The 57,671-nt window shown below is 63.0% G+C and carries 49 protein-coding genes (2 of these 49 running past the window's edge); 30 read left to right on the top strand and 19 right to left on the bottom strand.

The window, feature by feature from the left end; translation table 11 throughout:
- The 3 genes from NL528_RS31370 to NL528_RS31360 form a co-directional block, all read left to right on the top strand.
- On the top strand, positions 1 to 2,930 hold the 3' portion of the coding sequence (locus tag NL528_RS31370; protein ID WP_309178247.1) for an Ig-like domain repeat protein. Its footprint begins 1,555 nt before the window's first position; the window shows 2,930 of its 4,485 coding nt (coding positions 1,556–4,485); its start codon lies beyond the left edge, outside the window; its stop codon occupies positions 2,928 to 2,930.
- Between the two features lie 426 nt (positions 2,931 to 3,356).
- Complete coding sequence (locus NL528_RS31365) at positions 3,357 to 4,397, top strand: alkene reductase (protein ID WP_375143909.1); 1,041 nt, start codon at positions 3,357 to 3,359, stop codon at positions 4,395 to 4,397.
- Positions 4,398 to 4,415: 18 nt separating this feature from the next.
- On the top strand, positions 4,416 to 5,303 hold the full coding sequence (locus NL528_RS31360; protein ID WP_309178244.1) for an SDR family oxidoreductase: 888 nt from the start codon (positions 4,416 to 4,418) through the stop codon (positions 5,301 to 5,303).
- On the opposite strand, the gene NL528_RS31355 is transcribed toward NL528_RS31360, so the two are convergent.
- Complete coding sequence (locus tag NL528_RS31355; RefSeq protein WP_309178243.1) at positions 5,263 to 6,177, bottom strand: LysR family transcriptional regulator; 915 nt, start codon at positions 6,175 to 6,177, stop codon at positions 5,263 to 5,265. The two genes, NL528_RS31360 and NL528_RS31355, sit on opposite strands and share 41 nt — an antisense overlap.
- A gap of 107 nt (positions 6,178 to 6,284) precedes the next feature.
- Here NL528_RS31355 and NL528_RS31350 point away from each other — a divergent pair, with 107 nt between their 5' ends.
- From NL528_RS31350 to NL528_RS31325, 6 genes are all read left to right on the top strand, one after another.
- A complete protein-coding gene (locus NL528_RS31350; protein ID WP_309178242.1) occupies positions 6,285 to 7,319 on the top strand; it encodes a polysaccharide deacetylase family protein in 1,035 nt (344 codons plus the stop codon).
- Positions 7,320 to 7,332: 13 nt separating this feature from the next.
- The gene (locus NL528_RS31345; protein ID WP_309178241.1) at positions 7,333 to 8,049 is read left to right on the top strand and encodes an SDR family oxidoreductase; all 717 of its coding nucleotides are present in this window, start codon (positions 7,333 to 7,335) and stop codon (positions 8,047 to 8,049) included.
- Between the two features lie 7 nt (positions 8,050 to 8,056).
- Entirely contained in the window at positions 8,057 to 8,461 is a 405-nt protein-coding gene (locus tag NL528_RS31340; protein WP_309178240.1) for a VOC family protein, read from the top strand.
- Positions 8,451 to 8,981: an ester cyclase gene (locus tag NL528_RS31335; RefSeq protein ID WP_309178239.1), complete on the top strand. Its 531-nt coding sequence runs from the start codon at positions 8,451 to 8,453 to the stop codon at positions 8,979 to 8,981. The genes NL528_RS31340 and NL528_RS31335 overlap by 11 nt, the downstream gene beginning before the upstream one ends.
- A 252-nt stretch (positions 8,982 to 9,233) precedes the next feature.
- The gene (locus NL528_RS31330; RefSeq protein WP_309178237.1) at positions 9,234 to 9,986 is read left to right on the top strand and encodes a hypothetical protein; all 753 of its coding nucleotides are present in this window, start codon (positions 9,234 to 9,236) and stop codon (positions 9,984 to 9,986) included.
- 147 nt (positions 9,987 to 10,133) lie between these two features.
- Positions 10,134 to 11,084, top strand: a complete 951-nt coding sequence (locus tag NL528_RS31325) for an alpha/beta fold hydrolase (protein ID WP_309178235.1) — start codon at positions 10,134 to 10,136, stop codon at positions 11,082 to 11,084.
- 20 nt (positions 11,085 to 11,104) lie between these two features.
- Here NL528_RS31325 and NL528_RS31320 read toward each other — a convergent pair whose 3' ends face one another.
- The 6 genes from NL528_RS31320 to galE form a co-directional block, all read right to left on the bottom strand.
- Complete coding sequence (locus NL528_RS31320; RefSeq protein WP_309178232.1) at positions 11,105 to 11,731, bottom strand: isoprenylcysteine carboxylmethyltransferase family protein; 627 nt, start codon at positions 11,729 to 11,731, stop codon at positions 11,105 to 11,107.
- Positions 11,732 to 11,757: 26 nt separating this feature from the next.
- Complete coding sequence (locus NL528_RS31315) at positions 11,758 to 12,807, bottom strand: NAD-dependent epimerase/dehydratase family protein (RefSeq protein WP_309178230.1); 1,050 nt, start codon at positions 12,805 to 12,807, stop codon at positions 11,758 to 11,760.
- Positions 12,804 to 13,355, bottom strand: a complete 552-nt coding sequence (locus NL528_RS31310; protein WP_309178229.1) for an Mpo1-like protein — start codon at positions 13,353 to 13,355, stop codon at positions 12,804 to 12,806. Before NL528_RS31310 ends, NL528_RS31315 begins: the two co-directional genes overlap by 4 nt.
- Before the next feature lie 633 nt (positions 13,356 to 13,988).
- A complete protein-coding gene (locus NL528_RS31305; protein WP_309178228.1) occupies positions 13,989 to 14,690 on the bottom strand; it encodes a fumarylacetoacetate hydrolase family protein in 702 nt (233 codons plus the stop codon).
- A gap of 46 nt (positions 14,691 to 14,736) precedes the next feature.
- Complete coding sequence (locus tag NL528_RS31300) at positions 14,737 to 16,557, bottom strand: ABC transporter ATP-binding protein (protein ID WP_309178226.1); 1,821 nt, start codon at positions 16,555 to 16,557, stop codon at positions 14,737 to 14,739.
- Positions 16,558 to 16,665: 108 nt separating this feature from the next.
- Positions 16,666 to 17,679: a UDP-glucose 4-epimerase GalE gene (gene galE / locus NL528_RS31295; RefSeq protein ID WP_309178225.1), complete on the bottom strand. Its 1,014-nt coding sequence runs from the start codon at positions 17,677 to 17,679 to the stop codon at positions 16,666 to 16,668.
- Between the two features lie 126 nt (positions 17,680 to 17,805).
- On the opposite strand from galE, the gene NL528_RS31290 reads away from it, so the two are divergent.
- On the top strand, positions 17,806 to 18,864 hold the full coding sequence (locus tag NL528_RS31290; RefSeq protein ID WP_375143908.1) for a glycosyltransferase family 4 protein: 1,059 nt from the start codon (positions 17,806 to 17,808) through the stop codon (positions 18,862 to 18,864).
- Here NL528_RS31290 and NL528_RS31285 read toward each other — a convergent pair.
- Together NL528_RS31285 and waaF are read right to left on the bottom strand one after the other, a co-directional pair.
- Positions 18,846 to 19,391, bottom strand: coding sequence for an HAD family hydrolase (locus NL528_RS31285; RefSeq protein ID WP_309178224.1), 546 nt, complete (start codon positions 19,389 to 19,391; stop codon positions 18,846 to 18,848). The two genes, NL528_RS31290 and NL528_RS31285, sit on opposite strands and share 19 nt — an antisense overlap.
- On the bottom strand, positions 19,388 to 20,449 hold the full coding sequence (waaF, locus tag NL528_RS31280; RefSeq protein WP_309178223.1) for a lipopolysaccharide heptosyltransferase II: 1,062 nt from the start codon (positions 20,447 to 20,449) through the stop codon (positions 19,388 to 19,390). Before waaF ends, NL528_RS31285 begins: the two co-directional genes overlap by 4 nt.
- 162 nt (positions 20,450 to 20,611) lie before the next feature.
- Between waaF and rfaD the strand changes: the two genes are divergently transcribed.
- The 6 genes from rfaD (at position 20,612) to NL528_RS31250 (ending at position 28,927) form a co-directional block, all read left to right on the top strand.
- Entirely contained in the window at positions 20,612 to 21,592 is a 981-nt protein-coding gene (gene rfaD, locus NL528_RS31275) for an ADP-glyceromanno-heptose 6-epimerase (RefSeq protein WP_309178222.1), read from the top strand.
- A 25-nt stretch (positions 21,593 to 21,617) separates the two neighbouring features.
- Positions 21,618 to 23,090, top strand: a complete 1,473-nt coding sequence (gene rfaE1, locus NL528_RS31270; protein WP_309178221.1) for a D-glycero-beta-D-manno-heptose-7-phosphate kinase — start codon at positions 21,618 to 21,620, stop codon at positions 23,088 to 23,090.
- Positions 23,087 to 24,373 carry an O-antigen ligase family protein gene (locus tag NL528_RS31265; protein WP_375143907.1) on the top strand — a complete coding sequence of 429 codons (1,287 nt, stop codon included), beginning with the start codon at positions 23,087 to 23,089 and terminating at the stop codon, positions 24,371 to 24,373. Before rfaE1 ends, NL528_RS31265 begins: the two co-directional genes overlap by 4 nt.
- Before the next feature lie 44 nt (positions 24,374 to 24,417).
- Positions 24,418 to 25,686: an O-antigen ligase family protein gene (locus tag NL528_RS31260; protein ID WP_309185088.1), complete on the top strand. Its 1,269-nt coding sequence runs from the start codon at positions 24,418 to 24,420 to the stop codon at positions 25,684 to 25,686.
- Between the two features lie 84 nt (positions 25,687 to 25,770).
- Entirely contained in the window at positions 25,771 to 27,687 is a 1,917-nt protein-coding gene (locus NL528_RS31255; protein ID WP_309178220.1) for a nucleoside-diphosphate sugar epimerase/dehydratase, read from the top strand.
- A gap of 40 nt (positions 27,688 to 27,727) precedes the next feature.
- A complete protein-coding gene (locus NL528_RS31250; protein WP_309178219.1) occupies positions 27,728 to 28,927 on the top strand; it encodes a glycosyltransferase family 4 protein in 1,200 nt (399 codons plus the stop codon).
- Between the two features lie 41 nt (positions 28,928 to 28,968).
- Here NL528_RS31250 and NL528_RS31245 read toward each other — a convergent pair whose 3' ends face one another.
- Entirely contained in the window at positions 28,969 to 29,985 is a 1,017-nt protein-coding gene (locus NL528_RS31245; RefSeq protein WP_309178218.1) for a glycosyltransferase family 4 protein, read from the bottom strand.
- A 17-nt stretch (positions 29,986 to 30,002) separates the two neighbouring features.
- Positions 30,003 to 30,962, bottom strand: coding sequence for a lysylphosphatidylglycerol synthase transmembrane domain-containing protein (locus NL528_RS31240; protein ID WP_309178217.1), 960 nt, complete (start codon positions 30,960 to 30,962; stop codon positions 30,003 to 30,005).
- Positions 30,963 to 31,165: 203 nt separating this feature from the next.
- Between NL528_RS31240 and NL528_RS31235 the strand changes: the two genes are divergently transcribed.
- The 7 genes from NL528_RS31235 (at position 31,166) to NL528_RS31205 (ending at position 40,565) form a co-directional block, all read left to right on the top strand.
- A complete protein-coding gene (locus NL528_RS31235) occupies positions 31,166 to 32,158 on the top strand; it encodes an NAD-dependent epimerase (RefSeq protein WP_309178216.1) in 993 nt (330 codons plus the stop codon).
- 7 nt (positions 32,159 to 32,165) lie between these two features.
- Positions 32,166 to 33,578 (top strand): mannose-1-phosphate guanylyltransferase/mannose-6-phosphate isomerase, encoded by a 1,413-nt coding sequence (locus tag NL528_RS31230; RefSeq protein WP_309178215.1) that lies wholly within the window; start codon positions 32,166 to 32,168, stop codon positions 33,576 to 33,578.
- 267 nt (positions 33,579 to 33,845) lie between these two features.
- Positions 33,846 to 34,862 carry a Gfo/Idh/MocA family oxidoreductase gene (locus NL528_RS31225; RefSeq protein WP_309178214.1) on the top strand — a complete coding sequence of 339 codons (1,017 nt, stop codon included), beginning with the start codon at positions 33,846 to 33,848 and terminating at the stop codon, positions 34,860 to 34,862.
- 30 nt (positions 34,863 to 34,892) lie between these two features.
- Positions 34,893 to 36,044, top strand: coding sequence for a DegT/DnrJ/EryC1/StrS family aminotransferase (locus tag NL528_RS31220; RefSeq protein ID WP_309178213.1), 1,152 nt, complete (start codon positions 34,893 to 34,895; stop codon positions 36,042 to 36,044).
- Positions 36,045 to 36,087: 43 nt separating this feature from the next.
- Positions 36,088 to 37,617, top strand: a complete 1,530-nt coding sequence (gene murJ, locus NL528_RS31215) for a murein biosynthesis integral membrane protein MurJ (RefSeq protein ID WP_309178212.1) — start codon at positions 36,088 to 36,090, stop codon at positions 37,615 to 37,617.
- 66 nt (positions 37,618 to 37,683) lie between these two features.
- Entirely contained in the window at positions 37,684 to 39,993 is a 2,310-nt protein-coding gene (locus NL528_RS31210; protein ID WP_309178211.1) for a xanthine dehydrogenase family protein molybdopterin-binding subunit, read from the top strand.
- A gap of 47 nt (positions 39,994 to 40,040) precedes the next feature.
- Positions 40,041 to 40,565 (top strand): cytochrome c, encoded by a 525-nt coding sequence (locus NL528_RS31205; protein ID WP_309178210.1) that lies wholly within the window; start codon positions 40,041 to 40,043, stop codon positions 40,563 to 40,565.
- 224 nt (positions 40,566 to 40,789) lie between these two features.
- Here the strand turns inward: NL528_RS31205 and NL528_RS31200 are convergent, their stop codons facing one another.
- Entirely contained in the window at positions 40,790 to 41,212 is a 423-nt protein-coding gene (locus tag NL528_RS31200; protein WP_074274614.1) for a CHRD domain-containing protein, read from the bottom strand.
- A gap of 290 nt (positions 41,213 to 41,502) precedes the next feature.
- On the opposite strand from NL528_RS31200, the gene NL528_RS31195 reads away from it, so the two are divergent.
- Positions 41,503 to 42,441, top strand: coding sequence for a cytochrome c (locus NL528_RS31195; protein ID WP_309178209.1), 939 nt, complete (start codon positions 41,503 to 41,505; stop codon positions 42,439 to 42,441).
- A 117-nt stretch (positions 42,442 to 42,558) separates the two neighbouring features.
- Here NL528_RS31195 and NL528_RS31190 read toward each other — a convergent pair whose 3' ends face one another.
- Both NL528_RS31190 and NL528_RS31185 read right to left on the bottom strand, forming a co-directional pair.
- The gene (locus NL528_RS31190; RefSeq protein WP_309178208.1) at positions 42,559 to 42,729 is read right to left on the bottom strand and encodes a hypothetical protein; all 171 of its coding nucleotides are present in this window, start codon (positions 42,727 to 42,729) and stop codon (positions 42,559 to 42,561) included.
- Between the two features lie 189 nt (positions 42,730 to 42,918).
- A complete protein-coding gene (locus tag NL528_RS31185; RefSeq protein ID WP_309178207.1) occupies positions 42,919 to 43,260 on the bottom strand; it encodes a GcrA family cell cycle regulator in 342 nt (113 codons plus the stop codon).
- Between the two features lie 205 nt (positions 43,261 to 43,465).
- Here NL528_RS31185 and NL528_RS31180 point away from each other — a divergent pair, with 205 nt between their 5' ends.
- Positions 43,466 to 43,900: a hypothetical protein gene (locus NL528_RS31180; protein WP_309178206.1), complete on the top strand. Its 435-nt coding sequence runs from the start codon at positions 43,466 to 43,468 to the stop codon at positions 43,898 to 43,900.
- Positions 43,901 to 44,198: 298 nt separating this feature from the next.
- Here NL528_RS31180 and NL528_RS31175 read toward each other — a convergent pair whose 3' ends face one another.
- From NL528_RS31175 to NL528_RS31165, 3 genes are all read right to left on the bottom strand, one after another.
- Entirely contained in the window at positions 44,199 to 45,194 is a 996-nt protein-coding gene (locus tag NL528_RS31175) for an Ldh family oxidoreductase (RefSeq protein ID WP_309178205.1), read from the bottom strand.
- A 126-nt stretch (positions 45,195 to 45,320) separates the two neighbouring features.
- Positions 45,321 to 46,763 (bottom strand): MmgE/PrpD family protein, encoded by a 1,443-nt coding sequence (locus NL528_RS31170; RefSeq protein ID WP_309178204.1) that lies wholly within the window; start codon positions 46,761 to 46,763, stop codon positions 45,321 to 45,323.
- Between the two features lie 26 nt (positions 46,764 to 46,789).
- Entirely contained in the window at positions 46,790 to 47,035 is a 246-nt protein-coding gene (locus tag NL528_RS31165) for an Lrp/AsnC ligand binding domain-containing protein (RefSeq protein WP_309178203.1), read from the bottom strand.
- Positions 47,036 to 47,167: 132 nt separating this feature from the next.
- On the opposite strand from NL528_RS31165, the gene thiD reads away from it, so the two are divergent.
- Positions 47,168 to 47,968, top strand: coding sequence for a bifunctional hydroxymethylpyrimidine kinase/phosphomethylpyrimidine kinase (gene thiD / locus NL528_RS31160; protein WP_309178202.1), 801 nt, complete (start codon positions 47,168 to 47,170; stop codon positions 47,966 to 47,968).
- A 295-nt stretch (positions 47,969 to 48,263) separates the two neighbouring features.
- Complete coding sequence (locus tag NL528_RS31155; protein ID WP_309178201.1) at positions 48,264 to 48,734, top strand: hypothetical protein; 471 nt, start codon at positions 48,264 to 48,266, stop codon at positions 48,732 to 48,734.
- A gap of 140 nt (positions 48,735 to 48,874) precedes the next feature.
- On the opposite strand, the gene NL528_RS31150 is transcribed toward NL528_RS31155, so the two are convergent.
- Both NL528_RS31150 and NL528_RS31145 read right to left on the bottom strand, forming a co-directional pair.
- A complete protein-coding gene (locus tag NL528_RS31150; protein WP_309185087.1) occupies positions 48,875 to 51,031 on the bottom strand; it encodes a tetratricopeptide repeat protein in 2,157 nt (718 codons plus the stop codon).
- Positions 51,032 to 51,503: 472 nt separating this feature from the next.
- Entirely contained in the window at positions 51,504 to 51,875 is a 372-nt protein-coding gene (locus NL528_RS31145) for a hypothetical protein (protein WP_309178200.1), read from the bottom strand.
- A 364-nt stretch (positions 51,876 to 52,239) separates the two neighbouring features.
- Here NL528_RS31145 and NL528_RS31140 point away from each other — a divergent pair.
- The 3 genes from NL528_RS31140 to NL528_RS31130 form a co-directional block, all read left to right on the top strand.
- A protein-coding gene (locus NL528_RS31140; RefSeq protein ID WP_309178199.1) for an IS5 family transposase occupies positions 52,240 to 52,997 on the top strand; the annotation gives its coding sequence in 2 pieces (ribosomal slippage) (positions 52,240 to 52,579 and positions 52,579 to 52,997; 759 coding nt in all).
- Between the two features lie 106 nt (positions 52,998 to 53,103).
- Positions 53,104 to 55,746: an arylsulfatase gene (locus NL528_RS31135; protein WP_309178198.1), complete on the top strand. Its 2,643-nt coding sequence runs from the start codon at positions 53,104 to 53,106 to the stop codon at positions 55,744 to 55,746.
- Positions 55,747 to 55,974: 228 nt separating this feature from the next.
- On the top strand, positions 55,975 to 57,671 hold the 5' portion of the coding sequence (locus NL528_RS31130) for an ABC transporter substrate-binding protein (protein ID WP_309178197.1). It continues 1,576 nt past the right edge of the window; 1,697 of the gene's 3,273 nt are visible here — the first part of the coding sequence; it begins with the start codon at positions 55,975 to 55,977; the stop codon falls past the right edge of the window.

Here is a 57,671-nt window from a genome sequence, read left to right as displayed (position 1 = left end):
GCCTGCCGACGGGGCTCAGCATGGCGCCGGCCACCGGCGCGATCACCGGCACGCCAACCGTGACGAGTTCGGCCACGACCTACACGGTGACGGTGACCGATGCGAACAGTGCGACGGCGACGGCGACCTTCAGCCTGACGGTCCACGGTGTCGTCACGGCGACCCAGGCGATCGCCTCGACGACACTGACGATCAATGTCGCGGCGACACCCTTCACGCCGGTCACCGGTTCGGGCGGCACGGGAGCGCTGACCTACAGCGTCTCGCCGGGCCTGCCGACAGGTCTGAGCATGGCGGCGGCTACCGGAGCGATCACCGGCACGCCGAACGTGTCGAGTTCAGCCACGACCTACACGGTGACGGTGACCGATGCGAACAGCGCGACGGCGACGGCGAGCTTCAGCCTGACTGTCGCGGCGCCGACGCCGGTCCTTGCGGTTGCCGCATCAGGATCGCCTGCGTCCGTGGTGCCCGGAAACGACATCACCTATTCGATCGCGCTCACCGTCAGCACAGGGACTGCGACCAATGCAGCGCTGTCGGATCCCTTGCCGGCGGGCCTCACATTTGTCAGCGCCAGCGAGACCGGCCCGGGCGGCGCCTGGACCTGCACGACGCCGGCGGTGGGCGCCGCCGGCACGGTGACCTGCTCGATCGCCTCTGCCGCGCCGGGCACCTATAACTTCACCATCGTCGCGCATGTGGCGGCGGGCACCCCGGCCGGCCCCGTCACGAACACGGCCACTGCCACGGCCGACAATGCGGCGACCCAATCCGCAAGCGCAACGAACACGATCAGTCTGCCGACTCTTTCAGTCGCGGTCTCGGGATCGCCGGCAACTACGGTGGCGGGCGGCAACATCACGTATTCGATCGCGCTTATTGTCGGCACGGGGACCGCGACCAATGCGTCGCTGTCGGATCCCTTGCCGGCAGGCCTCACCTTTGTCAGCGCCAGCGAGACCGGTCCGGGAGGAGCCTGGACCTGTACGACTCCGGCGGTGGGTGGCGCCGGCACGGTAACTTGCTCGATCGCTTCTGCCGCGCCGGGCACCTATAATTTCACCATCGTCGCGCAGGCGGCGGCGGGCACCCCGCCCGGGCCCCTCACCAACACGGCCACTGCCAGCGCCAGCAACGCAGCGACCACATCCGGCAGCGCAACCAACACCGTCAGCTTGACGACCACGTCGACGACGCTGGTGTCGTCGCTCAACCCTAGTCTGGTGGGACAGTCCGTCACCTTCACGGCGACGGTATCGGGCTCAACTCCTGCCGGCACCGTGACCTTCAAGGACGGCGCGACGGCGCTCGGCACCGGAACACTCAACGGCTCCGGCGTCGCGACGTTCACTACCGCGGCGCTGACGTCCGGATCGCATGCGCTCACGGCGGCCTATGGCGGCGATCCCAACAATGCGTCCAGCACCTCGTCGGTGTTGACCCAAACCGTCGGCCAGGCGGCGACGACGGTGGCAGTCACGTCGTCCGTCAATCCGAGCGTGCCGGGACAGCCGGTCACCTTCACCGCGACGGTGGCGAGCGCAGGCGGCACGCCGACCGGCACTGTGATCTTCAAAGATGCCGGCGCCGTCATCGGTACAGGCGCATTGGCGGGTAGCGTTGCCACCCTCACCACCGCGGCGCTGGCCACCGGGGCCCACAGCATCACTGTGAGCTACAGCGGCGCGACCGGCTTTGCTGCGAGCGCGTCGAGCGCCTTGACGCAGACGGTGGCGATCCCGGCCGACAGCATCAAGCTGCGGCAATTGCAGGTCGCGGTCACCAAGGTGGTGGCACAGAACTCCGGACAGGCGATCGCCGGCGCGATCGACACTGCGATCACGGACGGCTTCAGCGACGGCGGCGGGCTGGTGACGCCGAGCGGCACCGGCTTACGCTTCAACTTCTCGGCCGATCCGGATCAGCCCGGCGCGGCAGATCACGTGCGCGCATTCTCCGATCGCTGGAACGGCATGTTCGACCGCGGTCGCACCGCCGGCGAGGGCGGAGCCAATAGTTATGCCCGCACGCGGCAGAATCCTTCCGCCGTTGACGATGCCTTTGCCGCCGTCAATCGCAACACCATGGCGACGAAGACACCGCCGCTGATCGGGCGTGAGCCGAAGGATTGGTTGTTTTGGGCGGATGTTCGAGGTTCCGGCGTCGACCGCTGGGGCTCGACGATAGGCACCGGCCAGTCGCTGCTCTATGGCTCGCAGGTTAATGCGCTGATCGGTCTGACGCGCAAGGTGACGCCGACGTTTCTGGTCGGGATCGCCGGCGGCTATGAGACCTTCGACTACACCTCGCAGGATCTCAACGGCAAGCTGAAGGGCAATGGCTGGACGGTCGGCTCCTATCTCGGCTGGAAACTAACCTCGTCGATTCGCTTTGATGCGGCGGTGGCGTATTCCGGCATCGGCTATGACGATACGGCGGGAACGGCGCAGGGCAATTTCGACGGCCGCCGCTGGCTGGTGTCGAGTGGACTGACCGGTAACTACCAGGCCTACGGCTTCGACATCGAGCCGTCGGCGAAAGTCTACGCGCTGTGGGAGCACGAGAACGCCTATACCGACTCATTGGGCACCCGTCAGGACGATCGTAACTTCGCCACCGGCCGCGCGTCCGGCGGCGTCAAGCTGGCCTATCCGTTCGCGTGGACCGACACCATCGCGCTGGCGCCTTATGTCGGGCTCTACGGCGATTATTATTTCACCCATGACGATGCGGCCACGATCGCAGCTGTGGGCGCACCGCCGCTGGCGTCGACGCCATTGCTCGATGGCTGGTCGGCGCGGGCGACCGCCGGCCTTGCCGCAAGATTTGCCAGCGGGGCCACCCTTGCAGTCGGCGGGGAACTCGGCGGCATCGGATCGGACACCCGCATCTGGACCTACCGCGCCCGCGCCGCCGTGCCGTTCTGAACGCGCGAGTTGGCGTATGCGGGAAGGCCCGTGTCCACACCTTGGCACTTGGCTGACATCGGTGTCTTCGCGAATGTCCGCTTTGCGTAACGGTCATTCAAAAATCGGCCTCGCCAGATTTCGGCTCTCGGAACCAGGTCAACACACTCGAACACCTCGCTGACACTGAAGGGCGGTGGGTTCGGCGCTGCCCAGTTGGCTTTCTTTGGATTGTTTGATCTCTCGGTGCACACTTCGTGCACACGCCAACTTCCAGCCGATCGAAAGTATTCTTTCCAAAATGTGGAGGGTGTTTGTCTATTGCGAGGGATTGGCCCTTTAATCGAAGAGATTTAGATCGAGGGCAACAGAAGGAGCCCTTCGATGACGTCACCTCTTTTCACCTCGGTTCATATCGGCGGCCGCGAAGCATCCCATCGTGTTGTGATGGCGCCGATGACCCGGGCCCGGAGCACCCAACCGGGCGACGTGCCCAATGCAAGGAACGCCCGATATTATGCGCAACGGGCCTCCGCCGCGCTCATCATCACCGAAGCGACCCAGGTTTCGCCCCAAGGCAAGGGCTACTCGTTCACGCCGGGGATCTATAGCCCCGAGCAAATGGCGGGATGGCGTTTGGTGACCCAGGCGGTTCACGCCGAGGGCGGCCGCATATTCGCGCAGCTGTGGCACGTGGGTCGGATGTCGCATCCCGATTTTCACAACGGCGAACTGCCCGTTGCGCCCTCGGCCGTGGCGTTTGAAGGCAAGATCTGGAAGGTGGACCCAGCGACAGGAAGGGGGGAAATGGTCGACTGTCCAACGCCGCGAGCGCTGGAGAGGGACGAGATCCCTGGCATCATTGCGGACTTCAGGCGCGCCGCGCGTAACGCGATCGACGCAGGCTTCGACGGCGTGGAGATCCACGGCGCCAACGGCTATCTCGTCGATCAATTCCTGCGCACCACGTCGAACGTTCGGACAGACGAATATGGTGGCTCGCGGAAGAACCGCCTGCGTTTCCTCGAAGAGCTGGTTTCCGAAGTGGCGATGGAGGTCGGTGCAAATCGAACGGCCATCCGCTTGGCGCCCTTTCTCACCGCGCGCGGCATGGCTTGCCCGGAGATCCTGCCTACAATCCTGGAGGCGGTCGAATTTCTTCAGGCGCTTCAGGTTGCGTACGTGCATCTCGTCGAAGCCGACTGGGACGACGCTCCACAGTTCACCGAGGAATTTCGCAAAGAGGTCCGCGGCCGCTTCAGCGGTTCGATCATCGTGGCCGGCAAATACGATATCGAGCGCGCCAACTGGGTGCTTAAGCGCGGCTACGCGGACCTCGTCGCCTTCGGACGTCCGTTTGTCGCCAACCCCGACCTGCCCGCGCGGCTGGCGCAGGGGCTTCCGATGGCCAATTTCGACCCCGCCACGCTCTTTGGCGGCGAGGATCACGGCTACACCGACTACCAACCCATGCAACAAGCCGCCTGACGGCTCTGGGAGACAGAGATGTTCAAATATGAAGGTTCGACGGCCCTGATCACCGGCGCATCCAAGGGATTGGGAGTGACATTTGCCGAAGAGCTGGCCAGGCGCGGCGCCGATTTGGTCCTGGTCGCCCGCTCCAAAGATGCGTTGCAGACTCTCGCCGCGCGGCTTACCGCCCAGTACGGCGTGAAGTGCTACGTGATCGCAGCGGATCTCGCCGATCCCACGAGCATCGACGACATCTATGGGGAGTTGGCCGAAAACAGCCTGCGGGTCGACCTTCTGATCAACAACGCGGGCCTGGGCTTGTCGGGCCGTTTCCTTGATCATGACCAGTCCAAGGAACTGGCCAGCATTCAAGTCAATGTACAGGCGCTGGTTGGCCTCAGCCATCGATTCGGCCGGGCCATGTCCGCCCGCGGTCGGGGTGGAATCATCAATATCGCGTCCAACTCCGCCTTCCAGCCGCTGCCGTACATGGCGACCTACGCCGCGTCGAAAGCTTTCGTCCTGCATTTTGGCGAAGCGCTGCAACATGAGCTGTCCCCTACAGGGGTTCGGGTCATGACGGCCTGTCCTGGACCGACGGCGACCAGCTTTTTCGATGGCACGCCGACGACGATGTCCAACCGATCTTTCGACACGCCCGAAATGGTGGTTCGCGGCATCCTGCGCGCCTTCGACCAGGGAAAAGCAGTGGCCTATCCTGGACGGGCGAGCGTGCGGATCGCCACCTGGCTGCCCCGGCTTCTGCCTCGAGGTGTCGTTGTCCGTCTCGCGGCAATGGCGACGCGCAAGATGGGGTTGGCATTACCAGCGGACCCCCAGGTCGCTGCGGCAGATGTCGGCGGAAGAGACACCGGGCCGCTTAAGGCTCCGAACCGGGTTGGCCGCCGCCAAACCTGCTGAGCCGATCCACCATGGCATCGAGAAAGAGCCGCACGCGGGTCGGAAGCTGACGGCCCGTAGGGAAGAGCGCGCAGACAGGCGCAGGATCGCTGCGCCACTCGGGCAACACCTGGACAAGACGGCGCGCGCGCAGATCGGGCTCGACGTCGACCCAGGATTTCAGGATGAGACCGCAGCCGGCGAGCGCCCAGTCGTGCGCGACCTCGCCATTGTCACTCCGCAGCCGGGAAGCGGCCCGTATCTCGGCCACTTCCCCAGTTGGGCCCACCAGACGCCAGCGGGTGCCGACGCCGCGGTACTGCAGACAGTCATGATCTTCCAGTTCAGCGGGGGCCATGGGCGTGCCCCGGCGCTCGAGATAGTCCGGCGCACCGACAACGATGCGGTGGTTGTCGACCAGCTTCCGCATGACCAGGCCGGAGTCCTTCGGCGCGCCGATCCGAACGACGACATCCATGCCTTCGTCGATCAGCTCCACCAGGCGATCGGTAAGCGTGAGATCGACCGACACCTTTGGATGCGCGCGAACGAGGTCGCGACAGACGGGGCTGACATGAGCGCGGCCAAGCGCAACCGGCGCACTCACCCGCAACACGCCTTGTGGCTCGACGCGGCCATGCGTCAGCACTATCTCGGCTTCGTCGACCTCAGCCAGGATGCGCTGGGCTCTGTCGTAGAGAGCCTGCCCTTCTTCAGTCAGCGCAAGGTGGCGGGTGCTGCGGGCAATGAGACGCATATCAGTCCGGCGTTCGAGCATCGCAAGTCGCTTGCTGACGACGCTGAGCGCAAGACCCATCTCCCGGCCGGCCGCTGACAGGCTCCCCGCTCCGACAATCCGGACAAATGTGCGCAGTTCGGTGATGTCGTCCAGCATGTCTGCTCCCCATACTTTCCCATTAGTGGAGAGTACCTCCAATTGGCGCAGGATAATATCCGAGATCGACAAGGGGTAGATTGCAGGGAACAGAAAGGAGCGACCCAATGATTTATCCTGCTGGCAACGATTTGCATCTTACTCGCCGTGAGACCCTTCGGACCGTTGGCGCGGCCGCGGTGCTTGCGGTTGGATCCGGCCTGACAGGTGCAGCCCAGGCCGCGACGGCAACCGTAGATGCTTCCGCCCGCAATGCAGCCGGCTTCTGGCCGAACGGCGCTCGGCTGGCGGTGAGCTTCTCGCTTATGTTCGAGGGCGGCGGCCAGCCGATCTCGGGGGCCGGCGGCGTGATCCCCGACAAGATCGAGGATGGCGTGCCCGACCTGCCGACCAACGCCTTCTTCGCTTACGGCCACTACGAAGGCATTCCCCGCGTGCTCGACCTGATGGACAAGCACGGGATCAAGCTCTCATCGTTCATGATCGGCAAAGCGGTCGAGACCTCGCCCGATCTCGCCCGGGAGATCGTGCGCCGCGGTCATGAGGCTGCCGCCCACGGCCGCGTTTGGGACAATTCATACCGGCTCTCACGCGATGAGGAAAAACGCTTCATCGCCGACAGCGTCGAGACGATCCAGAAGATCACCGGCGAGAAGCCGCTCGGCTGGAACGCCTACTGGATGCGCAACTCCATTCACATCCTGGAGACGCTGCAGGATCTCGGTTTCCTCTATCATATCGACGAGCCGAGCCACGACGAACCGTTCATTATCCCGGTGCGCGGACGGGACTTTGTGACCGTTCCTTACACCTTCCACATGAACGATATCGTCTCCTTCCCGTTCGAGGGCTGGAATCCGGCCGCCTACGAGCAAGCGCTGCGCGATGAATTCGACCAGCTTTACGAGGAAGGTGCACATCGGCGGCGCATGATGGTGATCAGCCTGCACGACCGCATCTCCGGCCACGCCGGCCGGGTTCGCGCCCTCGATCGCTTCCTTACCTACGCGAAGGGCAAGGAGGGCGTCTGGTTCGCTCGGAAGGACGAGATCGCCCGCTGGGCGCTCGATCATCGCGCCGACACGCCCGTCATCGAACGCCGCTCGCCGACCGTAACCGGCTTGCCCGGACCTGCAGCCTGAAAGGAAGATCCTCATGTCAGCTAAACTGAATCACGCGCGCGTCCTGGTGGTCGGCGGTAGCTCTGGAATCGGTCTCGCCATTGCTGCAGCCGCAGCCGAGGCCGGCGCGGCGGTAACGATCGCATCACGCTCGCAAACAAAGCTCGACTCCGCGGTCAACACGCTCGGCAAAACGGCGCGCGCTGTCGCACTCGATACCGGCGATGTGGCGGCGGTCGAACGTTTCTTCGCCGACGAAGCGCCTTGGGACCATATCGTCGTCTCGGCCGCACAGACGCCGAGCGGGCCGGTGCGAAGCCTGAGCCTCGCCGACGCGAAGATTGCCATGGAGAGCAAATTCTGGGGCGCCTATCGCGTCGCGCGCGCCGCGAAGATTCGCGAGGGTGGATCGCTGACTTTCGTCTCGGGCTTCCTGAGCGTTCGGCCCTCTGCGAATTCGGTGTTGCAGGGCGCAATTAACGCAGCGCTTGAAGCGCTGGCCCGGGGCCTGGCGCTGGAGCTGGCGCCTGTGCGTGTCAACGCCGTGTCGCCGGGCCTGATCGCGACGCCGCTGTGGTCCGGCATGCCCGACGACAAGCGCGACGCGATGTTCGCGAGTGCGGCGCAACGCCTGCCGGCGCGCCGGGTCGGCCAGCCGGAGGATATCGCGAATGCGGTGATGTTCCTTGTCACGACGCCCTTCGCCACCGGTTCGACAGTGCGTGTCGATGGTGGCGGCGCCATTGCGTGAGGGTCCCATGCTTGATCACGTAACGCTGCGCACCAACGATCTTGAAGGCACTCGCGCCTTCCTGGAAGCCGTGCTGGATTTGAGGCCAGGCTATCGGCCGGCCTTCTCCTTTCCCGGCTATTGGCTCTATGCCGGTGGCGACCCTGTCGTGCATCTGATTCCGGGCCATGGCGGCCCGGCCGATCGTACGGGTGAGACCATCGACCACGTGGGCTTTCGTCTAGCCGATCATGACGGCATGCGCCGCAAGCTGGATGGCCTCGGTATCCTCTATTCGCGAATGGAGTTGCCGGAGCTCGGTGAGCGCCGCCTCTTCATTCGGACGCCCACGGGAATCCTTCTGGAACTGGTTTTTCGCGATACGAAAACCGCCTCCCCCGCCGCACATCAGGAGCAGACCAATGACCAATAGGCTTTCAAATCTGGGGATTTTCACCGCGCTGGCGCTCTCGCTGTCAACACCCGCCATCGCCGCCGACGGCGTCAAGGTCAACGAACTCGTCATCGCCGCGCCGATTCCCGACGCGCAACGAGATGCGACCATCCAGGCTGCCCGCGCGTTCTACGATTTCTGGAACACCGGCGATGAGGCTTTGCTGAAGCAGGCCATCGCGCCGACTTTCACCGACCGCACCTTGCCGCCGGGCCGTCCACAGGGACCCGAGGGGCCTGCCTTCGCTTCGCGCCAGTTCCGCGCCGCCGTGCCCGACCTCACGGTGACCGTCGAGAAAATGATTGTCGCCGGCGACTATGTCACCGTGCACATGCACTTTGCCGGACACTTCACCGGCACGTTCGGTCAGGCGCGGGGTCAGGGTCAAGCCATTTCGTTCATCGCCACCGACCTCGTCAAGGTCGAGAACGGCCGCATCACCGACAACTGGCATATCGAAGATAATCTGACACTGCTCCAGCAGATGGGCGCTGCCTAGGTTGCTTCATGAACGGCGAGCCAAGGGGGACATGAAACCGGGTCCTGCTCGTCGTTGGATGCTGTTTGCCTATGAACGGCCACTTTGCGCCGCACCTAGCGATAGCCATTGAGGAATTTCGAAATCTGTGTTGCGGTAGAGACACGTTCTGTCGACAAAATCGCAACTGCTCACCCCACTCTTGTTGCAGTTCCGTGTACGCGGGCGCTACGGTCACCCGGCGCAACATTTCGCAGCCTTCGAGGACAAGCAATGAAGCTAAATCGCGGCGACGCCGGATTTTTCGGTCGGCCCTCCTTTATCAGCCGGGCATCATGGCGTCGGCTGCAAGCGATAGCGATCGCATTCCTGCTGCTTCTTCCGATCGGTGCGAACCCCGCGCGAGCCGTGACGAAACCCGCCTCGGGAGCCTCGACTGCTCATGTTTATCTGCTCCGCGGCGTGCTAAATATTTTTTCTCTGGGTCTGGATGACATTGCGGCCAAGCTGCAGGCGCAGGGCATCCCGGTCACTGTCGCGAACTTCGCCTCATGGTCGTCGCTCGCCGACGAAGCCGCGGCCGAATACAAAAGTGGCACACTTAAGACTATCATTCTGGTTGGGCATTCCTCGGGCGCGACCGCGCTACCCGACATGGTTGCTAAACTGGATCGGCTTGGTGCTCCCGTTAAGCTGGCAATCGGCCTGGATTCGGTCTTTCGCACCAGCCTTTCGGGACGTGTGGGGCGCTATATAAACTTCTACATCGCCAACGGCGCCGGCACGCCGGTCGAGAAGAACAAGCAATTCGAGGGCACGCTTGAGAATGTCAACGTGCAGGACGTGCCCGGCGTCGGTCACATATCCATCGATAAGAACCAGATCATGCAGCAGAAGGTGATCAGCGCCATCGACGCAGTCGTCTTCGGCCGATCGGTACCTGCTTCAGGGGCACAGAAGCCGCGCCGGCCTGGAGAAGCAAGCGCGGTGAGACCCGGTACGGCAAGCACCGCGGCGGTACGGTAATAGCGCGGTTCGAGTGCTGTCACCTGGGAGCGCGCCGCAAATTCTACCAATTCCTCGACGATAAATCATCCGGGATCGCTGAGTGGCGTGGCCCGCCGGCATTCATGGTCCGGCGTGCCTGTATGTCAAAGTGGCAGGTAGAAGCGCGTGAGCAATCCGACGCAAGTTGCGGCCGTAGTGATCTGGGCGACTCTTTCCGCCTGCATCTTTTCGTCTAGTCGCGATCTGGCGCTCGCCGGTCCGGTTGCGCACTCCACCGATGCACCCGCAACGGCCGCGCCCATGGTACCGCCAGGTGCCACGCAGCCTGCAACCCAGCCGCAGGCGCGCGTGTATTTGTTCCGTGGCGCCTTGGGTCCGATCTTCTCGCGCGGGATGGACCGCCTCACCGAGCGTCTCGAACAGGCCGGTATCCGGGCCGATGTCAACGAGTTCACGATTTGCCGGCTCGTCGCCGCCCAGGCCATTCGCGACTTCCGTGGCGATCCCGCGCCGATCGTCCTGATCGGCCATTCGATGGGCGGACTTTGCGCCTTGACCTTCGCCGACATACTGCAGTCAGAAAACATCCCGGTGAGCCTGGTCGTCACGATCGATCCCGCTCACGCAAGCCCGAACGTGCCGCTTAACGTTGACCGTTACATCAACATTTTCCTGTCCAACAGCGTGCTGGGCGGCGGTGATGTGGTGGCGGAACCAGGTTATCAGGGTCACTACGCGAGCTTCGATCTGAAGGAGCACGAGGAAGTCACCCACATCAACATCGACAAGATGGATACTATCCACGAACAATTGGTGAATGTGATTGCGCAACTGGCGATGACGCCGCTGAAAACCAAGGACGAGGCGATGCCGCTTCGCTACGTCGTCCCCTCCGACGCTCCACTTGAGCTGTGGGACAGCGGCACGCAGCAGTTTGCCCGTTCGGGCGATACCTTGCCGCGGCTTGCGGCGCTCAACCACGTGCCGCTCTGGTCCATCACCCAGGCCAATCAATTGTCGGATAGTTCACCGCTGGCGCTTGGCCAGCGCGTCATCGTTCCACGCCATCTCGTGCCGCCCGTCTCGGCGGCTGCGACGCCGCCGCCGAAACGTTGACTGGCGGCTGTCCTGCGGCGTCAGCGGGGTGGCAGAAATGGAACCAGCATCGGAACGCGCCGGCAATACGATCCATACGCTTCGGCGCCGAGCTCAGTCGTGAGGAAGCCTTCCTCCATGCGGGCCTTCTGCCACATGCCGAGCGAGATCAGCACCGCACCCAGCATCGCGGTCAGTGTTCCGACCGCAATGCCTGTCGCCAGCATTCCCGCGATCAGCCCGGTATAGATCGGGTGACGCACGAGGCCATATGGGCCCGTGTCAATAACCCGATGGCCCTCTTTGCGAGTGATCGCGTTCGACCAAAAGCGCCCGAGATGAATTCTCGCCCACCATGTGAAGGAGATCCCGGCAAGCGTCAGGGCCGCCATCACGTAGACACCGAAATTACCAAATTGCCAGAGCGGCTTTTCGCCCAACACCTGACTTGTCCAGGGCGTGAAAAGAACGGCGCCCGCGAGAATGGGAATGCGGTACCTCCGCGAGTCCCAGGTCATCACCTGTTTCTTCGTACGACCGGACCAGAAAGACGCCAAGACCCAGCTGACGACCCATGCAATCCAGATCACCGCGAGCAACTGGGTAGGCCAGGTCGCGGTCCAGCCACTCCAGACGAAAGCTAACCATTGGTGGGGATCGTGCAGCATGTCAGACACCGTATCGCGCGACTGGATCAAATGCCAAACCGGCGTGTGGTGTGAAGCGGTTGGGTACTCGGGCTCGCCGATGAGCCCCGTTCGGGCTGATTTTGGCCGGCGCCGAGCAGATGCGCAATGGTTTCCCGCAACACGGGTTCGACGGGGCGTGGCGCGTAGCCAAGCTCGCGTCGCGCTTTACCGATCGACAAGGCCTCGGCCCGCAATGCAATCCGAACGCCTTCGGCGGTACCGGAGGGAGGTCGGCCTGTCACATTATCGGCGATGAATTCCAACATTGCGGCGACCATTTCGGCAAGTCGGCCGCTAACCTTGAGGCGCCCAGCGCGGCGGCCACTGATCGCCGCCATGAGTTCGAGAACCCGTTTCAGCCGGATGGTTTCGCCGCCGAGGATGTAACGATGTCCAACCTGTCCGCTCTCCATGGCAAGCATCAGCCCTTCGGCGACGTCGCGCACATCGACGAGGTTCACGACGAAATCAAGATACAATTGAAGACGGCGGCCGAGAAAATGCCGGAGCATCGCCATCGGCGGGGTGACATTGTGGTCATGAAGCCCGATCGGCATCGTCGGACAGCCAATAACCACCGGATACCCGGATGCCGCGACCTGCATAACGAACCGTTCGGCGAGCATTTTCGAGCGCGTATATGGACCCGGCATGTCGTCAGGCAGGAACGCATCGTCCGCGAGAGAAGCGCTCAACGGCGAGGCGCGGAACAGAATGGACTCTGTCGAGCAGTGCAAGAAGCGCTTTACGCCGCGCTTGCGCGCCGTCTCAATGACGATTTCGGTGCCACCGCAGTTGACGGTATGAAAATCATCCTTTCGGGGCAGCCACATTCCGGGCAGCCCGGCAAGGTGATAAACCTCGTCGATTCCGTCCATCGCACTGTGCACCAACTCCCGATCAAGTACCGACCCGCCGACATACTGAACCTGGGGCAAGGCGCGGGGCGGTAGGTGAAGATCGAGAACCCTCACCTGTCGATCTCGCGCGACAAGCGCCGAAACGAGGTACTTTCCGATGAAGCCGCTGCCGCCTGTAACCAGTATCCGTGTCATGCAGGCGGGTGCGGCTCAAGCCGACCTTGTTGAGAAAACGATGAAGAGCTTTGCGGACGCTCCTGAATTATAATGGCGAGATCGCGGCGAAATCCGAGCGCGATAAACAATTTCGCCATTACAAATGTCGGTCCGAGCAACAGATGGGTCGGATTGTCGACCAGCGCCGGTTGCCGACGCTCGAACACCCGGTGCCCAATAATCTGCGATGCAACGCCAATCACAATCATGATGGCGGTAAGCGACCACATGCCGGCAGTCGTCGCATGACTGACGATCATGGCAGCGGCTGAAAGCAATACAATCGAAGCCCCTATGATCGCGGCCCCAAGCGCGAAATCGAGCAGGAACCAATAGATGAGCACCGGTACAACAGCGATGGTCGCCACGCTGGTTTGGATCCCGAATACGGTGATAGACCACAGGCTGAGCGGAAGAATGGCAGCGAGGAACAATAACACGATGCCCAAGACATGCATCGCGCAATTCCAGGGGTCGCGATGATATTCAACGTAATCCGCAAGCTGCCGCCGAAAATATGAACTCATGCGCCGCTCGCTTCACCTGTTGTGTCGGCAGAGGCGGCAAGATTTATCATGCGCATTTGATAGCCCCCGGCGGAAACATGGTGGCAGTTAAACGTGGGAATCGGCCTCAAGTCAAAGCGCGCCCACGAATGTTCGCTGTGCCCATCGAGCGCGCGACGCCGCCGCCGGCATTCAAAAATCGTGCGGTAATTCAAACGACTAACAGACTACAAGGTAGATCATGAAACGGGTCTCCGGAATGGCCGCACGTTGCGCCGAATTTTTCTCGCAGGTGTTGCCGTTCAGCCTCAGAGTACCTCCAATTGGCGCAGGATAATACCCGAGATCGAGAAGGGGTAGATTGCAGGGAACAGAAAGGAGCGACCCAATGATTTATCCTGCTGGCAACGATTGCTGAAGCGGGGAGCATCTGATCCCACGACCTCGGTAAGGTTAGCGTGGCTGATTGAGGAATTGGAACATAGTCTGCGCGAACCCGCCGAGTAGCCGCAAAGCGAGCCGCAATGACGGCAAGAAAGTGAAGATTGCCGAGATTCCGTCGAATTCAGCGACGGTCGCTCGTTGGCGTGACCTGCATGCAAAAAAGGCCCCGGACAGGTCAGGGGCCTTTTTGATTTCTGAATGCCGCCAGCTTTATTCCGGGTTGCCGATCGAAACCTTCAGCGTGCCGACGCCGTCGACGCCGCATTCGATTCTGTCGCCGGGGTGAAGCTGGGAGACGCCGGCCGGCGTTCCCGTCATGATGATGTCGCCGGCGGCGAGTGCGACCTGCTGCGATAGCTGCCAGATGATTTCCGGCACGTTCCAGATCAGTTCGGTGAGGTCGCCCTTCTGGGTTTCGGTGCCGTTGACCGTGAGCCAGATCTTGCCTTTCGAAGGATGGCCGATCTTGGAAGCCGGCTGCAGCGCGGAGCAGGGCGCGGAATAGTCGAAGGATTTTCCGACTTCCCACGGCCGCTCCTTCTTGCGCGAGGCAATCTGCAGGTCGCGGCGGGTGAGGTCGATGCCGACCGCATAGCCGTAGACATGGTCGAGCGCCTTGTCGGCCGAGATGTTGAGGCCGCCGTTCTTCATAGCGACGATCAGCTCGACCTCATGATGCAGGTCCTTGGTCAGCGGCGGGTAGGGAATCGTGGCGCCGTCCGGCACCAGCATGTCGGCGTGCTTGGCGAAAAAGAACGGCGGCGCCCGCTCGTCATTGCCCATCTCGCGGATGTGCTCGAGATAATTGCGCCCGACGCACCAGATGCGGCGGACCGGATAGGATTTCTGTTCGCCGACGACGGGAAGCGAAGGCTGCGGGAGAGCGGGAATGACGTAGGAGGTGGCGTTCATGAAAATGGTCTCGGCGGGGTGGGTTACGGAAATGCAGGCGCTAGCTTTACGCGGTTGCGGTGATCGGCGCCAGACTGGGGAGGGCGGTGTCGCGATGCTGCAGGCGGAAGAACGAGGCGTAGCGGCCGCCGCGCCGCAACAGGTCGTCATGCTGGCCGTGCTCGACGATCTCGCCGCCCTCGACCACCAGAATGGCGTCGGCGTGCATGATGGTGTGCAGGCGGTGGGCGATGACGATGGTGGTGCGGTTCCGGCAGAGATGCTCGATCGCTTCCTGCACCGCCTTTTCGGATTCCGAATCCAGTGCGGCGGTCGCCTCATCGAGCAGGATGACCGGCGCGTTCTTGATCAGGGCGCGTGCCACCGCGACGCGCTGGCGCTGGCCGCCGGATAGCTGGGCGCCGTGCTCGCCGACCGGGGTGTCGTAGCCCTGCGGAAAGCCCATGATGAAGTCGTGCGCGCAGGCGGCCTTGGCGGCGGCCACGATCTCGTCCTGCGTCGCGCCGACCTTGCCGAAGGCGATGTTGGCGCCGATGGTGTCGCGGAATAGATAGACGTCCTGCCCGACATAGCCGGTCTGCTGCCGCAGCGACTGGCGCGACACGCCCGAGATCGCTTGGCCGTCGATCAGGATGTCGCCCTGGTTGACCTCATAGAGCCGCAGCAACAGCGCCAGCACCGTCGACTTGCCGCCGCCGCTCGGCCCGACCAGGGCGGTGGTCTTGCCGGGCTCGGCGACAAAGCTCATGCGGCGGAGCACCGGCTCGTTGGCGCGATAGGCGAAGGTCACGTCGCGGAACTCGACGCGGGCGTCGGTCAGTCGCAGCGTCGGCTTGTCGTCTTCGGCAGGTTCGGTGGACGGGCTGTCGACGATTTCCAGCAGTTTTCGCGCGCCGACCAGGTTGCTGTTCAATTCGATGTTGAGCCGCGCCAGCCGCTTGGCCGGCTCGTAGGCCAACAGGAACGCGGTCAGGAACGAAAAGAACTGGCCCGGCGAGGCGCCCATCGCGACCACGCGATAGCCGCCATACATCAAGCCGCCCGCGATCGCGAAACCGCCCAGCATTTCCATCAGCGGGGTGGAGCGGTTGGAAACCCGCGCCATCTTGTTGGCGTTGCGCTCGACCTCGTTGATGCTGGCGTCGATGCGCTCGCGCATCGACGCTTCCCGCGTGAAGGCCTTGACGGTGCGGATGCCCTGCAGCGATTCCTGCATGGTTTCCAGAATATCGGCGGTGCCGGCGAACTGGTTGTGGGCCAGGCCCTTGATGCGTTTCACCAGCTTGCGCAGCACGATCATCGCCGGCGGCGCCACGGCGAAACCGAGGAGCGCCATGTAGGGGTCGGTCGTCAGCATCACGACGACGAGCGCGATCAGCGACAGCAGGTCGCGGCCGATCGCGTTGATCAGGAGATTGAGCACCTGGGTCACCGAGGTGGCGCCGGCGGTCAGCCGCGCCAGAAATTCCGAGGAATGCCGCTCGGAGAAGAACGCGATGTTTTCGCTCATCAGCTTGGCGAACAGCGCCCGCTGGTTGTTGGCGAGGATGGCGTTGCCGATCTGCTGCAGGATCACGGTGTGGCCGTAGGTCGCCGCCCCTTTCAGCGTGAAGATCACGATGGTGACCAGCGACAGGATCGCGATGCCGCGCACATCCTTGTCGACATAGGCCTTGTTGATGACCTGGCCGAGCATATAGGCGGAACCGGCGGTGGTCGCCGCCGCGATCCCCATCAGGGCGAATGCCAGCAGATAGCGCCGCCAATAAACGAGGCCCTGTTCGGCCACCAGGCGGCGAATCAGGATCGCCGCCCCATAGGGATCGTCAGTGATTTTCGCAGTAATTTTCGTTGGCAGTTCGGTCATCCGCGTTCCATCGACGGCGCAGGCTTAAGACTACCTGCGTGTCAGGGCTGCTGCGGTGACTCCTTGCCCGCAATGACGCGGTTTTTCAAGCCAAATAAGCGCTTGATTTTACGCCGATTCCGCGTGCTGGAGCAGGCCGCCGCGCTCGCGGAACAGCTTCTCCTCCCAGGCCAGCGCGTGGGCGGCGATGGTGTCGAGATCGTCATATTGCGGCGTCCAGTCCAGCGTCGAACGGATGCGGCTGGTATCGGCGACCATGGCCATGATGTCGCCGGGCCGGCGCGGCGCATACTGAACCGCGAAATTACGCAACGAGACACGGCGCACCGCCTCGATGGTTTCCATCACCGAATAGCCGCGACCGTAACCGCAATTCAGCGTCACCGAAGTGCTGCCGCCGCGCAGGTAAGACAACGCGGCGCGATGCGCCTGGGCCAGGTCGCTGACGTGGATGAAGTCGCGGATGCAGCTGCCGTCCGGTGTCGGATAATCGGTGCCGAACACGTCGATCTTGGCGCGCTGGCCGGTGGCCGCCTCGACCGCGATCTTGAGCAGATGGGTGGCGCCGAGGGTAGCGAGCCCGATGCGGCCCATAGGATCGGCGCCGGCGACGTTGAAGTAGCGCAGCACGGCATAGCTCATGCCATGCGCGGAGGCGACGTCATGCAGCATGATCTCGGTCATCAGTTTCGACGAGCCGTAGGGCGACAGCGGACGGGTCGGCGCGTGCTCGGGCACCGGCACCTGGTCCGGATTGCCGTAGACCGCCGCCGTCGATGAGAAGATGAAACGGCTGACGCCGCCCTTGACCGCGGCATTGAGGAGGCTGCGGGTGGTCATGGTGTTGTTGCGGTAGTAGGCGAGCGGATCGCGCATCGAATCCGGCACCACCACGGAGCCGGCGAAATGAATGATGCTCTCGACGCCGTGCTGGGCGATCACGCCCTCGACGAGATTCTCGTCGCCGGCGTCGCCGATGAACAGCGGCACGCCTCCGGGCAGGAAGGCGGAAAATCCGGTGGACAGATTGTCGATCACGACAACGCTCTCGCCGGCTTCCGCCAGTGCTAGAACCATATGACTTCCGATGTAGCCGGCGCCGCCGGTGACGAGCACGGTCATGAGCTCACCTCTCCCGATTATGGGCGGGATGCTAGCGGGGACGCGGTGAAGAGTATGTTTCGCGGGCTGCGAACTGGTCACTATGCTTAATGTTGCGTATAGGAACTTGCGCAAACGGAGCCCGACGTGCCGATCGAGAACAATCTGGCCCAAAATCAGGCCCAAGGTCTGCAGCTGATCGTGCCGAATTTGCACAGGCGCTATTCGGGCGTCACCGCGACCAACCGGATGGTGGCGCCGAAACTCGCCGGGATGTTCCGCGCGGCGTGGCTCGGGCCCCATGAGCCTGACGGCATCGCGCGGATCGGGTTTGCGGAACTGCTGAAATTGTGGCGCCACCGCACGCCGCTGATCTGGCACGCGCGACGCAACGACGAGATGATCGCGGGCCTGCTGCTGCGGTCGCTGGGCTGGCCGCTGAAGCTCGTGTTCACCTCGGCGGCGCAACGGCACCATACCGCTTTGACGCGCTGGCTGATCCGCCGGATGGACGCGATCATCGCCACCAGCGCGCTGTCGGCCGGCTTCCTCAAGCGGGAAGCGACGGTGGTGATGCACGGCGTCGACACCGACCGTTATGCGCCGCCGCCGGATCGCGCGGCGGCGTTCGCGGAAGCGAATTTGCCCGGCCGCTACGCGATCGGCTGCTTCGGCCGGGTGCGCGCGCAAAAGGGTAGCGACGTTTTTGTCGACGCGATGTGCCGCTTGCTGCCGCGCTATCCCGATTTCACCGCCGTGATCGTCGGCGCTGTCGTGCCCGAACAGCAAGGTTTTGCCAACGAACTGAGAGCGCGGATTGAGGCCGTCGGGCTGCAGTCGCGCATCGTCATCACCGGCGAATTGGAGATCGAGCAAGTGCAGCGTTGGTACCAGCGGCTGACGATCTACGCCTTCACCTCGCGCAACGAAGGCTTTGGCCTGACGCTGCTCGAGGCGATGGCGGCAGGTGCGGCGCTGGTGGCGTCGCGGGCCGGCGCGGCCGAATTCGTGGTCGAGGATGGCGTCACCGGCGTGCTGACGCCGCCCGGCGACGTCGACGCGCTGGTGGCGGCGCTGGAGCCGCTGGTGCGCGAGCCGGCGTGGGCCGCGGCGATGGGGATGCGTGCGCGAGCGCGCGTGGTTGAAAAGTTCAGCCTCGATGCGGAGGCGAACCAGATCGCCGCGGTCTATCGCACGCTCGTCTGAGCCATCACGTCGGCGACGAACGCATCGAGGTCGCCGCCCGCGAACAGAAAGCCCGGCAGGCCCGCGGCCTCCGCCGCCTCGATGTCGGTCTTGCGGTCGCCGATGACAAAGCTGCCTTCCTGGCGCACCGGCCAGTGCTGCATCAAATCGTGGATCATGCCAGGCGCGGGTTTGCGCCAATGATGGTCTTCGAGATAGCCGGCGACGGTGCCCGCGGGATGATGCGGGCAATATCTGATGTCGTCAACGACGGCGCCTTGAGCGGCGAGTTCGGCAAGCATCCAGTCGTGCAGCTTATTGAGGTCACTCTCGGTAAAGTAACCGCGCGCGACCCCGGATTGATTAGTGAAGAAGAACACGAAATAGCCAGCGTCATTCAACCGGCGGATTGCCTTCGCTGCATTCGGGATCCAGCGAATCCGCTCTTGCGTGCCCATATACCCGTCGTCATGGTTGATGACGCCATCGCGGTCGAGAAAGGCGGCGGGTCTTGGAATGAAACGGGCTGGATCGATGACGGTCATCATGTTGTCGCCTCGCGCAGCACGCGTTGCGTGATCTCGACGACGTCGAAGGCGGAAATGTCACGCATGCAACGATGGTCGTTCATGGTGCAGACCGTGCGCTGGCAGGGCTGGCACGGCAGCACCGTTTTGGTCTGCAGCACTGTCGCGGCGAGGCCGTTCAGCGGCGCCCAGAGATAGGGGCTGGTGGGGCCGAAAATGCCCATGGTCGGCGTGCCGATCGCGGCCGCGATGTGCATCAGGCCGGAATCGTTGGAGATCGCGATGTCGGCTGCAGCCATTGCCATAATGCCATTGCGCAGATCGGTCCCGGTGAGGTCGCGGACGCGCGGGCCGCCGATCGCTGTGATCTGCTGCGCCAGCGGCTTTTCGCCGGGACCGCCAACCACCCAGACATCGAGGCCGCGTTCGGCCAGAAGTTTTGCGGCCTGTGGATAATAGGTCCAGCGCTTGGAGGCGCCGACCGAGCCCGGCGCCAGCGCCACCGCAGGACCGCTGCCCAGCCCATTGGCCCGCCGCCAGTGGTCGATTTCGTCCTGGGGAACCCGAAGCTGCGGCACCGGCCATTCCGGCGGCAGTCTTGCGCCGTGCGGCAATGCCAGCGCGGCATTCTTGTCGATAAACCGGGGCAGCGCCTTTTCGCCCCAGCGCATCCGGTTGATGAGCCCGAACCGGGCTTCGCCGAAGAAGCCGACCCGTTCCGGGATACCGGCCAGCGCCGGCGCAATCGCCGCCTTCCAGGTGCGGGGCAGCACCAGGGCGGTTCCATAGCCCTTCGCGCGCAATTCCGCCGCCAGCCCCCGCTGCCGGGCCACCGCAAGCCGGCTGCGCGGCAGGTCCCAGACGATCCCGGAACGGACGCCTGGCATGTAATCGACCAAGGGGGCGCAGAGCGAGGTCACCAGCAGATCGACCGGCCGGTTCGGCCAGCGCTTCCTGAGCACGCGCACCACCGTATGGCCGCGGACGAAGTCGCCGATCCACATATAGGGAACGATCAGGATCGGGCGGGTGTCGCCAGCATCCTCGGTCTCGATCCCATGTATTGAATCTATATTCATATCTTTGTACGCAGCGTCCGGCGGATTCCGGCCCCGTCGGTAACCGCTCCACGGCGGGAGGTAAAGTGACGCCGGCCGCCTTCACTACGCCCAACAACCCAAGTTGCCTGCCGGCCGCGAGTGGGGCAAAGCTGGCGCCGCACAATCAGGGCAGGGGATGGCATGTTGCTGGTGACCGGTGGCGCCGGTTTTATCGGATCGAACGTCGTGGCCGCGTTGAACGACGCCGGCCGTAGCGATGTCGCGGTCTGCGACATACTCGGACAGGACGGCAAATGGCGCAATCTGGCCAAGCGCCAGCTCGCCGATGTCGTCCCGCCGGCTGAATTGACGGACTGGCTGAAAGGCCGGCGGCTCGATGCCGTCATTCACCTCGGCGCGATTTCCGAGACCACGGCGACCGACGGCGATCTCGTGATAGAGACCAATTTCCGGCTGTCGATGCGGCTGCTCGACTGGTGCACGGCGAATGCGACGCCGCTGATCTACGCGTCGTCGGCGGCGACCTATGGCAATGGCGAGCACGGATTTGACGATGACGGATCGGTCGAGGCGCTGAAGCGGCTGCGGCCGATGAATCTTTACGGCTGGAGCAAGAACCTGTTCGACATGGCGCTGGCCGAGCGCGCCGCGCGCGACGAAAAACTGCCGCCGCAATGGGCCGGGCTGAAATTCTTCAACGTGTTCGGCCCCAACGAATATCACAAGGGCACGATGATGAGCGTGCTGGCGCGGCGCTTCGACGATGTGAAGGCCGGGCGCCCGGTGCAGCTGTTCAAGTCGCACCGCGAGGGCATCGTGGACGGCGACCAGCGGCGCGATTTCATCTATGTCGACGACGTCGTGCGCGTGATGATGTGGCTGCTGGCGACCCCGCAGGTCTCCGGGCTGTTCAATGTCGGCACCGGCACCGCGCGCAGCTTTCGGGATCTGATGCTCGCGGCCTATGCCGCGCTCGGCAGCAAACCGAACATCCACTATGTCGACATGCCCGAACAGATTCGCGGCAGCTATCAATATTTCACGGAGAGCAAGGCCGATCGGCTGCGGCACGCCGGTTACAATGGCGGCTTCACGGCGCTGGAAGACGCGGTCGGCGCCTACGTGAAGGGTTTTCTCGATTCGGCCGATCGCTATCGCTGACGGGCTTTTAGGGTACGAAAAAAACATGTTCGATTTTGAAGCCCTGTCGCAAGCGATTGCCAGCCAGACCGTGCTCTGCGTCGGCGACCTCATGCTCGACGAATTCGTCTATGGCGAGGTGTCCAGGATTTCGCCGGAAGCGCCGGCGCCCGTGATTGCGGTCCAGCGCAGCGAGACCAATGTCGGCGGCGCCGGCAATGTGGCGCGCAATATCGCCTCGCTCGGCGGACGTTGCATCTTCGCAGGCCTGGTCGGCGACGACGAGGCGGGCGCAAGACTCAAGGCCGAGCTGGCGCGGGAAGACCGGATCGAAGCAGTTCTGGTGTGCGATCGCACGCGCCCGACGACGCGAAAGGTGCGGTTCGTCTCCGAGCATTTTTCCACCCACATGCTCCGCGCGGACTGGGAGCAGGCACAGCCCGCCGCGGCCGATACCGAGCAAAACCTGATTGACGCCATCCTGCCGCAGCTTGCGCGCGCCGATATCGTGCTGCTCTCGGACTATGCCAAGGGCGTGCTGACGGCGCGCGTGATCCGCAACATCATCGACGCCGCGAAAAAACTAGGCAAACGCGTGATCGTCGATCCCAAGAGCGCCAATTTCGCGATTTATCGCGGCGCCACCCTGCTGACCCCCAATCGCAGGGAATTCGCGGAGGCGACCCGCAGCCGTGCCGATAGCGATGCGAGTATCGCCGCCGCGGCGCGGGACGCGATGGTTCTGGCCGATTGCGAAGCCATGCTGGTGACCCAAAGCGAGCATGGCATGACCCTGGTCGTGCGCAACGGTGAGGCGATCCACGTGCCGGCGCTTCCCGTCAGGGTACGCGACGTCTCCGGCGCGGGCGACACCGTTGCCGCGGCGTTGGCGCTGACGCTGGCGGCCAAGGCCGATTGGGAAACCGCGCTGCGGATGGCGAATGCCGCCGCCGCGGTCGCCGTCGGCAAGAAGGGCACGGCCACGGTCACGGCGGCCGAGCTGCGGCGAAAAATCCTGCCGCATGCGGCATTGGTCGCCGAGGAAAAAATCGTTGCGGCCGGCGGCGACCTCGGCGCGCATCTCCTGGACTGGCGCAGGCAGGGCCTGCGCATTGGCTTTACCAATGGCTGCTTCGACATTCTGCATCCCGGCCACGTCAAGGTACTGACCGCGGCGCGCCGCGCCTGCGACCGCCTGATCGTTGGGCTGAACAGCGACGCCTCGGTGCGGCGGCTGAAGGGCGAGGGACGTCCGGTGCAGGACGAACGCGCGCGGGCGGAAGTGCTGGCGGCGCTGGAGGCGGTCGATCTGGTCGCGATGTTCGAGGAGGACACGCCGATCGATCTGATCACGAAGGTGCGGCCGAGCGTGCTGGTCAAGGGCGGCGACTACACCCGCGAGCAGGTCGTAGGTTTTGAGATCGTCGAAGCCTGCGGCGGCGAAGTCGTGCTGGTCGACATCCTGCCGGGCCACAGCACGACGTCGCTGGTCGATCGGGCGCGCGGAGGCAAGCCGTGAGCGCGGACGCTGCGATGTCGCCGATATCGCGGGTGCTGCGGCTTAGGCTGTCGCCGGCGACATGGGTAACGATAGCGGATGTCTTCGCGGTACTGACCGCGCTGGCGCTGCCCTGGTCGACGTCGCTCGTTGCGATCTTCGTGCTGTGCTGGCTCGGGTCCGCTGCGCTGATGCTGGACTACGGCATCTATTTGCAATCGCTGAAGCGCCCGATCTGCTTCCTGCCGTTCGCGCTCGTGGCGCTGGCGCTGCTCGGGACCCTATGGTCGGACGCGCCGTGGGGCGCGCGGCTCTACGCGGTCAGCCCCACCATCAAGCTGCTGGTGCTGCCAGGGCTGTTTTATCATTTCGAACGCTCGGCGCGCGGGATGTGGGTGTTGTCAGCCTTCCTGGTGTCCTGCGTGCTGCTGGTGGTGATGTCGTCGGTCGTCGCATTTGATCCAGCCGTTTCGCTCAAGCCGGTCGAGGAAGCCGCGCGCGGCATTTTCGTCAAGAACTACATCGACCAGAGCCAGGAGTTTGCACTATGCGCGGTCGCGCTGGCCTATCCGATCATCGGCCTGCTGCGGGCGAAAAAGATCCGGCTGGCGCTGTTGCTGGGCGCGATCGCAGTTGGGTTCGTCGTCAACATGACGTTTGTCACCGTTTCCCGGACGGCGATGGTCACGATGCCGATCATGCTGGCGGTTTTTGCGCTGCTGCACCTGAAATGGCGGACCAGCCTTATGATCTTTGGCATGGTGACTTTGCTGTCGGGACTGGCCTGGACGACATCACCGCAATTGCGGTTGAAAACCGAGAGCTTCTTTACGGACTATCGTCTCTACAAGACGGGAAACGTTCCGACCTCGATCGGAATCCGGCTGGAGTTCTGGCGAAAATCGCTGCGGTTCTTCATGGAAGCACCTTTCATCGGCCACGGCACTGGCTCGACCCGAGGATTATTCGAGCAGGCCGCCACCGGCATAACCTATTCCGCGACCAGCCAGGTCATCGGCAATCCGCATAACCAGACGCTGAACGTCGCGGTGCAGTGGGGCACGATCGGGGTCGTCCTGCTCTACGCGATGTGGCTCGTTCATCTGCTGCTGTTCCGCGGCGAAGGCCTCGTCGCGTGGATCGGGCTGCTGGTCGTCGTGCAAAATATCTTCACCTCGTTGTTCAATTCGCACCTGTTCGATTTCCATGAGGGATGGATGTACGTGCTCGGCGTCGGAGTAGCCGGCGGCATGACGCTTGCTGCGAAACAGCGCCGCGCATCGACGGAGCCGTTCGGGCCATGATGACGCAAAATGACCGAAGCCGGGAAAAAACGTCGATCGGCTCGATGTTTTCACAGGTGCTTTCAGCGCGGCACGATCCGGTAGCCCGGATTCTGAACGTGGATCTGGTCGCGGTTCTGGTCGCGGCGCTGTTGCCGTGGTCGACCAGCGGCGTCGCCATCGTCATGATCGTCTGGCTCGTCGCGCTCGTTTACACCCTGGAGGTGCGTCCATTCCTGGCTTCGTTAAGACGCCCGGTTTGCATGCTGCCGATCGCGCTCGTCGTGCTGGCAGCGGTCGGAACCCTGTGGTCGGACGCGCCATGGGGCGTGCGCCTCTATGCCTTGAGTCCGGTCACCAAGCTGCTCGCGCTGCCATTGCTGCTCTATCACTTCGAACGAACGAAGCGCGGTCTGTGGGTATTTGCGGCCTTCCTGATCTCCTGCACGCTGTTGATGGCGGTATCCTGGCTGGTGCTGCTCGACCCCGGTCTCTCGCTCAAGCACGGCGATGCCGAGCGGGGCATCTTCGTCAAGAATTACATCGACCAAAGCCAGGAATTCGCGTTGTGTGCGGTGGCGCTGGTCTATCCGATCGTCATCCTGCTGCGGGACCGGAAAAACCGGCAGGCGCTGTTGCTGATCGCCATCTCCGTGAGTTTCATCGTCAACATGACCTTCGTCGTCGTGTCGCGCACCGCGCTGGTCACCATGCCGGTCATGCTCGCCGTGTTCGCGCTGATGCATCTGAAATGGCGCACCAACGTCATCCTGTTCGCAGGCACGGTCGTGCTGGCGGCGCTGGCCTGGACGGCGTCGCCGCAATTGCAGGCAACCACCGAGAAGTTCACGCGGGATTACCGGATATACAAGGAACTCAATCAGCCCACGTCGATCGGCGTTCGGCTGGAATTCTACAGGAAATCGCTGCACTTCTTCGCCGAGGCGCCGCTGATTGGGCACGGGACCGGATCGACGCGCGGACTGTTCGAGGCGGCTGCCACCGGCCCTGCGGTGCTCGCCGCCGGCCAGGTGATCGGGAATCCGCATAACCAAACCCTGAATGTCGCGGTACAGTGGGGCTCAGTCGGGGTCGTCATCCTGTACGCGATGTGGCTCGTGCATTTGCTGCTGTTTCGCGGCGAAGGGCTGGTGGCCTGGATCGGCCTGATGGTCGTGCTGCAGAATTTCTTCAGCTCGCTGTTCAACTCGCATCTGTTCGATTTTCACGAGGGCTGGATGTACGTGCTGGGCGTTGGTGTTGCCGGCGGTGCGATGCTGAGGGAGAATTTCGGCAAGGCCGCGAGGGAACCGGGAAGCGCGGTCCGGTCATGAGCGCTGGCATGCGACGGCGAGATAAGCTATCAGCGGGCCCGGGGCGTCCCGCGAATTCGGATAATCTTGTCGTTGGTCAATAAGATGACGCGTTTTACGCAATTGAAATCACGCAATCTTTTGATCGCGATCCATGACGCGCTGGCGACGACGTTTGCATTGTTCGCGAGCTTTTACCTGCGCTTCGAGGGAAGCGACGCCTTTTTCGCGCGTCTGCCGCTTCTGCTGCGCGTGCTGCCCTATTTCGTCGTGTTCAGCGTCGTGGTTTGCTACGTCTTCAAATTGACGACGACGAAGTGGCGCTTCATCTCGCTGCCCGACGCCCTCAATATCCTGCGCGCGGCTTCGGTTTTGACGCTCGCGCTCGTGGTGATGGATTATGTTTTTATTTTCGTGGCGCCGAACATTCATGGACCGGTTTTCCTTGGCCGGGTAACCATCGTTCTCTACTGGTTTCTCGAGGTATTTTCGCTGAGCGCGTTGCGCTTTGGCTATCGCTATTTCCGCTATACACGGGTTCGCCGCCACGCCCGTACCGAAGGGGCATTGTCCGCGCTGTTGATCGGCCGTGCCGCGGATGCCGAGGTCCTGCTGCGCGGGATCGAGAGTGGTGCGGTCAAGCACCTTTGGCCGGTCGGCGTGCTATCTCCGTCGATGTCGGACCGCGGCCAGTCGATACGCAATGTTCCGGTGCTCGGCGGTATAGATGATGTCGAGGATGTGATTCGCGACTATGACAGGCGCGGCAAGCCAATTGCGCGGGTCGTGATGACACCGTCGGCGTTCGATCCCGACGCGCATCCCGAATCGGTCTTGATGCGCGCGAAGCGGCTGGGATTGATGGTCAGCCGCCTGCCGTCGCTGGAAAGCGGCGACGTGCCGCGGCTGACCAACGTTGTGGTCGAGGATCTGCTGCTGCGTGCCAGCGAGAAGATCGATTACGCGCGTCTCGAGGCGCTGGTGAAGGGAAAGGCCGTCATCGTGACCGGTGGCGGCGGCTCGATCGGGGCGGAGATCTGCGACCGCGTTGCGACGTTCGGTGCCGCCCGGTTGCTGATCATCGAGAATTCGGAGCCCGCACTCTATGCCGTCACCGAAGCGCTGTCGGCGCGCGGGGCCGGGGTTGCGATCGAAGGCCGAATTGCGGACATAAGGGATCGCGAACGCGTGCTGCGGCTGATGAACGATTTCAAGCCGGATATCGTGTTCCATGCCGCCGCGCTGAAGCATGTGCCGATTCTCGAACGCGACTGGAGCGAGGGGGTCAAGACCAACATCTTCGGATCGGTCAACGTCGCCGATGCGGCGCTGGTGGCCGGCGCGGAAGCGATGGTGATGATCTCGACCGACAAGGCGATCGAACCGGTCTCGATGCTGGGCCTGACCAAGCGCTTTGCCGAAATGTATTGCCAGGCACTCGACAGTGAGCTGGCCGCACAATCGCGCGGCAAGCCGCATATGCGCCTGATTTCCGTGCGGTTCGGCAACGTGCTGGCGTCGAACGGTTCGGTGGTGCCGAAATTCAAGGCGCAGATCGAGGCGGGCGGCCCGGTCACGGTTACGCACCCGGACATGGTCAGGTATTTCATGACGATCCGCGAAGCCTGCGACCTGGTGCTCACCGCGGCCACGCATGCATTGACGCCGGCGCGCCCGGACGTTTCGGTCTACGTGCTCAACATGGGGCAGCCGGTCAAGATCGTGGAACTTGCCGAGCGGATGATCCGGCTGTCCGGCCTCGAACCCGGCCTCGACATTGAGGTGGTGTTCACCGGGATGCGGCCGGGCGAGCGGCTGAACGAGATCCTGTTCGCGAGCCAGGAGCCGACCGTCGAAATCGGCGTCGCCGGCATCATGGCGGCCAAGCCGAACGAACCGCCGATGCAGACGTTGCGCCATTGGCTCGCCGCGCTGGAACAGGCGATCACAAAGGACGACCGCGCCACCATCAGGGCCGTGCTGAAAGATGCCGTGCCGGAATTCGGATCGAACGCCGCTTAATCCCTCCTCGCCGGCAACGCGGGCAGTCTCGAAAGCCATGATGCAGAAGTCCGGAAAAGTCGTCGTTATCAGCCAGCACTATCCGCCGGATCACAGCACGACAGCCGCGATCATGGCCGCGATCGCAAACCGCGTAGCGGGGGACGCCGAAGTTCTGGTTCTTTCCGGTACGCCCGGATCGGCATCGCCGGCGTCATCGGGGCAGGTGGAAGTCGAGGAGATCAGGAACTGGATGCCGGGGAAGGCCGCCCTGATCCAGCGCGCCACCGCCGAGCTATTGTTCACGGTTCGGATATTTGCGGCGCTGTTGACCAGGTTGCGGCGCGGCGACGTGGTGCTCACCGTTCCCGCGCCGTTCATGCTGCCCTATGCGATGGCCGCCGCGGCCCGGTTGAAGCGGGCGAAGTCGGTGCTGATCATGCACGATCTCTATCCCGAGGTTCTCGTCGCGGCCGGCCTGCTGAAGCCGGGATCGATGCTGGCGAAAATCATGCGCGGGCTGAATGCGCTGATGTTTCGCACGCTGAGTGCCGTCGTCATTATCGGGCGCGACACCGAAAAACTGCTGTTGCGCTATGGCGGGATGACGCAGGCCAAGATCCGGTTCATTCCGAATTGGGCCACGCTGGTTCCCGGTGTTCGTCCGATCCGGCCCGACACTCCTTCTCGCCAGAAGGTCTCGGCCCGCTTCGTCGTCGGCCTTTCCGGCAATCTTGGTTTTACCCACGATCCCGTCATCGTATTCGAGGCGGCCCGATTGCTGCGGGACGATCCTGACATTCATTTCCTGTTGTCGGGCTGGGGGATCGGCTTTGAACAGCTGCAGGCGATGCAATCCGACGCAAGGCTTGCAAATGTCACCCTGATCGACCGCGTCGAGGACGGCGATCTCGATGCGTTTCTCTCCGCAGCGGACGTCTGGCTCATTCCCTATCGCAACAACGTGGCCGGCGTCTCGGTGCCGAGCCGGTTCTACAATCTGCTGGCGGTCGGAAGGCCGGTCATTCTGGTTTCCGAGCCGGAAGCGGAAGCAGCCCTCACGGTAACGGAAAACAAGCTCGGCTGGGTCGTGACGCCGGGGATGTCCGGTCAATTGGCCGAGGCGATCCGGGCCGCGGCTTCCTCGAGCGATTCGTCGATGGCCGAAAACGCCGTTGCAGCCGCCGGGAATTTCAGCCCCGAGCGGGCTCTGACGAGCTACGCAGCGCTGGTCCAGGAGCTTTTGCGAAACCCGGATTGATCGGCGGAAATGCCATCATGAATGGCCGCTCGGTTTCCGGTTCAGAGCGCCCGTCTGCGGGAAAACCGGCGCAGAAGCAGTGCTACGGCGATAGAGCCCGCCAACAGGATCGCCACATCGACGGCGACTGAATGGGCCCTGATCGATGCGATCGCCAGCACCGCGAGACCCACATTGAGCGCGAAGACTTCGCCGACGACGCGCGAAACGGTGAAATTGTTATCGGTGGCGCGCTGATAAAAGTGCGAGCGATGCGCGGCCCAGAACGGTTCGCGCCTCGCCATCCGCTGCAACAGCGTGACCGTGGCGTCGGCCAGATAATACAGCGGCAACAATAGCGCGGCCACGAATTGCTGCTGCCATGCGAGCTGCAATAAACACCAGCCGAGCAGCAGGCCGATCGGCAGGCTGCCGACGTCGCCGAGAAATATTTTTGCCACCGGCCGGTTGAACGGCGCGAATCCGAGCAGCGCGCCAAAGAGCGCGGCGGCTATGATCATCGCCGATGCCGGGGCGTCGCCGAGCCAGCCGAGCAGGGCGACGGCCGCCGTCACCGGTACGGCCTCGGCGACCGTCATCAAATCCAGCCCGTCCATGAAGTTGACCAGATTCACGAACCAAAGGCCCGCGAGCAACGTCAGGGCGCGTTCGATCCAGAGCGGCCAGGCCGGGACGATCCTGAGATCGTCGGGCGCGGCGAAGACGACGGCGGCGATGGCCAGCCCCTGCAGCACCAGCCGCGGCAGCACCGGGATCGAATTGACGTCATCGGCAAAGCCCACGGCGGCAATGAACAGCGTCGCGCCGAAAACCGCGACGGGGATTGTCAGATCTGGCGCAGCAACGTTCGCCATGATCGCGCCTGCGACCACCAGCGTCGCCCCGATCACGGCGATGCCGCCCCCTTGCGGGGTCGGAATGCGATGCGACGAGCGGGCATTCGGCTTCGCAAGGGCGTGCTTCAGCAGCAACGGCAGGATCGCCCGCGTCATGCTGGCCGAAAGCAGCGCTGCGGCAGGGATGGCAAGGAGCGAAAATTGTAGCGCGGAAATGGTCATTGTGCTCGATGTGGCCGTTACTCGGGGACCTCGATTGGCGCGGCACCCTGTGCTGCTTTTTCAGCGCTGAATATCCACACCAGCCCGCCGAATGCGCCGACGATGAAGTAAACCGCGCCGAACAGCAGCGAAACGTTGACGCCTTCGTTCGTCATCAGGCCGGCATATCCGAAGGCGAGCCCCATGGTGGCCTCGCGAACGCCCCAGCCGGCGATCGAGATCGGCAGCATCGTGATCAGCATCACCGGCGGCACCAGCTGGAAGACCTGTCCGAACATCACGGGTGCTGCGATCGATTGGACCACGCACCAGGCGATGACCACGGCGAGAACGTGGACGAGTATCGAATACACCGCAATCTTGGGCCCGCGATCCCGGCTGAAGATTACCCGGTTCGCGATCACCGCGCAGGCGTGAACATGATGCGTCCCCCACCAGCGCTTCAGCCATGGCCACGGCAAAATTCCGAGCACCAGAAACCCGACCCCGCCCGCGAGTGCGGCGAAGTCGACCAGCAGCAGCGCCGAGCGCCCGTTGGGATCGGTGATCAGCCGATAGCTCCAGGGCAGGCTCGCGACGATGATGATCGCAAGCGCGATCAGTCCAATGGCGCGGTCGACGAAGATGGAGTAGGTCGCCGCCCGCCAGCCTGCGCCAGCGCGCGCGACCAGCCAAAGCCGTACCGCGTCGCCGCCGATCGACGAGGGCAGCGTCTGGTTGAAGAAGGTTCCGATCACGTTGAAGCGCATCGCCTGCCTGGTCTCGAGCGGCGCGCCGCACTCGGCGCTGATCTCGCGCCAGCGCAGCACGCCGACGAAGATCTGAAGAAATGTCACGACAATGGCGAGGCCGATCCAGCCCAGGCTCGAGACATTGAGGCGCGAGACGAGGTCGGCAAGATTGATCTTGCGCAGCGAGAAATACAGCAGCGCAGCCGAGATCAATATCTTGACGGTCGAAAGCAGGATCCGGCGCATCTCGCCCGTGCTTGCCAGGTTTGTGAAGGAAGTCAAAAAACGGCGCAAATCGGCGCCGCGCGCCGAACTTCGCCGCCTTGGTATGGTTTTAAAGCCGATCTGGCAATAGCCGCGCTGCCGGGTATTGCGACACCCTCGACACGGCGGGTAAAGAGGCCCTGTTACGGAACTGTGGGTCGAACCGGTGCCGTCCTAGAGGTATGATGTCGGATCAGACAATATTGGTCACCGGCGCTGCCGGCTTCATCGGCTTTCACGCCGCCCGCCGGCTTTTGGCCGAAGGCCGCAACGTTGTCGGGCTGGACAATCTCAACAGCTATTATGATCCGGCATTGAAACAGGCGCGGCTGGACATCCTGCGCGCGGATTCGCGGTTCAGTTTCGTGCAGACCGATCTCGCCGACCGGGCGTCAATGAGCGAACTGTTCGAAAAGAACCGGTTCGCAAGGGTGCTCCATCTCGCAGCCCAGGCTAGCGTCCGCTATTCGATCGACCATCCGCACGCCTACGCCGATGCCAATCTCGCGGGCTTCCTCAACGTGCTGGAAGGATGCCGGCATTATGGCTGCGGCCATCTGATCTATGCCTCGTCGTCGTCGGTCTACGGTGCCAATACCAAATTGCCGTTTTCGGTCGATGACCGGACCGATCATCCGGTCAGCCTTTATGCGGCCACCAAAAAGGCCAACGAATTGATGGCGCATTCCTATAGCCATCTTTACAGCCTCCCGACCACTGGATTGCGATTTTTTACGGTATATGGGCCATGGGGCCGGCCGGACATGGCGATCTTCCTGTTCACCAAGGCGATCGTGGAGGGCACCCCGATCAAGTTGTTTAACCATGGCAGGATGCAGCGCGACTTCACCTATGTCGACGACGTGGCGCATGGTATATTGCGGCTGATCGATCGCGTGCCGGGAAGCACGGAGGGGAAGGGCGGCGGCGCGCCCGCGCGGATCTACAATATAGGCAATAACCGGCCGGAAGACCTCATGCATGTCGTAGCAGTCCTTGAGAAGGAACTGGGCAGCGCCGCGGTCAAGCAGATGTTACCGATGCAGCCCGGAGACGTGTTGGCTACCTACGCCGATATCGATGATCTGACGCGCGACGTGGGTTTTCGGCCGCAGACTTCGATCGAGGACGGTATTCGCGCGTTTGTGGCCTGGTATCGCGATCATTATCGGATTTGAGGCAGCGATGAACGGACGAATCATCCCCCTGATCATGTGCGGTGGCGCCGGGACGCGGCTGTGGCCGGCTTCGCGCGAGGTCCATCCCAAACAGTTTTTGCCGTTGTTCGGGACGCGCTCAACCTTTCAGGAGACGTTGCTCAGGGTTTCGGATGCGACGCTGTTCGAACGGCCGATCGTCATTACCAACAATGCCTATCGTTTCATGGTGCTGGAGCAATTGGCCGAGATCGGGCTCGAGGCCGATGTGCTGCTCGAGCCGATGCGGCGCGACTCCGGGCCTGCGATCGCAGCGGGGGCGGCCTTTGCGCAGACCCGCGACAAGGACGCGATCGTCCTGGCCCTGGCCGCCGATCACGTCGTCCGCGATGTCGCCGCGTTCGTCGCCGCCTGCCGCGAGGGGCTTGCCGCCGCGGAAGCCGGCCGTATCGTGACCTTTGGCGTGCAGCCCGAACGCGCCGCCACCGAATACGGTTACATCAGCCCCGGCGAGACGATTTCCGGCGCGGTTCGCGCGGTGGCAAAGTTCGTCGAGAAGCCGGATCCCGCGACCGCCGCCACCTACATCGAGTCCGGTTATCTCTGGAACAGCGGCAACTTCATGTTCCGCGCCGCGGTGCTATCGGATGAATATCGCAATGTCGATCCGGCAAGCGTGCAGGCGATCACCGATGCCGTGAGCAACGCCGGAACCGATCTCGGCTTCGTCAAGCTCGATGAAAAAGCCTTCGGATCGGCCAAGGCGATCTCGATCGATTACGCGGTGATGGAGAAAACCGCGCGCGCCGCCGTGGTGCCGGTGGCGTGCGGCTGGTCCGATGTCGGCTCCTGGCATGCGGTGTGGGAATTGTCCGACAAGGACGGCCAGGGCAACGCGGCGCGGGGCGCTGCCGTGTTCGAGGATTCCCGCAATTGCAACGTCTCGACCGACCGCGCGCTGGTCGCGCTCGAAGGCGTCGACGACCTCGTGGTGGTGGCAACGCAGGACGCGGTGCTGGTGTCGCGGCAGAAGGACGCCAACGGGCTGAAGCGGCTGGTCGCAAAACTGAAGGCCAGCGCACCCGAAGTGACCGAGAGCCACATCAAGGTGCACCGGCCCTGGGGCTCGTATCAATCGGTCGACAATGGCGACCGCCACCAGGTCAAGCGCATCATCGTCAAGCCCGGCGGCCGGCTATCGCTGCAGAAGCACCACCACCGTTCCGAGCACTGGATCGTGGTGCGCGGCACTGCGCGCGTCACCGTCAATGAACTGGTCAAGACCGTGCACGAGAACGAATCGATCTACATCCCGATCGGCGCCGTGCACCGGCTGGAAAACCCCGGCAAGATACAGCTGGAGCTGATCGAGGTGCAGACCGGCAGCTATCTCGGCGAGGACGACATCATCCGCATCGAGGATGATTATCAGCGCACCTGAGCCATCAGGGTTTTTGCGGGTTTGCTGCCTAACTTTTCGCCACCCTATGTAACTCTTTGAATCAAAACGTGTCCTGAAAAGATCGATGGCATTCGCCACATTTGTGGCGGCGTGCTATAGCGTTTTCGGGCCAGGTGGGGGCACCGGTTCGCGTGCAGAAAACGCGTAAAAACAAGAAGATAACGGCTCGGTTCTGATTCATCGGGACCGGGACTTTATTGGAACGGCCGGGATGTTACTGACGAAAAGTCTGTTGGGGTCGATGACATGAATTCAAAAGGGTCCGCTTCGGGCGTGAACACCGAGGCCAGGCGCGCGTTGCGTGTTGGCGTGATCGGCGCGGGCGTCATGGGCAGCAACCACGCCCGGGTATTGGCGGGCCTGCCCGACGTCACGCTGGTCGGCATCGTCGATCCCTTGCCGGAGCACCGCGCGCGCGCCACCGATCTCGTTGGATGCCGCGCGTTCCCGAGCCTCGATGAGCTGCTCAGCGAGGGCGTCGATGCCGTGACGATCGCGGCACCAACCCATCTCCATCATGAGATCGCGCTCGCCTGCATCGCGCGCGACATCCACATCCTGGTCGAGAAGCCGATTGCGCCCACGGTGCAAGAGGGGCGGGACATTGTCGACGCCGCGCGCCGGGCCGGCGTGACGCTGATGGTCGGCCATGTCGAACGCTTCAACCCGGCGGTTGCCGCGATCAAGCAGGCGATCTCGGGCGAAGATATTCTCTCTATCGGCATCACCCGGGTCGGACCGTTTCCGCCGCGGATGTCGAACGTCGGCGTCGTCATCGATCTCGCCGTGCACGATATCGATTTGATCCGCTGGTTCACCGAGTCCGACATCGTCGAGGTGCAGCCGCAGCTCTCCAGCGCGGTCGCCGAGCGCGAAGACATCGCGTTATTGCAATTCCGCACCGCCTCAGGCGTGCTCGCCCACATCAACACCAACTGGCTGACGCCGTTCAAGGCGCGCAGCGTCACGGTGGCGACCCGCGGCAAATATGTCATGGGCGACCTGCTGACGCGCCAGGTGACCGAGTGCTTCGGCTTCAAGCCCGACGGCAGCTATTCGATGCGCCATCTGCCGGTCGGCCATGACGAACCGCTGCGCGCCGAATTGATCGCGTTCCTCGAGGCCGTCCGCACCGGTAATCTACCGGCGGTTTCCGGCGACGAAGGCGTGGCCAGCCTCGAAATCGCGATCCGCTGTCTCGAATCACCCGCCAGGCCCGCGGCGACCACCGTCCGCAAGGGCCCGCGCCGCATCGCCGGCTGATTTCCGTTTCATCTCATCCCGCAAGGCCCCATGAACCAGCATATGCGTCCAGAACCCGTTCCCTTCATCGACATCGCCGCGCAGCGCCGGCGGCTCGGCAAATCCATCGATGAGGCGGTCTCCCGCGTGCTCGCCCATTGCCAGTTCATCAACGGCCCGGAAGTCACCGCGCTCGAGGCCGCGCTCGCGAAGTTCAGCGGCGCCAAGCATGTCGTGAGCTGCGCCAGCGGCACCGATGCGCTCTTGATGGTGCTGATGGCCAAAAAGGTCGGCCCCGGCGACGCTGTGCTGTGCCCGTCGTTCACGTTCTGCGCGACCGGCGAGGCGGTGGCGCTGACCGGCGCCGTGCCGGTTTTCGTCGACGTCGACGAGGCGACGTTCAATATGGACACAGGCTCGCTCAAGCGCGGCATCGCAACGGCCAGGCAGCGCGGCCTCAATCCGCGCGCGGTGATTCCGGTCGACCTGTTCGGACAAAGCGCCGACCACGACGCCATCGCCGGGATCGCGGAGGCTGAAGGCCTGTTCGTGCTTGATGACGCCGCTCAAGGCTTTGGCGCCAGCTACAAGGGCCGCCGGCTCGGCACTTTCGGTCTCGCCACGGCGACCAGCTTCTTTCCCGCAAAGCCGCTCGGCTGCTTTGGCGACGGCGGCGCGATCTTCACCGATGACGACGAACTCGCCGACACGCTGCGCAGCATCCGCGTTCACGGTCAGGGGTCTGACAAATACGACAATGTCCGCCTCGGGCTCACCGGGCGGCTCGACACCATGCAGGCGGCGGTGCTGATCGAGAAGCTGAAAATCTTCGAGGACGAGATCGCGGCGCGCAACGCCGTCGCGGAGCGTTATGCCCGCGGCCTCGGCAACCTCGTCACCGTTCCGCACCTCGCCGCCGGCTGCACCTCGGTCTGGGCGCAATACACCATCCGCCTGCCCAAAGGCACCGACCGCGACGCTTTCGCCGCTGATCTGAAGGCGCAGGGCGTCCCGACCGCGATCTATTACACGAAATCGATGCATCAGCAGACTGCGTACCGGGATTTCCCGGTCGCCGAAGGCGGCCTGCCGGCGAGCGAGCGGTTGTCGGACGACGTCATCAGCCTGCCGATGCACGCCTATCTCGACGAGCCGACGCAGGAGCGCATCATCAAGGCTGTGCGCGGCGCGCTTTCAACCTGATTTCGCCGTTTTTTAACACCGCCGCATGCGCTAGAAGCGGCCTATGCTTGGACGCATCTTCACGGTTGGCGGCTATACGCTCCTTTCGCGGCTGACCGGTTTTGCGCGCGACATCATGCTCGCGGCAATCCTGGGCGCCGGTCCCGTGGCGGATGCGTTCTTCGTGGCGCTGCGCCTGCCCAATCATTTTCGCGCCATCTTCGCCGAAGGTGCGTTCAACGCGGCGTTCGTGCCGGCCTATGCGCACGTCCACGGCGAACGCGGCGAGGCCTCGGCGCGCCTGTTCTCCGACCGCATCTTCACGCTGCTCTTCGCCTCGCAATTGATCCTGCTCGCGGTCGCCTGGCTGTTCATGCCGCAGGCCATGAGCATCCTCGCGCCCGGCTTCACCGAGGACGCCGAGCAGCGGCGGCTGGCGATCGAGCTGACGCGCATCACCTTCCCCTATCTGCTGCTGATCACGCTGGTGACGCTCTATGGCGGCATGCTCAACGTGATGCATCGCTTTGCCAGCGCCGCGGCGGCACCGATCTTCCTCAACCTCGCGATGATGATGACGCTGGCGCTCGCGGCATTTTTTCCGAGCGCCGGCCACGCCGCGGCCTGGGGCGTGCTGATTTCCGGCTTCCTGCAATTCTTCCTGCTCGCCGGCGACCTCGCGCGCCACGGCGGCCTGCCGCGCTTTGCGCCGCTCAAGCTCGACGAAGACGTGCGCGCGTTCTTTCGCGCGCTCGGGCCCGCGACCCTCGGCTCGATGGGCACGCAGGTCGCGTTGTTCGCCGATACCATCATCGCGACGTTCCTGCCCGCCGGCGCGCTTTCGGCGCTGTATTATGCCGACCGTCTCAACCAGTTGCCGATCGGCGTGATCGGCATCGCCATCGGCACGGTGCTGCTGCCGGAGATGTCGCGGCGGCTGACGGCGGACGATCATGCCGGTGCGGCGGCGGCGCAGCGGCGGGCATTTGATTTCACGCTTTTGTTTTCGGTGCCGTTCGTCGCGGCGTTCCTGACGGTGCCCGACGTCATCATGCGGGCGATGTTTGCGCGCGGCGCGTTCTCGAAAGCGGATGCGGCGACCGCGGGCGCGACCTTGGCGGCCTATGCGGTGGGCCTCATCCCGTTCGTGATGATCCGCAGCGCGGTCGCAACCTTCTATGCCCGCAAGGACACCGCCACGCCGGTCAAGGCGGCGCTGACCGGCGTCGCCGTCAACGTCGCCTTGAAGATTGCCTTGATGGGGACGCTGGCCCAGATCGGTCTCGCGCTCGCCACCGCCGTCGGCGCCTGGATCAATCTCTTGCTGGTGCTCGGTTTTGCGGTGCGAAGAGGCTATCTCGAACTCAATCGCGCCCTGATGCAGTCGTTTGCGAAGTTCGCCGTGTCGGGCATCGTCATGGCGGCCGCGCTCTGGCTGACCGCGAGATTTTCGCTGCTGTACTTTGCTCAAATGCATGCATTTCGCGACGAGTTGACATTGCTGCTTCTGGTCGCGGTCGGGGCTTTTGTCTACGGTTTCTCCGTCCTGGTGCTGTTCGGCAGAGGTTGGCTTTTCTCCTTGATCCGCGGCTAAACCCGTTTGCGCTTCGCGGCGAACCGCGCCAATATGGCGCCAAATAACAGCGCATTTGGAGATACGATGGCAGCTCCCATTAAATTCGGCGTCGGTCAGAGCGTCCGGCGCAAGGAAGATGATGCGCTGATTCGCGGCAAGGGCCGCTACACCGACGATTTTTCGCCGCAGCCGGCGATGCATGCGCTGGTGCTGCGTTCGCCGCATGCGCATGCCAAGTTCACCATCAATGTCACCAAGGCCCGCGGGATGCCCGGCGTCGGCGCGGTGCTGACCGCCGACGACGTCAGGGATCTCGGCGATCTGCCCTGCCTGTTCAATCTGGAAGTCGATCCCTTCACCGGGCCGCCCTATCCGATCCTGCCGAAGGATGAGGTCCGTCACGTCGGCGACGCCGTCGCCTTCGTGGTCGCCGATACCATCGACCAGGCCCGTGACGCGATCGAGGCGATCGACGTCAAATGGACGCCGCTGCCCGCCGTGGTCGGTCTTGCCAATGCCGTCAAGAAAGATGCGCCGCAGGTGTGGCCCAATCAACCCGGCAACGTCCTGTTCGATGTTTCGATCGGCGACAAGAAAGCGGCAGAAGCTGCGTTCGCCAAGGCGCATGCGGTCGCCGAGGTGTCGATCGTCAATCCGCGCATCGTGACCAATTTCATGGAGACGCGCGCGGCGGTCGCCGAATACGACGCCAAGCGCGATCACCTGACGCTGACGATCGGCAGTCAGGGCAGCCATCGACTGCGCGAGATCATCGGCGGCATGGTGCTGAAGATGCCGCTGGAAAAGATGCGGGTGATCTGTCCCGATGTCGGCGGCGGGTTCGGCACAAAACTGTTTCCCTACCGCGAATACGCGCTGATCGCGGTCGCCGCGCGAAAGCTGCGCAAGACCATCAAATGGACCGCCGACCGCGCCGATCACTTCATGGGCGACGCGCAGGGCCGCGACAATGTCACGACCGCGCGGATGGCGCTGGCCGAGGACGGCAAGTTCTTGGGCATGGACGTCGACCTGATGGGCGACATGGGCGCCTATCTCTCGACCTTCGGGCCCTACATTCCGCACGGCGGCGCCGGCATGCTGCCCGGGCTTTACGACATCCAGGCGTTCCACTGCCGCGTCCGCACTGTCTTCACCAACACCGTGCCGGTCGACGCCTATCGCGGCGCGGGACGCCCCGAGGCGGCGTATGTCGTGGAGCGGCTGGTCGACGCCGCCGCGCGAAAGCTTGGGCTGACGCCCGACGCGATCCGGCGTAAGAACTTCATCGCGCCGAAGGCGATGCCGTACAAGACCGCGACCGGCAAGATCTACGATTCCGGCGATTTCACCGCGCATATGAAGCGCGCGATGGAGGTTGCCAATTGGAAGGAATTTCCCAAGCGCGCCAAGGCCGCGAAGAAGGCGGGCCTGGTGCGCGGCATCGGCCTTGCGAGCTATGTCGAGGTCTGCGGCACCATGGGCGAAGAGACCGCCAATGTGGCGCTCGATCCCGATGGCGACGTCACCGTCCTGATCGGCACGCAGTCGAGCGGGCAGGGCCACCAGACCGCCTATGCGCAATTGATTGCCGAACAGTTCGGGCTGCCGCCCGAGCGCGTCCATGTCCTCCAAGGCGACACTGACCGGATCGCCACCGGGCTCGGCACCGGCGGTTCGGCGTCGATTCCGACCGGCGGCGTCAGCGTCCAGCTTGCCACCCGCGAGCTCGGCGGCAAGCTCAAGGAGATCGCTGCCGAAGCGCTGGAGACCAGCGCGGGCGATCTCGAGATCAGCGACGGCCGGATTCGAATCGCCGGCACCGATCGCTCGATCAGCTTTGCCGACCTGGCAAAACGTCCGGGCGTCGATCCCTCGAAGCTGAATGCGAGCGCGACCTTTACCCAGGCCGACGGCACCTATCCGAACGGCACGCATCTCGCCGAAGTCGAGATCGATCCCGCAACCGGCATCACCCGGATCGTCAACTACGTCATCGTCGACGATTTCGGGGTGACGCTCAATCCGTTGCTGCTCGCCGGCCAGGTTCATGGCGGCGCGATGCAGGGGATCGGTCAGGCCCTGATGGAGCAGGCGGTCTATAGTTCGAGCGATGGCCAGCTCGTCACCGGTACGTTCATGGACTATGCGCTGCCGCGCGCTTCCGACGGCCCGTCATTCCACTTCGAAACCCACAACGTGCCCTGTACGACCAATCCGCTCGGCGTCAAGGGTGCGGGCGAGGCCGGTGCGATCGGCTCCTGTGCCGCGGTGGTCAACGCGATCATCGAGGGGCTGTGGCGCGAATACAAGATCGACCACATCGACATGCCCGCGACCGCCGAACGGGTCTGGATCGCGATCCGCGAGCACCAGCGGCGGCATAGCCTCTGATATTTTGCCGGGCGCGGGAATGAAATGCCGCGCCCGGAGTTCTACCGATGGATAAGCCGCGACTCGTGCAGACGGGTTCGCGGCTTCGTTTGGAACCGCTGCTCGAGATGGAGAACTGGCCGATGATACGAACGGTTGTTGTTGCAGGGACCTTGTTGCTCGGTGTCGGCGCCGTGATGGCGGACCAGGATCTGGCCGTTAAGCAGGACAATTTGATGCGGGCACAGGGCAAGAGCATGTACGGCGTGCTGCTCAAGACCGTGAAGGGCGAAATTCCCTACGATCAGAAAGCGGTCGATGCCGCCATCGCCGACCTTGAAAAAAGCGTGCCGACGATCTCCACCGTATTTGCGACCAATCCCAAGGAAGACGTGGTGAACGCAACGTACGGAGCGAAGCAGTCAATCTGGAAGAACAAGGCTGATTTCGACGCGAAGATCCCTCCCGTCAGCAAGGCGATCGCGGATGTGAAGGGCACGGTCAAGGATGCTGCCAGCCTGAAGGTCGCGTTCGATACGATCCAGGAAAAATGCACCGGTTGCCACGAGACGTATCGCGTCAAGCTGAAATAGTCCGGCGTCAGATTCGGCCGAAGCCGATCCAATCGTCCGGTTCAAATAGTTCGAGATAGCCGAAATAATAAAGGGTGGTCGCCGTCGGGCGTCCACCCTTTATCTTGAGATGCCGAAAAATACCGAAGCTTGCTTCGTCACCCCGGTGTGAAGACCTCTTCGTCACCGGTGTGAAGACCTCTTCGTCACCGGTGCGAAGACCTCTTCGTCACCGGTGCGAAGACTTACTTCGTCACCTGGCCGCGGATTTCGCCGCCCGGATTGGCTGCGGTGTGGATGTTGACGTAGTACTTGCCCGCCATCAGGTCTGCGGCCTGGGCGTCGGTCAACGTGGCGCTGCCTTCGGCCGGGCTCGAGGTCGCGTTCGGGATCGCAACCGCGACGCCGGCGTTCTTGCCGGCTTCGGCGGGCCCATGGAAATGCGCCGCAGTCGCAGGTCCGGAGAGACCGGAGTAGGTCACCTTCCAGCTCAGCTTCTTGGTGGCGGCATCGTAATCGATGTCAGCCGTTCCCTTGCCGGCGGTGGTAGTCGGCGGCACTTCGGCCTTGCCGTCCAGCGTGGCTTTCATCTTTTCGGCGAACGCGGGGCCGGCAAAGGCAATCGCTGCACCCAGCGCGAGCGTGGCGAGCATGGTCTTGTTCGACATGGTTTTCTCCCTGTTGACGTCAAACGACAGTGTCAGCTTCAAAACAACGCTTTTCCGGATTTATTCCCGAAATGGCGTCGGCCGTAAGAAATTTCCTGCAAGCTTATGGCGCAAAGTGCGGCCATACTACCTATCAAGTAGAAGGGCTAGATTTCTGTTTTGACGCGTTTTCTACCGCAGATAAGTCTACGCAATCTGCGTAAACTTGATTGCTGTGCGAACCGGTATCCATCCCGCATCAAGTGCGGGACAGGCTTTCGCTCGAAAACGCTCTGATGACGGATCGGTGAATGCTGCGACGAATACTCCTTGTGACCGCTCTGGCCGGCGGCGCCGGCTTCGGGTTGTTCTGGTGGCTGACGATTCCGGCGGTGGTCGCGGCGAATGCGCTTCCCTCCTATCAGCCTGATCTCGCCAACGGCCTCACAACGTTCAATGCCGGTGGATGTTCCGCCTGCCACGCGGTGCCCAATCAACCCGATCGCCTGAAGCTCGGCGGTGGGCTTGCGATTCCTTCGGCGTTCGGCACCTTCTACGTCCCCAATATCTCGCCGGATCCGAATGACGGTATCGGACGATGGAGCGAGGCCGATTTTGTTACCGCGCTGCAGAAGGGGACCTCGCCAGCCGGCCAGCATTACTTCCCGGCGCTTCCCTATACGTCCTACCAGCGTGCGCGGGTCGAGGATATCAGGGACCTCTTCGCCTATCTGAAGACACTGGCGCCGGTCGCCGGCAAGGTGCGCGATCACGAGGTGCCGTTTCCGTTCAGCATCCGCCGCAACGTAGGGATCTGGAAATGGCTGTTCATGGACGGCAAGCCGTTTACGCCGGATGCTGCGCAGCCGGTGCGGTGGAATCGCGGCGCGTATCTCGTCAACAGCCTCGGCCATTGCGCGGAGTGTCACAGCCCGAGGAATTTCCTCGGCGGGATCATTGGATCGCAGCGATTTGCAGGCGGGCCCGATCCGGAAGGCGAGGGCTGGGTCCCGAACATCACGCAAAAGGGGCTGGCCGACTGGAGCGCGAAAGATATCGCGTATTTTCTCGAAACCGGACAGATGCCGGAAGGCGACAGCGCCGGCGGCGCGATGGCGCGCGTGATAAAGAACACCTCGCAATTGTCGCCGCAGGACCGCGCCGCCATCGCCGACTACATCAAGTCGCTGCCGCCGGTCGAGGGACCGCCACGGCCGCCAAAGAAGGCAAAGAGCGACGACAAATCCTGATCTTGCTCGCGTTGCCGTTTCGGATATCAGGCCTCGCCGGCAGTACCGTCAGGCGCGCCATGCGCCGGCGGCGATCACCATTCACTGATCGAATCGGCGGCGGAGACGGATTCCTAGCTAGTCTTCGTCCGGCTCGCGCACGACCGGCGGTTCGTCGGCGCGGTCCTCTTCCTCTTCGTCCTCTTCGTCCTCATCAGGATCTCGGGGCGGCATCGTGTTGCCCGTGATCACGAAGGGACTCCAGTCGATCAACCTGGTGGAAAATTCCTCGGGGATGTGTGGGGTCATGTTGTTGCTCCTCGGGTATGGACCCTAGGGGATTTTACGCCTTCTGCTCTGATTTCCGAATGAGGGTTAGCGCCGCACCGTTTTTCGGGGCATGCCAGCGCTGGTCAGCTGCGGCGGCTCGTCAACACGACCGTACCAATCGCGACCATGCTGCGGATAGGTTCCCGGATCACGGGCTCGTTGAACGCATCATCGAGGCAGTCGCGCGGTGTTAGCAGCGGCCTCAGCCAACATTGCCTCCAACTGCGACTTGGTGAATTCCTCAGGTTGCCTCACTCCCGGCTTGCGCGTAGACACTATCCTATCCACCGAGCGGGCACAGGCCGCCAACAGCGCTGGGTTCCGCTTCGGCACCGGCCTTATCTTGGGTTTTGCGGTTGGCGGCTTGTGACCACGCTTCAGGCCCAAACGAGTTAGCTTGGCGCAGACCGCGTTACGGCTACACCCAAGACGTCGCGCGATCTGCGCGGCGCTCTGTCCGACGGTCCAGAGTTTTTTGAGCAGTGCTACGTCTTCCGCATCCCAACCCATGGGAGATGCTTATACACCGACTGACAATTACAGGCTAGTCGACACCCGGATAGCCAGGAGCATCCCGGCGCGGCACTCACGGGGCTGCAACCAGCCGCTAATCTCGTCGGCGGGACACCTGACGTCAACCAAGATACCTAAGCGAACTGTCCAACGATCGCCATGAACGCCGGCGAGTTTGGGCGGGCGAACCAATCGGACCACCATGTCCTCCAGCTCCAACACCAGTATCGCCAAGAAAGCCCGCACCAAGGCCGAGGCGGATTTTGCCACTTGGCTCATGATGGCCAAGCTCGGTGGTTTCGATGACCTTCCGTCAAACGCACAGAGCTTTCTGACTAACTATCGAACCCGACTGGAGACGATGAGCGAGGCCGAGTCCACGGCCGTGGCCGTTCGCGAGGTCTACAGCGCCTATTACAGCGAGATGGGAGGCGTGGGTGCGGCGCCGGAACCAAAGGCTCGCACACCAACGACAGAGGGCAAAGTCGTGCGGTTTCAGAGAGGGCCTAAACCTCAGCCCGGTCTATCGGCTGCGCGCCATTCGACGAGGCCAATGATCCGAAAATCTCTCTCGGCACTGCTGATTTTCGCGAGCATGGTGGCTCTGATTGTCGCATATAGATTTCTGACGCAGTAACACTAGCGCGTGACGCGTTCGGGTTGATCTCCCTCGCCCCGCTTTTGCGGGGCCAAGACGAGCGAAGCTCGCTCTGAGAGGGTTGGGGTGAGGGGCTCGTGCCGCGGTGACGGTGGGAGATGAGTTCGCTGTGACTCCCCCTCACCCGAAATTCAAGCCAACGGGTCGGCGCGGAGCCTGTCATCGGGCGGCGCTTCGCGCCGACCCGTTGGCTTGAATTTCGACCTCTCCCCGCAAGCGGGGCGAGGTGAAGGAATACCGGTGCTGGTTCGATCAAAAGACATCCCGGGCCAGCCGGCTACGCGAGCCGCGCGATTCCGAGGTCATCGGCCACCTGGTCCAGCCCGCGCAGCAGCGCCGCTGCGATCGGAATGCCGAGGCGCGTGCGGCTTGCCCGCGTCTCGTGGCTGCGTTCGCCGGGCACGAGAATCCGGTCCACGCCCGGCATCCGGTTCGAGTTGCGAAAATCGCGCACCAGATTGTCGACGCTTTTCTTGAACATTGCGACGTCGCCGAAGGCGGCAATGTTGATGGCCGCGATCGCCTGGCCGGTGTTGGTGACGCTGTCGTCGTCATGGTTGAAGTCGATGACGTCCCGGCCCATCGCCGCCCCGCCGAGCGTGCCCGCCAAGAGGCCGATGATCATCGCGAGGCCGTAGCCCTTGTAGCCGGCCTCCATGCCGCCGAGCGGCAACAGCATGCCCTCGTCGGCTCGCTTCGGATCGGTCAGCGGTTTGCCTTCGCGATCGATCATCCAGCCTTCCGGCATGGTCTCGCCGCGCAGCGCCTTGGTCTTTACTTTGCCGTAGGACGCCACCGTCGTCGCCATATCGAGCACGATCGGCTTCTCCTCACCGGCCGGGATCGCCGCGGCAATCGGATTGGTCGACAGCAGCATGTCGAGGCCGCCCCAGGGCGGCAGATGGTTGGCATTGCCGACCGCAAAATACAATCCGATCATGTCGTGGGCGAGCGGCATGGTCGCATAGAGCGAGGCGGGACCGGCATGGTTGGAGAATTGCGAGTTAACCCATGCAATGCCCGTGGTGCGCGCCTTTTCGATCGCGATCCCGGCCGCACGCTTCATGACGAGATGGCCCATGCCATTGTCGCCGTTCACCACCGCGGTGCTGATGTGATCGTGCACCACGCGGATGTCGGGCCGGACGTTGAAGCCGCCTGCCTTGATGCGCCTTGCATATTGCGGCAGCCGGGTCACGCCGTGCCCGTCCGAGCCCTGCAAATCGGCTTCCGCCATCAGCGTGGCGACGGTCGCGGCATCCTCGTCCGGCAAGCCCAGCTTCGCCAGCGCTTCCTGGATGAAGGCCTTTAGCCGGCTAAAAGTGACAGTCGTTTCAGATGACAGGATCAGTACTCCGGTTTCAAGGGGGAGCGCGGCTGCGAGGCGATGCGCGAAAGACTAGCCGCGCTGCACCAGCGGCCGCAAGCTGCGAATGTCGGCCACGGATTCGATTCCGAGCACCGTCTCGATCAGTTTATCCGACTTGTCGCGTCCGAGCACCGGCGCCGTGAGATCGCGGGACTTGTCGATCACCTCGGCGCGCGTCATCGGGTTACGCGGCGTGCCGCGCACCGCCGTGATGCGCTCGGTGAGCAGGCTGCCGTCGCTCAGTTCGATCTCGACCACCGTGACGCGCACCGGCAGTAATTTGGCGAGTTCCTCGTCATAGACCAGGTTCACCTTGGCGCGCTGGCGCAGGGCGGCCGCATCCTGCATGCGCGGCTTGTCGTGGGCGCCGCGGAAGGAAACGGTCTTGTCCAGCAGCATCACGGCGACCATGTGCTGCAGGCAGATGTCGGGGATGTCGCGGTTGTCCACCACCTTGGCAACCGATGGCGCAAGGCGCACCGTCACGCGCCTGACCTGGTCGGCCTCGAACGGCTTCTTGCCGTGGATCGCCTCGATCCCGTCAAGCGGCGCCTGAATGGGCGAGCCGACGGTCCATTTCTTGATGTCGGTTCGCGCGATCTCGTAGCGCTCGCCAAGCTTCTCGATCAGGCGGTCGGGCTGCGCTTTCGGCGCATAGGCGGCGAAAAAATTGTCGGCACCGGAGAAGATATCGTCGACGCCGTTCCAGCCCGTCTTGACGAGCAATGCCGAGGTGACGCCGTTCCGCGCCGGCATGCCTGCAAACACAAAAGCCTTCTCGATGTGGTCGGTATCGCGCCGCCAGGCGATGAAGCCGGAGGATTGCTGGGCCGTATAGTCGAGCGCCCAGCGCATCTGCTGTGCATCGAGGCCGGCGGCGCAGCTCGCCGCGGCGGCGGCGCCAAACGTTCCGGTGATGCTGTGGGTCGACAGGCTGCTCGCGTAGCTGAAATCAGCGCCGCCCATCGCCATCACGACCCGCGTTCCCACGTCGTAGCCGAGCGTGACGGCCCGCAGCAGCGTGGCGCCGTCGATTCCGAATTCCTCTCCCGCCGCCAGTGCCGCCGGCACCACCGAGCAGCCCGGATGGGAGCGCGATTCATTATGCGAATCGTCGGTCTCGTCGGCATGCGCCATGACGCCATTGGCAAGCGCGGCATCGGCCGGCCCGGCCGTCAGGTCGGACGCCACAACCGTCATCGCGCCTTTCGCACCGCGCTCGCTTATGTAGCGTTGGGCGGCCTGGCCGGGCGGCAATTCCGATCCGGAGATCATCGCGGCCAACGTATCGAGCAGATGATATTTGGCCTGTTCGGTCATCTCAGCGGGGAGGGCGCGGGCACCCGCGGCGCTCATATAGGCACTGAGCGCGCTCATGACTGGCCCGGGACCCGGTGTCTGGGCGAACACGCGCGCCGGCGAACCCAACGCCACCGCAGTCGCGGCCACGCGAAGAAGCTGTCGTCGATCCACGGTGCCTCCGCCATTTCGCACCACGGCTAACCGGTGCCGAACGCCTTGAAGGTGATGATGGTGTGGGTGTCCTGGATACCCGGGATGATCTGCACCTTTTCGTTGACGAAATGGCCGATGTCGGTGTCGTTGTCGACGTAGAACTTGACCAGCAGGTCGTAATCGCCGGCGGTGGAGTAGATCTCCGAGGCGATTTCGGCTTCCGCAAGCGCGTTGGCGACGGCGTAGGACTGGCCAAGCTTGCATTTGAACTGAACGAAGAAGGGAACCATCGCTTACGTCTCCGAAATTATTGCTCACAATAGGCCAAAAATGCAGGCTTGTGGCAAGCGAACTTGCTGCCAATCTCCCGCCGCGCTAGTACACCTCATGGCCCTGATCGTACCAGCCGCACAAGCCCTGCGATGACGACGCCGATCGCGCTCACCATTGCCGGTTCTGATTCGTCCGGCGGCGCCGGCATCCAGGCCGACCTGAAGACCTTTGCCGCGCTCGGCGTCTATGGCGCCTCGGTCATCACGGCGCTGACGGCGCAGAACACCCAAGGGGTCAGCGGTATTCACGCGGTGCCGGCCGAGTTCGTGACCGCGCAGATCGACGCGGTGTTTTCCGATCTCACTGTGGCCGCCGTCAAGATCGGCATGGTGGCGCAGCCGGCCAGCATCGATGCCATCGTCGCGGGGCTGACGCGCTGGGCGCCAAAGCACGTCGTGCTCGATCCCGTGATGGTCGCGACCTCGGGCGACCGCCTGCTGGCGCAAGAGGCGGTCGAGGCGCTCCGCACCAAACTCATTCCGCGCGCCTTGGTGATCACGCCCAATCTGCCGGAGGCCGCCGCGTTGCTGGACGAGCCGGTGGCGACGAGCGAAGCCGCCATCGAGAACCAGGGCCAGCGCTTGCTGGCGATGGGCTGCCCGGCCGTGCTGATCAAGGGCGGCCACGGGCAGGGCGCCGAGAGCATCGATTATCTCATCGACGCCAAAGGTACGATCGCGCTCGCCGCACCGCGGATCGCGACCGAAAATACCCATGGCACCGGCTGCTCGCTGTCGTCGGCGATCGCGGCGGGGCTTGCCAAGGGCGAGGACCTCGTAACCGCCGTCCGCAACGCCAAGGCCTGGGTCAGCGCCGCGATCGCATCGGCCGACCGCTTCAGCGTCGGTCACGGCCACGGGCCGATCCATCATTTTCATCGGTTTTACTGACAGAGATTGCCGGAATGGCTGCAGACCCACCGCGTCGCCGCGATTCCGTCCGCTTCTGAACCCGTCTCGTGCTTTCGACGACTAATCTAACTACGCCGCACGAAGCGGTAGCCCCGACAACGACATGCGAGGATAACCATCCTTCCGCAGAGGTAAGCCCATGCAGCCACGCGAATGGTCGCCGCCCGCGATCAAGCCTTCCCAGGGCCCGGCCGCGAGCCCCGCGGAAGCGTCGGCGCGATCACCCCGCCCGCAATGGGGTGCCTTGGAATACGTCGTTTCGTTCATGCTTTACATGCTGTTCTTCGGCGTCATCGCGGGCTTGTTGCGGTCGCGGTTTCCGATCGATCTTGGCATGTTCTTCTTCTTCACCAACGACGGGTTGATCGAGTGGGTGCTGCGCAAGGTCGGGATACGGCTCGTTCCCGACTCGCTCGGCGCGACATTCGTAAAGGCCTTCGTGTGGGTGGCCGGCGCGTCGATCTTGTTCGCCCAATGGAAAGACTCCGCGCCCGCGTGGCTGTCGTCGTGGCTTCCCCCGAATGTGGCCTGGTCTGTCATTGCTGGTGCGGCCCTCGGATGTGCCGTGCTCAAGGCCATCTCGATGGCGTTCGTCAGGAGAGTGCTGCCGTGGGTCGGGATCGAGATCGCTCGTGACAGTTTGGCTTGGACAATTACAGAGGGCCTCCTTGGCTTTGCCATGCTGGGTCTCCTGTTTTTCCTCCTTTCCACGGCGGCGGTCCCGGATTGGCTCGGAGGCCATTGAGGACTCCGGCCGCGAAATGACGGTGGCGGCTCGCGAAGGGCGAAAGCCTGGAGCTCTCAATGCACTTCCGCTTTCCGCGGCATAGCGGACATGGCCGGACCCACCGCTGGCTCGACCCGGTCGCGAATGACCCGTTGCAGTCATTGGGCCGGAACCCCGACTGCTTGCCTAAGCGCCTTGATAAGCGCGGCCAGGCTCTGGTCGTCCGGCGAGATGACGGCGAGTTGCTCCGCGTAGCCGAGCGCGGCCTTTGCATCGCCCGCCATGCGGCTGAACGAGACGAGCGCCTGCAGAATCTCGCGATCGCCGGGATGCCCCTTCAGGGTATTCTTCAGCATGGTGATGGCTTCATCGCGACGGCCGCTGGAATGCAGCGCTACGGCGTAGACGTAGCGGTAGCGCGGATGATCCGGCTCCAACTCGGCCGCCTTGCGCAACTCGGCGAGTGCGTCATCGGGCCGCTTGAGTCTGGTCAACGTCAGGCCGAGGGCGTAATGTGCTGCGGCCTCGCGCGGCGAAGCCACAATTGCTGAGCGAAGGACCTTTTCGCCCTCGTTGTTCCGGCCAAGTTGCCGGTAGAGGTCAGCCAGATTGATTGCCGCCGTCGCGTATTGCGGGCTGAGCCGTAGTGCGGCCTTGTATTCCGTCTCGGCGTCGACAGTCAGGCCGCGCTGCGCGAGGAAATTCCCGAGCGTCGTGCGCGCTTCCGGTCTCTCGGCGTTGGCGCGTTGCGCTGCGATGAATTCCGCCGCCGCCAGATCGAAGCGCGCGCGATCAGGTGGAGCCTGGCTTGCGGTCGGAACTGACGCAAGCAGCGAAGCTGCCCTGATACGCACGCCGCGCACCGGATCGGACAAGAGCGGGGATACCCAAGCCCAAATCTGATCCGCAGGAACGTTTTCGAGCATGTCAAGAGCGCCGATCCGTACCATCGGATCGGGATCGGCGAGCCCGGTCCGCGCGGCTCCCACATTCGCGGCCGAGACGCGAGTGGCGAGCTCGTTGAGTGCAGTTGCGCGGGCAACGGCGGGGGTACCTCCATCCGCGGCAACTGCGGCAAGTTGTGCCGCAGCGTCGACCTGATCCGTGCGTGCCGCGTGGAATGCAGCTCCATAGGTCTGAAAACCCTTGCGGTTGGGGCCGAACCATTCTTCCACGGCGGCAGCAGCCCATTGCGCCGGCTTGTCGCGGTGACAATCGTTGCAGGCATTCGGCGTTCCAAGTGTCAGGGAAAGATCGGGCCGCGGCACGCGAAAGGCATGATCGTGCCTGGTATCGACGACCATGTAGGTGCGGGCCGGCATGTGGCACGACATGCACGTCGGCGCTGGGTCGACGCTGGCGTGGTGACGATGCCTGGCGTCGGCGTATTTTTCGGGCACATGGCATTGCAGGCAAACGCCTTCGCCCGGGCTGCGAAGCTTTGCGCTGTGCGGCTCGTGGCAATCGCTGCAGGTGACGCCTGCGGCAAACATCTTGCTCTGCTTGAACGGCGTATAATTATAGGCCTCTTCCACATCGCGGATCTGGCCGTCGGCGTGATACGTGTTGCGCGCGAGCGGTTCGACCATATGGGTCTGCGACAGCCACTGGCCGGGCACCCAGTCCTCGTGGAAGCCGGCGCGGCGGGCATGGCACAGCCCGCAGGTCTCGACCTCCTTGCGCAGCGTCGCTGCGGCCGTGCTGCGCCGTGGCATGCCGGTCTGCGCATCGAGCGGCCAGGTCACGCCATGGCGCTCGTCGAAGCGGACGAGCAACCCCTTGCTCGAATCCTCGCGCTTGCCGAATGGCCACCAGCTCTGCTGCTCGCGCGCCCAAGAGGCGTGACCCGAGCCCTGGCCATGGCAGGTCTCGCACCCCACGCTGATTTCGGCCCATGACGTTGCGAAGCGATCCGTCTTGGCGTCGTAATTCTTGCGCACGCCGGTCGAGTGGCATTCCGCGCACATGAAATTCCAATTCTGGTTCAGCCTGGTCCAGTGCAGGATATCGTCGTGTTTGATCTCCTCATTGGGTGAGAGGTGAAACCAGCGCTGGCCGCCTTTGTCCGGCGGACGGCTATCCCAGGCGAGCGAGAGGGCTTGCAACCGTCCGTCGGGGAATTCGACGAGATATTGCTGCAGCGGATCGATGCCGAAGGTGTATTTCACCTCGAACGTTGCGAGCTCGCCGTCGGCGCCGTCGGTCTCGACGAGAAACTTCCCGTCCTTGCGGAAGAAGCGGGAATGGACGCCGAAATAATCAAAACCTTGGTCGTTGAAATTGCCGAGCACTGTGGTGTCGGTGGCGTGCTGCATCGCAGCCTTGTGCTGCGAGCCATCCCACAAGTTTGCCTCGGCCTGATGACAGCCCGCGCAGGTTTCGCTGCCGACGAAATTCGCGACGGACGTGGCCGGTGCTTTCGATGTTGGTCCACTGTTACCGGGGAGGCGGAAAGCGAGACCTAGAGCGAAGATGGCCGCAACTGCGACCACGGTTACAATCCAGACACGGCGTTTCGAGAAGAGGATGGTTTCTGACCTGTCAGGAGCAGGCTGTGGCGCCGCGGCCGGCGAGGGGCCTCCGGCAGACTCCTTCCGCGATCCGCTTTTGGTGCGGGATTTCCGTCGTTTGCCTGCCAACGACAGCCCCTCAGCGCTGCGATCGCCGAAAGGCGATCAAGCCATCCTCCATCAGGATAGCCGGACATATCATCCGCCCGGTCGCCACCAAGTCAAGTGGCGCCGTTCGATGTCAGGAATATCCCGCACCAACGCGGGCCTTGGAGCTTCAATTCTTGTTTCGGTTTTTGCTGGCGCCTCTAAGGGCGGGCGCGGGAGCAGGCGATTTGGCGGGGTCTGCCATCTGCAGGCATGTCAGCAGGTCGACGTAACTGTCGCTCCCGGCCGCGGTCGCCTCGCCTTCGCACTGATTTCTGAGTTCATTGGAATTTGCCAGCCAAACGGCAGCCAGCTGTTGTTGCGCGGCATTCTCGTCGCGCATGCAATCCTCGTAGGACTGGGCCAGGTCCAGGCCCATTGCCTTGTCGGTTGCGACGCTTGCCTTGCAGGTCGCCTCGACATTGAGCTTCGGAACGCGATCACTAACGGGGGTTACCAGTTGGCTTCCAAGCATCGCCATCGATAGCAGCGCAATCTTCATAGTATCCTCCTGCCAAACAGCCTGGGTCACTTCGCAATCGGAGTCTTGGAGCGGTCAGCGCCTGCCGACGCGATTCACAGGGCCGCCGCGATTCATCGCCTCAAATCGATCCGCGTCTTGATACAGCTCAATCCCGCTTGAGTATTGGGCGACAACGAAATGGCCCGCACTTTATTGCCGGACGACCTGCTTCCTGTAAACCCGTCAGTGACGCTGACCTAAAATGAAATCTTGCAATCATCGCCTCGCCGCGTTGATGTGAATCAAAGGCACGCGCTCCACTAGAGCCTGTCCTCAATTAGCGGATTCCCAAGAGGTTCCCCAAGTGATTCATGGGAGGTCAACTTGATTCGGAGTTGACTGAATGCGCCGTTACGCCCTTCGCGACGATCAATGGGACAGGATCAAGAATATTTTGCCGGGACGTGAGGGTCACGTCGGCGCTACGGCCAAGGATAATCGGCTGTTTGTAGAAGCAGTTCTCTATCGTTATCGCGCCGGTATGCCCTGGCGGGATCTGCCGGAACGTTTTGGCGACCCGATCAAGATTCATACCCGATTTTCGCGCTGGGCGAAGAGCGCGGTATGGAAGAAGATGTTCGAGATGCTGGCTGCCGACGCGGACAATGAATACGCCATGATCGACAGCACTATCGTACGCGCGCACCAGCACAGTGCCGGCGCCCAAAAAAAGACAGCGAAGACCAGGCGATCGGGCGCAGCAAAGGCGGGTTGAGCACCAAAATCCATGCCATGGTCGATGCACTTGGCAATCCGTTGGCGTTCCTGCTGACCGCAGGGCAAGCCCACGATTTGGAAGGCGCTGACGCGCTGCTGCCTCAGATGCAGGCCGATACCTTGTTGGCGGACAAGGCCTTCGATGCCGATCTACGTGTCATCGAGCCTCTGCTTGCGGCAGGAAAAACGCCGGTGATCCCGCCCAAGAGCAATCGAAAGCTCCAACGCGCCTACGACAAGGAACTGTACAAAGCGCGCCACCTCATGGAAAACCTCTATTGCAAGCTCAAACAGTACCGAGCCATAGCCACCCGCTACGATAAGACCGCCAGAAACTTTCTCGCCGCAGTCCATCTCGCCGCCGCAGTCATTTGGCTCAATTGAGGACAGGCTCTAGCCACAATATCGCTTCCTCGATGTTGCGCACACTTTATGCGGGGGGTGTTTCACCATGAATTTGCATCGATCATTTTTTTCCGCATTGAGCTTGATGTTCCTTGTTTCGGCTTCGGCGAACGCTCAACAGATCAACGGCGTTCCCGGCTCGCCCAGCGCCACGACAACCATTCCCGGCGACCATCTCCCGGCGCCCCCGGAAAAATTCGGCGGAAAGATCGAACGCGAGGTGACGAAGTCGAAGCCCTACTGGCCCGCGCGCATCGTTCCGCCCAAGGGCGCGCCGAACGTGCTTTTGATCATCACCGACGATTCCGGCTATGGCGTGCCCTCCACCTTCGGTGGCGTCATTCCAACGCCGGCGCTCGATCGGATTGCGAGGGATGGCCTGCGCTACACCAATTTCCATTCGACGGCGTTGTGTTCACCGACCCGCGCGGCGCTGATCACCGGCCGCAATCATCATTCGGTCGGCTACGGAGTCGTCGCCGAGCAGGCCACTGGCTATCCCGGCTACGACAGCATCATCACCAAGGACAAGGCCACGATCGGGCGGATCCTGCAGGACAACGGCTACCATACGGCCTGGTTCGGCAAGAACCACAACACGCCGGAATATCAGGCGAGCCAGGCCGGACCGTTCGATCAGTGGCCGACCGGCATGGGCTTTGAATATTTCTACGGCTTCATGGGCGGTGACACCAATCAGTGGGAGCCGGGCAATCTCGTTCAGAACACCACCCCGATCTATCCCTACGTCGGAAAACCCGGCTGGAATCTGATGACGGCGATGGCGGACGAGGCAATCGACTATATGAATCGCATCAACGCGCTGTCACCCGAGACCCCTTTCCTGATCAAGTTTGCGCCGGGCGCCACCCATGCGCCGCATCACCCGACGCCGGAGTGGGTCAAAAAGATCAGCGACATGAAGCTGTTCGATCAGGGCTGGAACAAGCTGCGTGAAACGATTTTCGAGAATCAGAAGCGGCTCGGCGTGATTCCGCAAAACGCGAAGCTGACGCCGTGGCCGAAGGATCTCATCAAGGAATGGGACCAGCTGAACGCCGACGAAAAGAAGCTGTTCCTTCGGCAGGTCGAAGTCTTCGCCGCCTATGTCGCTTACGCCGACAACGAGATCGGCCGCGTCATTCAGGCAGTCGATGACCTCGGCAAGCTCGACAACACCCTGATCATCTATATCAATGGCGACAATGGCACGAGCGCCGAGGGGCAGCCGAATGGCACGCCCAACGAAGTGGCGATGTTCAACCAGGCCAACCCTGGGGTCGAGGAGCAGCTCAAGTATTTCTATGACGTCTGGGGCACCGACCGCACCTACAACCACATGTCGATCGGCTGGGCCTGGGCATTCGACACGCCGTTCTCCTGGACCAAGCAGATCGTGTCGCATTTCGGCGGCACCCGCCAGGGCATGGCGATCTCATGGCCGACGGTGATCGCGGACAAGGGCGGGATTCGCCATCAATTCCACCACGTCATCGATGTCGTGCCGACCATCCTGGAAGCGGCAGGTATCAACCAGCCGACGATGGTGGATGGCATCAAGCAGAGCCCGATCGAGGGCGTCAGCATGGTGTACACGTTTGACAAGAAGAATGAGACCGCGTCCACGACGCACAAGACCCAGTACTTCGAGATGTTTGCCGATCGCGCGATCTATAGCGACGGGTGGATCGCCAGCACCAAGGTCTTGCGGCCGCCGTGGGTAACGGTTGCCAAGCTGCCGAGCCCGCTCGACTATCCCTGGGAGCTCTATGATCTCAGCAATGACTGGACGCAGTACGAAGACGTCGCGGCCGAGTATCCGGACAAGCTGAAGGAGTTGCACGATCTGTTCTGGAAGGAAGCGGAGAAATACCAGGTCCTGCCGCTCGATTCTTCCGTGGCGGGGCGTCTGGTAACGCCGCGGCCCAGCCTCAGCGCCGGCCGCACGGCATTCACCTGGACGCGGCCGATCACCGGCACGCCGAACGGCGATGCGCCAAGCCTGCTCAACACTTCCTACAATTTCAAGGCGGACGTCGAGATTCCGCAAGGCGGCGCCGAGGGCATGCTGATCACGCAAGGTGGGCGGTTCGGCGGATACGGCTTCTACGTCCTGAAGAACAAGCCCGTGTTCACCTGGAACCTGGTCGACCTCAAGCGTGTGCGCTGGGAGGGACCGGAGCTGACACCCGGCAAGCACGTGGTCGAGTTCGACTTCAAATATGACGGTCTCGGCGCTGCAACCATGATGTTCGGCGACTACAGTGGTATCGGGAAGGGCGGCACCGGGGTGCTGAAGGTCGATGGCAACGCTGTTGCGACCGAGAAGATGGAGCACACGATTCCCTTCATCCTGCAGTGGGATGAGGCGCTCGACATCGGGTCGGATACCGGTACGCCGGTCGACGACAACGACTACGCTACGCCGTTCACTTTCACTGGCAAGCTGAACAAGATCACGCTGAATATCGACCGGCCGAAATTGAGTCCGGAAGACATCAGGCGTCTTGAAGCCGCTGCACGCGCTGCGGGTGACGGACCATCAGCCGATGCCGGCAAGACCTCGGCTGAGGCCGCCGCGCCGGAGGTTTCCAGCGGTGTCGGACTGAGCCTCCTTCAGAAGGTCGAGTTGCGCCTGGACAAGCGCGAGGGTTGCCGCAAACAGGCCGAAGTGCAGAAACTCGGGCTGCTCGAAAGGATTCAGTTCGTCCGCAAGTGCATGGAGTGATTGAGTCTCAGAGTGGGGTTGCAATGACTCGATGCAAATTGGGATTTCGCCTGACCGCGCTCGCGCATGTTTGTTTACGGGCGGAGACCGGAATTATCGTGGGCATCGCGGAAATCGACGCAATTGGACCCGAACCGGACATTGAACCTGATCGGCGCCTGAGAGTGGTAGCTGACATAGGCTGCTATAGTTGAGGGATTGCGCAAGGCACGTCCTGGGCGAGGTCACATGCGACAGCGCGAGTTCATCAAGCGTTCTGGCGGTGCAGCGGCGGCTTGGCCGCTCGCGGCGCGTGCGCGGCAACCGGACACGCTGAGACGGCTGGTCATAGCCGCTTGCCTGGTCCTGCTGGCATCGCCGGCCGCTGCGCTCGAATCGGTCTCCCTGCAGCTCAAATGGAAACACCAGTTCCAGTTCGCAGGCTACTACGCAGCGCTCGAGCACGGTTTCTATCGCAACGCCGGTCTCGACGTCACCATCCGCGAGGGCGGTCCCGATATCGACGTCGCCGAAACGGTTGCCGGCGGCAAGGCGGAGTTCGGCGTCTGCAGCTCCAGCGTACTGCGCGAATGGGTGATGGGCCGCCACCTCGTCGTGCTGGCCGTCATCTTCCAGCAAACCCCGGCCATCATTCTGGTGCCGCGCCGCGCCGAAATCAGAAGCGTCTCGGAATTGCGCGGCCGCACGCTGATGGACGCGCCGGGCAGCGATGAGATCGCGGCGATGCTGAAGCACGAAGGGGTGGATTATGCGACACTGCCGCGCATTGACCACCGGGGCGACCCGCGCGATCTCCTGGCCGGCAACGCCGACGCGATGGTCGCCTACAGCACCAACGAACCGTTCGTCCTTGAACAGCTCGGCGCGGCGTTCCGCACCTTCTCGCCCGCCGCATACGGAGTCGATTTTTACGGGGACAATCTGTGCACCTCCGAAGCGGAGGTAAAGGCCCATCCGGAACGGGTGGCCGCGTTCCGAGCGGCGAGCTTGAAAGGCTGGGCCTATGCGCTGGCGCACAAGGAGGCGACGGTCGATCTGATCCTCAAGACCTATTCGGCAAAAAAGAGCCGCGAGGCCCTGCTGTTCGAAGCAGCCCGCACGGATCTGCTGGTCCGGCGAGGACCCGGCCATATCGGTGGGCAGGATGCTGCGCACTGGCAAAACATCGCCACGACCTATCGCAAGCTCGGGGTGCTCGCTGACGATACGCTGCCAGCGGGACTGATGTGGGACAGAGAAGACGAAATCGAAGGGCGCTGGCTGATCCCACTATTGCTTTTGCCAGTCGGATTGGCGATTGCGGCGCTGGCTGCGTACCGAGGCCGCCGCTCCCTGCAGGGGGCATTGGCCCGGTTCGGAGCGCTTGCGCCGGTCGCCAGGATGGGGCGGCCAAGGCTGAGTTTGGTCATGTCGTTGCTGTTCATCGGCCTCAGCATTCCCATTCTCATTTTCATCCTGATCTACAGTTACAACAAAAATTCAGCCGGCATGGTGTCGATCCTGAACGATGCGGCCGCGCAGACCAGCCGGGCCGGTGTCGAGCGCACCGAAAACTTGATCGAGAGCACTGAAACCCCGCTGCGCTTTCTCGCCGAGGTGGCCGCCGCCGATCCCGGTTATTTCCGCACCGAGCAAAGCAATGATCTCTTGTACCGCACGCTGACTTCTGCCGCGCATATCGACGCCGTCTATGTCAGCTTCGAGGATGGTTATCATCGTGTCGTTACCCGGATCGACGAGGATCGCAGGCGCGGCGATCCTCGTATTCCTGGGGCGGCGAACTGGCACGCCAGCTATATTGATGCGATCACCTTCGGGCTCTCGCGGGTTCGGCATCGCAAATTCTTTGACGTCTGGCCCCACCAGGTCGGCGCATACGATGTCGGCACCGACATCGACATCAGGACTTTACCCGGTTATCAGGC

Source organism: Bradyrhizobium sp. Ash2021, from assembly GCF_031202265.1.
In the GTDB taxonomy this organism is placed as follows: domain Bacteria; phylum Pseudomonadota; class Alphaproteobacteria; order Rhizobiales; family Xanthobacteraceae; genus Bradyrhizobium.
This window is presented reverse-complemented; position numbering and strand designations above follow the sequence as displayed.

Bases quoted from the DNA above. Each gene is read 5' to 3' on its own strand.
- NL528_RS31365 (WP_375143909.1), top strand. From the start codon at position 3,357: ATGGCGCCGATGACCCGGGCCCGGAGCACCCAACCGGGCGACGTGCCC.
- NL528_RS31360 (WP_309178244.1), top strand. From the start codon at position 4,416: ATGTTCAAATATGAAGGTTCGACGGCCCTGATCACCGGCGCATCCAAG.
- NL528_RS31355 (WP_309178243.1), bottom strand. From the start codon at position 6,177: ATGCTGGACGACATCACCGAACTGCGCACATTTGTCCGGATTGTCGGA.
- NL528_RS31350 (WP_309178242.1), top strand. From the start codon at position 6,285: ATGATTTATCCTGCTGGCAACGATTTGCATCTTACTCGCCGTGAGACC.
- NL528_RS31345 (WP_309178241.1), top strand. From the start codon at position 7,333: ATGTCAGCTAAACTGAATCACGCGCGCGTCCTGGTGGTCGGCGGTAGC.
- NL528_RS31340 (WP_309178240.1), top strand. From the start codon at position 8,057: ATGCTTGATCACGTAACGCTGCGCACCAACGATCTTGAAGGCACTCGC.
- NL528_RS31335 (WP_309178239.1), top strand. From the start codon at position 8,451: ATGACCAATAGGCTTTCAAATCTGGGGATTTTCACCGCGCTGGCGCTC.
- NL528_RS31330 (WP_309178237.1), top strand. From the start codon at position 9,234: ATGAAGCTAAATCGCGGCGACGCCGGATTTTTCGGTCGGCCCTCCTTT.
- NL528_RS31320 (WP_309178232.1), bottom strand. From the start codon at position 11,731: ATGCTGCACGATCCCCACCAATGGTTAGCTTTCGTCTGGAGTGGCTGG.
- NL528_RS31315 (WP_309178230.1), bottom strand. From the start codon at position 12,807: ATGACACGGATACTGGTTACAGGCGGCAGCGGCTTCATCGGAAAGTAC.
- NL528_RS31310 (WP_309178229.1), bottom strand. From the start codon at position 13,355: ATGAGTTCATATTTTCGGCGGCAGCTTGCGGATTACGTTGAATATCAT.
- NL528_RS31305 (WP_309178228.1), bottom strand. From the start codon at position 14,690: ATGAACGCCACCTCCTACGTCATTCCCGCTCTCCCGCAGCCTTCGCTT.
- NL528_RS31300 (WP_309178226.1), bottom strand. From the start codon at position 16,557: ATGACCGAACTGCCAACGAAAATTACTGCGAAAATCACTGACGATCCC.
- galE (WP_309178225.1), bottom strand. From the start codon at position 17,679: ATGACCGTGCTCGTCACCGGCGGCGCCGGCTACATCGGAAGTCATATG.
- NL528_RS31285 (WP_309178224.1), bottom strand. From the start codon at position 19,391: ATGATGACCGTCATCGATCCAGCCCGTTTCATTCCAAGACCCGCCGCC.
- waaF (WP_309178223.1), bottom strand. From the start codon at position 20,449: ATGAATATAGATTCAATACATGGGATCGAGACCGAGGATGCTGGCGAC.
- rfaD (WP_309178222.1), top strand. From the start codon at position 20,612: ATGTTGCTGGTGACCGGTGGCGCCGGTTTTATCGGATCGAACGTCGTG.
- rfaE1 (WP_309178221.1), top strand. From the start codon at position 21,618: ATGTTCGATTTTGAAGCCCTGTCGCAAGCGATTGCCAGCCAGACCGTG.
- NL528_RS31260 (WP_309185088.1), top strand. From the start codon at position 24,418: ATGTTTTCACAGGTGCTTTCAGCGCGGCACGATCCGGTAGCCCGGATT.
- NL528_RS31255 (WP_309178220.1), top strand. From the start codon at position 25,771: ATGACGCGTTTTACGCAATTGAAATCACGCAATCTTTTGATCGCGATC.
- NL528_RS31250 (WP_309178219.1), top strand. From the start codon at position 27,728: ATGCAGAAGTCCGGAAAAGTCGTCGTTATCAGCCAGCACTATCCGCCG.
- NL528_RS31245 (WP_309178218.1), bottom strand. From the start codon at position 29,985: ATGACCATTTCCGCGCTACAATTTTCGCTCCTTGCCATCCCTGCCGCA.
- NL528_RS31240 (WP_309178217.1), bottom strand. From the start codon at position 30,962: ATGCGCCGGATCCTGCTTTCGACCGTCAAGATATTGATCTCGGCTGCG.
- NL528_RS31235 (WP_309178216.1), top strand. From the start codon at position 31,166: ATGTCGGATCAGACAATATTGGTCACCGGCGCTGCCGGCTTCATCGGC.
- NL528_RS31230 (WP_309178215.1), top strand. From the start codon at position 32,166: ATGAACGGACGAATCATCCCCCTGATCATGTGCGGTGGCGCCGGGACG.
- NL528_RS31225 (WP_309178214.1), top strand. From the start codon at position 33,846: ATGAATTCAAAAGGGTCCGCTTCGGGCGTGAACACCGAGGCCAGGCGC.
- NL528_RS31220 (WP_309178213.1), top strand. From the start codon at position 34,893: ATGAACCAGCATATGCGTCCAGAACCCGTTCCCTTCATCGACATCGCC.
- murJ (WP_309178212.1), top strand. From the start codon at position 36,088: ATGCTTGGACGCATCTTCACGGTTGGCGGCTATACGCTCCTTTCGCGG.
- NL528_RS31210 (WP_309178211.1), top strand. From the start codon at position 37,684: ATGGCAGCTCCCATTAAATTCGGCGTCGGTCAGAGCGTCCGGCGCAAG.
- NL528_RS31205 (WP_309178210.1), top strand. From the start codon at position 40,041: ATGGATAAGCCGCGACTCGTGCAGACGGGTTCGCGGCTTCGTTTGGAA.
- NL528_RS31200 (WP_074274614.1), bottom strand. From the start codon at position 41,212: ATGTCGAACAAGACCATGCTCGCCACGCTCGCGCTGGGTGCAGCGATT.
- NL528_RS31195 (WP_309178209.1), top strand. From the start codon at position 41,503: ATGCTGCGACGAATACTCCTTGTGACCGCTCTGGCCGGCGGCGCCGGC.
- NL528_RS31190 (WP_309178208.1), bottom strand. From the start codon at position 42,729: ATGACCCCACACATCCCCGAGGAATTTTCCACCAGGTTGATCGACTGG.
- NL528_RS31185 (WP_309178207.1), bottom strand. From the start codon at position 43,260: ATGGGTTGGGATGCGGAAGACGTAGCACTGCTCAAAAAACTCTGGACC.
- NL528_RS31180 (WP_309178206.1), top strand. From the start codon at position 43,466: ATGTCCTCCAGCTCCAACACCAGTATCGCCAAGAAAGCCCGCACCAAG.
- NL528_RS31165 (WP_309178203.1), bottom strand. From the start codon at position 47,035: ATGGTTCCCTTCTTCGTTCAGTTCAAATGCAAGCTTGGCCAGTCCTAC.
- thiD (WP_309178202.1), top strand. From the start codon at position 47,168: ATGACGACGCCGATCGCGCTCACCATTGCCGGTTCTGATTCGTCCGGC.
- NL528_RS31155 (WP_309178201.1), top strand. From the start codon at position 48,264: ATGCTGTTCTTCGGCGTCATCGCGGGCTTGTTGCGGTCGCGGTTTCCG.
- NL528_RS31150 (WP_309185087.1), bottom strand. From the start codon at position 51,031: ATGCAGCACGCCACCGACACCACAGTGCTCGGCAATTTCAACGACCAA.
- NL528_RS31145 (WP_309178200.1), bottom strand. From the start codon at position 51,875: ATGAAGATTGCGCTGCTATCGATGGCGATGCTTGGAAGCCAACTGGTA.
- NL528_RS31135 (WP_309178198.1), top strand. From the start codon at position 53,104: ATGTTCCTTGTTTCGGCTTCGGCGAACGCTCAACAGATCAACGGCGTT.